This window comes from Roseateles sp. SL47, assembly GCF_026625885.1.
Classification (GTDB): Bacteria; Pseudomonadota; Gammaproteobacteria; order Burkholderiales; family Burkholderiaceae_C; genus Roseateles.
The window spans coordinates 1-57,671 of sequence record NZ_CP113068.1; the positions used below are offsets into that span (position 1 = coordinate 1).

Below are 57,671 nucleotides of genomic sequence, written 5' to 3' on the forward strand. Positions count from 1 at the left end.
CCGAGCTCAATGCGGAACCCTCGGATCTTCACCTGATGGTCATTGCGACCCAGGAACTCGACCTGGCCGTCCGGTCGCCAGCGGCCAAGATCTCCCGTGCGATACATGCGCGCACCGGCTTGGGTGCAGTGGGGGTCTGGCAGGAAGCGCTGCTGTGTCAGCTCAGGCTGGTTCCAATAGCCGCGTGCCACGCCAATGCCACCAATGTGAATTTCGCCCCTTGCGCCGAGAGGCACCGGGGCACCGTGGTCATCGAGGATGTAAATCCGTTTTCCCGCCATCGGTCGGCCGATCGGAACCACCGCCAGGTCAGTCTCCCGACAGTCATGGACCGTGGCGCAAACCGTCGTCTCGGTAGGACCATAGGAATTAAAGAGCGCATAACGTGCGGACCACGTCGCCGCCAACTGCGATTGCAGCAATTCACCCCCCGTGATCAGGGTACGCACCTCTCCCAGAGAAGCCTCTGCAGGAAGTGCGGCCAGCGCGGCTCGCGGCAGTGTGATGTGCGTGGCCCGCAGGCTTCGAAGCGATTGCAACAGCGGATCACCCGGCAACAGTTCGTTGGCTGGCGCCAGGAGCAAGGTGGCGCCACTACACAGCGTCATCGCGATCTCGGAGATGCAGACATCAAAGCTGATCGAGACAAACTGCAGCACACGGCTGGTCGGGTTGACGCCAAACTGCGCAATCTGCGCATGCGCCAGGCTGCTCAGTCCGGCGTGCTCCACCATCACCCCCTTGGGCTGCCCGGTGGAGCCCGAGGTGTAGATGATGTAGGCCAGGTGGCGGGCGTTCAGCCCCAGGGCCTGCGGGTCCGGGTCGTGCCGTGGCTGGACCTCGATCTGCGCCGCTTCCGCTCCATCCAGCGCCAGCACCGGCACCCCGATGGCCACCCCCTGGCGCATCTCCTGCACCAGCGCCTGCTGCGTCAGCACCGCCCCAGGCTCACTGTCCCCCAGCATGTACGCCAGCCGCGCCGCCGGATACGCCGGGTCCAGCGGCACATACGCCGCCCCCGACTTCAGAATGCCCAGCAGCCCCACCACCATCTCCACGCTACGCTGCATGCAGATCGCCACCCGGTCGTCCGGCCGGATCCCCAGCTGCACCAACCGATGCGCCACCTGGTTGGCCCGCTCGTTCAGCTCCCCGTAGCTCAGCTGCTGCTGCTCATACACCAGCGCCGTGGCCTGCGGCCTCGCCCTCACCTGCTCCTCAAACAGCTCGTGAATCAGCTCGTCCTGCGGATACGCCCGCGCCGTGGCGTTGAACTCCTCCAGCACTTGCCTGCGCTGCGCCGCGCTCAGCAGCGCCAGCTCGCTGACCCGTTGCGTCGGATCTTCCACCAGCCCCCGCAGCACCGCCTGCAGGTAGCCCTCCAGCCGCTGGATGCTGCTCGGCTCGTACAGCGCGCTCGCGTAGCTCAGCGTCGCACTCAAGCCCTCTGGCGTCTCGCTCAGCGCCAGGCTCAGATCGAACTGCGTGCTGCCACTGTCCGGTGCCAAGGTGCTGATGCTCAGCCCGCTGAGCTGCAGCGGGCCCTGCACCGGCGTGTTGTTCAGGCTCAGCATGTTCTGGAACAGCGGGCTGTGGCTCAGGCTGCGCTGCGGCTGCAGCGCTTCCACCACTTGCTCAAACGGCAGATCCTGGTGTTCGTACGCGTCCAGCGTGCTGGCCTTGACCTGCTGCAGCAACTCCTGCACCGTCGGGTCGTCCTCCAGCCTCACCCTCAGCGCCAGGGTGTTCACGAAGAACCCGATCAGCCCCTCCACCTCGCTGCGCTGCCGGTTCGCCACCGGCGTGCCCACCACAATGTCCTTCTGCCCGCTGAGCCGGCTCAGCAGCACCGCCCACCCCGCCAGCAGCGTCATGAACAGCGTCGCCCCCTGGCTCTGCGCCAGCCCCTGCAGCCCCGCACTCACCTGTGCAGGAATCTCAAAGCTCCACTGCCCGCCCTCATAGCTTTGCTCCGCCGGCCTCGGCCGGTCCGTGGGCAGCTCGAGCAGGGCCGGTGCTCCGCCCAACTGCTCCTTCCAGTACTGCGTCTGCTGCCGCAGCACCTCCCCCTGCAGCCACTGGCGCTGCCACACCGCGTAGTCCGCATACTGGATAGTCAACGGCTCCAGCGGGTCCTCCCGACCCTGGCTGTACGCCTCATACAGTGCGCTCACCTCCCTCACCATGATCCCGGTGGACCACCCGTCGGAGATGATGTGGTGCTGCGTCAGCAGCAGGATGTGCGCCTGCTCCTCCAGCTTGAGCAGTTGGCCCCGGATCAGCGGCCCCCGCGCCAGATCAAACGGCGCGCGCTGCTCCTCCTGGCTCAGGCTTTGCACCGCCTGCGTGCGCTGGGGCTCCTCAAGCCCGCTCAGGTCCACCTCCTGCCACTGGAACCCCACCTCCGGCCCATCGATCCACTGCACCGTCTGTCCGTCCACGCTGCCAAACCGCGTGCGCAAGATCTCGTGGCGCCTCACCAGGCCGTCCAGCGTCGCCTTCAGCGCCTGGCGCTGCAGCGCGCCGCTGAGCCTGAGCGCCACGGGCATGTGGTACGCCGCCCCCGCCGCCGCGTCCAGCCGGTCCAGGAACCACAGCCGCTGCTGGGCGTACGACACCGGCAGCGCGGCGCTTCGGTCCGCACGTCCTATGCGCTGCCCCAGGCTTGCACCGGCTTGCTCCACGCTCTTCGCAAACGCCGCCAGCTCCGGCTGGTTGAACAGCGCTCGCAGGCTGCTCTCCACCCCCAGCTCCTGGCGCACCCGCACGATCACACGTACCGCCAACAGCGAATGGCCGCCCAGTTCAAAGAAGTTGTCGTGTCGCCCGACGCGCTCCACCCCCAGCAGCTCCTGCCAGATCTGCGCCAGGCGCTGCTCCAGCGGGTCAGCCGGAGCCTCGTACGGCTGGCTCACCAGCGCACCGGCCTCCGGGGCCGGCAGCGCCTGCCGGTCAATCTTGCCGTTGGGCGTCAGCGGCAGCCCCGCCAGCACCACAAACGCACTGGGCACCATGTAATCCGCCAACGCTTCGGCCAGTCGGCTCCTGAGCGCACTGACCGCCAGCGCTTCCCCCTGCGCCCCTTCCTGCGCGCTCACGTAGGCCACCAGCCGCTTGTCGCCGCCCTGGTCCTCCCGCGCCACCACCACCGCCTCCCTCACCCCGGGGCATTGCACCAGCCGCGCTTCGATCTCCCCCAGCTCGATCCGGAACCCCCGGATCTTCACCTGATGGTCGTTGCGCCCCAGGTACTCAATGTCGCCGTCCGCCAGCCAGCGTCCCAGGTCTCCCGTCTTGTACAGACGCGCCCCCGCCTCCCCGCTGAACCCGTCCTCCACAAACCGCTGCTGGGTCAGGTCCGGCCGCTTCCAGTACCCCCGCGCCACCCCGTGGCCCCCAATGTGGATCTCCCCCACCACCCCGATCGGCACCGGCCGGCCCTGTCCGTCCAGGATGTAGATCCGTGTGTTGGCGATCGGGCGGCCAATGTGTTGCACGGCCTGCACACCCGCCTGCACCGGGTCGATGCAGCACGCGGTGGACCAGACGGTGGTCTCGGTGGGGCCGTACAGATTCCACAGCTGCGCCCCCTTGCCGCTCAGCCGTTGGGCCAGCGGCCCCGACAAGGCCTCACCCCCGCACAGCATCCTCAGCCCGGCTCGGCCCGTCCAGCCGTTGTCCAGCAACATGCGCCAGGTGACCGGCGTCGCCTGCATCAGCGTGACGCCCGACCGCTCCAGGGCCTGCTCCAGCAAGCTCGCATCGCTGGCCGTCTCTCGGCTGACCAGCACCATGCGGGCGCCGTTGATCAGCGGCAGGTACAGCTCCAATCCCGCAATGTCGAAGGACAGCGTGGTCACCGCCAGCACCGCGTCTTCTGAACTCACCCGCAACAGCCCCGTCATGGCGCTCAGGAAATTCACCACCGAGCGGTGCTCGATCTGCACCCCCTTGGGCTGCCCGGTGGAGCCCGACGTGTAGATGATGTAGGCCAGGTGGCGGCTGTGCAGCCCGTGGCGCCGCCTCGTGTCCGGATCCACCACCGGCTGCGCTTGCAGCAACGCGCCATCCTCACCGTCCGGGACCAGCAGCGCCACGCCCGTCGGGGTCACTTCGCGCACGGCCGACACCAGCGCCTGCTCCGTCAGCACCACCGCCGGCTCGCAGTCGCTCAGCATGTACGCCAGCCGCGCCGCCGGATACGCCGGGTCCAGCGGCACATACGCCGCCCCCGACTTGAGGATGCCCAGCACCCCCACCACCATCTCCACGCCCCGCGACATGCAGATCGCCACACGGTCGTCCGGCTCAATGCCCAATGCCAGCAGCCGATGCGCCACCCGGTTCGCCCGCTCATTGAGCTCCGCATAGCTCAACACCTGCGTATCGTCTTCCACAGCAACCGCCTGCGGCTGCATACGTACCTGCGCCTCAAACCGCTCCTGCACCAACTCGCCTTCTTCGTACCTCACCGCCGTCGCGTTGAAGTCCTCCAACAGACGGATTTGTTCTGTCGTTGGTATCGGATCGAGCGATGCCAGTGCCCTCGTCGGCTCGCCCTCCAGGGCCTCGAGCAGCACTTCGACACTCCGCACGAACATCTCGGCGACACGAACCGGATCGACGCCATCGCATTGCACCGACAGCGAGTACGCGCCCCCCAGGTCATTCACCGCCGCCCCGACCGGGTAGTTGATGCGCTCCTCATGCGCATACGTGACCACGCCCGGCAGCCCGGCGCCATTGGCATCACCTGCTGCTCCCTCGCCGCCCTGGATATGTCGATAGTTCAGCAGCGTCGTGAACAAGGGCATCGGTGCCTTCACGCCGCTGCAACGCTGGGCCAGCCCCAGCGATGCCTGTTCATGAACCAGCAGCTCCGTCAATTGCCCGTAGCAGGCGCGCACGGCCTCCTCGACACTGGTGCTGCCCAGCGCGATGCGAACGGGCAGCGTGTTGATGAACATGCCCAGCACCTGCTGGGCGCTGTGCACGCCCTGCATGCGGCCCAGCAGCACGGTGCCGAACACCACATCGGCGCGGCCGGTGCAGCGGCTCAGCAGCAATGCCCAACCGACATGAAACACCACCGCCGGCGTGACCGCGAGTTGGCGGGCGAGGCTGTTGATGCGCCCCGCCATCACGTCGGTCAGCGGCAACAAGGTTTCCCGGACGCCCTCACCACTGCCCTGCACGTCGAGCAGGCCGAAGGGCGCGGTGGGCTCGGTCACGTCCCCCAACAAGCGAGCAAAGTAGGCATCATGAGCGGCCTGGTCGGTCTTCAGGGCAGACGCGACAAACTCCCGGTACGACGCAGGCGCCGGTAGATCTGCGCTCCGCCCCTCCAGAATCATCCTGACCTCGTCCACGATGAGGTCCAAGGTGACATGGTCACCAATCAGGTGATGGTTGAGCAGGGTAAGGAACCAGGACTGCGAGCTGGTATCCGCCGCCACATAGGCCGCCAACAGAGGGGCCCGGCGAAGATCCAGGCGCCGTTGGCGAGGGTCCACCCGTTCGAGGAATTCACCCAGCGCGTCGTCTTTCGAGACCAGGCTCACTGCTTCCACGGGCAGCGTGGCTTTCCTCCAAACCACCTGCACCGGGCTGGAGAGGCCCTCCCACTCGAATGCGCTGCGCAGGATGTCGTGCCGATCAATCACCCGCTGCAGGGCATCAAGGAAGCGGTCCAGCCGATCGCGGCTGTCGAACCCAAGCACCAGGCGCAGCAGGTACGGATCGCCCGTCGTCTCCAGCATGTGGTGAAACAGGATCCCGGCCTGCAATGGGGCCAGCGGATAGATATCCTGCAGATTCGAGATCCCCGCCGGCACACTCGCAACGAGGCCGTCAATCTCGGACTGGGACAGATTCACCAGGGGCAACATCTCAGGGGTGACGCGCTGGCAGCCCGGCTCGATCCCGCCCGGCGTCACCGGGAGGGGAGCTTCGGCCCCGGCGTCCTGCCGCTGTTCCACGGCCCTGGCGAAATCGGCCAGGGTCGGCGCTGCAAAGATGCTGCGCACCGGCACCATGAGCCCGCGCTGCCGGAGATGCTCGATCAGGCTCACCGCCATCAACGAATGGCCGCCCAATTCGAAGAAGTGATCGTTCCGCCCCACCTGCTCCAGTTCAAGCAGGTCCTGCCAGATCTCCGCAATCGCCTGCTCGACTGCCCCCACGGGCGGTTCGTAGGTTTGCGTCACCACCGATGCCTGTCCCGGCTCGGGCAGGGCCTGTCGGTCCAACTTGCCATGTGGCGTGAGGGGCATCCGCTCCAGCACCACAAAGGCCGACGGCACCATGTACTCGGGCAACGTGGCGAGCAAGGCGCTACGCAGTTCGGCAGACAGGGGCATCAGGCCCTCGTGCGCGGTGATGTAGGCCACCAGGCGCTTATCGCCGTCCTCGCCCGCACGGGCAAGCACCACCGCTTCCCGGACGGACGGGCACTCCGCCAGTCGGGCTTCGATTTCTCCCATCTCGATCCGATGACCGCGGATCTTCACCTGGAAATCGTTGCGCCCGACATATTCAATCATGCCGGCCGTGGTCCACCGGCCCAGGTCCCCGGTACGGTAAAGGCGTGACGCCTCCGCGCCGTAGGGATCGGCGATGAATCGGCTTTGCGTCAGCTCGGGACGTTTGTAATAGCCTCGGGCGACCTGCGGCCCGCCAAGATAGATCTCACCCATCACCCCCACAGGCGACAGTTGGCCGAAGCGGTCCAGGATCCGGACCACCGTGTTGTCGACAGGGCGGCCAATCGGCACCTCCTGCGGCGGAAGCCCATCACTGGGCAGCCACGGAAAGACGGTCGCGTAGACGGTGGCCTCCGTGGGGCCATACGTATTGATCCAGCGGATGTGCTGGGTCTTGCGGGCAGCTGCCCAGTCCTGCAGATGGCGAAGCTCTGCCTTCTCCCCCCCCACGATCACGAGCCGCAGGGCGTCCCAGGGCAAGCTCCGCCCCAGCCGGATCTCGCCAGACCAGAGGTGCCAGAACGAGGTCGGCAGGTCCGCCACGGTCACGCCGTGCTCGGCCAGAAACGCCATGAATTCAGCATCGGGCACCATCAGCGTTGCCGGTCTCATCACGATCCGCCCTCCCACCTGCAGCGTGGGGAAGATCTCCGTGATGGAGTTGTCAAAGCCAAAGGACGCCAACTGCAGCACACGATCGGCCTCGGTGAGTTGGCAGGTCCGGATATGCGCTTCGATCAGGTTGACGGCGTTCCCGTGTTCAACCAGCACGCCTTTGGGCAGACCGGTGGAACCCGAGGTGTAGATCACATACGCCAGGTGGCTCGGGCCCAGTGCAGGGATGTCCGGGTTGCGCCCCTCGGACAATGCCTGAGTGGATTGGTCGCCATGCGCCTCTGGATCGATGGTGATCAGCGGCGTGGTGACCCCCTCGAAGCGATCCCTCAGCGAGGGCTGCACGATCAGCACCACCGGGTCGCAGTCCTGCAGCATGTAGTTCAGCCGTTCCTGCGGGTGCTGCGGATCCAGCGGCACATAAGCCCCCCCCGCCTTGAGAATGCCCAGCAGGCCAATGAGCTGGTCAGGACAACGCTCCATGCAGATCGCGACTTTGTCGTCGGGCCGCACGCCCTGGCGCAACAGTTGATGCGCCAGCGCATTGGCACGGGCGTTGACTTCACCGTACGTCAGCAAGCGGCCGTCATGGCTGACCGCCACCGCGTCCGGGTGCGCTGCGGCTCGCTCCTCAAATCCGCGGTGGATCAACGGCTGCGTGGCGCGCACCGACGCGGTGGCATTGAAGCGCTCCAGCAGGTCATGCCGCTCGCGGTCCGACAGGAAGGACTGGCCCCCGTGCAGCGCCTCCGGATCGCGTGCCATCGCTTCAAGGATCGCGACAAAGTAGCCGCGCACGCGGCGCTCCTGCGCCACCGAAAGGGAGCGTGCGTCAATCTTGATGCCAATAGCCTGGTTGGGTCGCTGGAAGCAATCCACGGCCAACGCGTTGTTGGTCACTTCAATGTCGCCACGGAATCCCTCGGCCTTGATGCCGGCATGCAGCCCTTCGTAAACGTGGAAATTGATGTAGTTGAAGGTGGTTTCGTAGAAGGGCTCGCGGTTGTGGTCGACGTACAGCTGGAAATAGGGATAGTGGCGGTACGCCATCACCCCGATCTCGTTGTCGTGAATCTGCCGGATCAGGGCCTTCCAGCTCATGTCCTCCAGCTTCTGGCGGAATGGCAGGGTGTTGAGGAACAGCCCCAACACCTGATCCCCGTTGGTCCTTTCAGGCCGAACGTTGGCCACAAGACCGGTGGTCACGTCGTCAACGCCTGAGAGCGTGGCGACCATGCGCACGTGGGCGGCCAACAGCAGCGAACGCATCGGCACCCCTTGGCTGCTGGCCAGCGCCCGCAGTTGGGCGCAGAGCCCCTCGGACAACTCCACCGCCTCATTGCGCGGAGCCTCCGGCTCGACTTCAGGCTCGGGGGCCGGCAAGGCAGCGAACTCGCAGTCCGCGAGGTAGTCGGCCCAGAACGCCCGATGCGCTTCGGAACGCAAGGCCTGCCGCTCCTGCGCAATGGTGTGGCGCGGAGTGACATCCAGCGGCGCCTCCGTCACCTCCACCGCCTCGCCCGCAACCAGGCGTGCATAGGCATTCACCAGACCTGTCTGGAGCGCCGCCAGACTCCAGCCATCCAAAATGGCATGGTGGAAGCTCAATGTAATCTGGATCGAATGAGCTGAACGCAGGTGAACAAAGACACGCAACAGCGGCGGCGTTTCCAGCGTGAATCGCGTTTGATGTTCCTGCCGCATGAAGTCCGCGATCAAGCGGTCCTGCGCCTCCACCTCGAGGTGCTGAACGTCGAACACCTCCAGCGGCAGGCTGGCGCTGGCGTGCACCACTTGCATCGGCTCGCTGTAGCGATGCAGATCAAAGGCGGTTCGCAACGCTGGATGACGCCGAACCATCGCGTCCAGCACGGTCCGCATCGCTGCAGGGTTCCAGGCCGGCAGTGTCAACTGGTTGGTGGTGATGTCGTGATAGAGGCCCGATTCCTCATCGTGCGCGTTGTGGAACACCATCCCCATCTGCAGCATGGTGACCGGGTAGGCCTCCTCGACATCGGCCGGCAGCAGTCGCCGATCCGCCTCACTCAGTTGTACCGAGGCTTCGTCCACCGGTTCGGTGGCGGCGCCAGACGAGAGCAGCTGCGCCAGCCCACGGATCGTCGGCGACTTGAAGAGGTCGACGATGGCCAGGTTCACTCCCTCGCTTCTGGCCTTGGCCACAATCGCGATGCTGCGGATCGAATCCCCGCCGACATCGAAAAAGTTGTCGTTGACGCCGACCTGCGTCAGGCCCAGCACCTCGCACCACACCCGGCACAGCAGCGCCTCGGTTGGCGTCGTAGGGGCCTGATACGGGTGGGTCGCATGCGCCGACGCGTCGGGTGCAGGCAGCGCCTGGCGATCCAGCTTGCCGTTGGCGGTCAGCGGGAGTTCTGGCAAGACTACAAATGCGCTGGGGACCATGTAGTCGGCCAGCACGGCCGACAGGTGGCTGCGCAACGCTGCCGCCGTCAGCGCATGTCCGGCCTGGGCAGTCAGGTACGCCACCAGCCGCTGTTGGCCCGCCTCGTCATCACGCGGCAACACCACCGCGTCGCGCACGCCGTGGCATTGCGCGAGACGGGCCTCGATTTCTCCGAGTTCGATGCGGAAGCCGCGGATCTTCACCTGATGGTCGTTGCGCCCCAGGTATTCAAGGCTCCCGTCTTCCAGCCATCGGGCCAGATCGCCGGTCCTGTACATCCGAGCATTCGGCTGAGGGCTGAACGGATCGGCAAGAAAACGCTGCTGCGTCAGCTCGGGGCGGTTCAGGTAACCACGCGCCAGGCCGTCGCCACCCACATACATCTCGCCCGTCACACCCAGCGGCACCGGCTGCCCCGCCGCATCGAGCACATAGATGCGCAGATCGGGAATCGGTCGGCCAATCGGGCTGGTCCCTCGTCGCTGGGCCATCGACGGGTCCACCGGCAGGTAGGTGACATGGACCGTCGTTTCCGTGATGCCGTACATGTTGACCAGGCGTACGTTCGCGTTCCTGTCGCGATCAAACCACGGCTTGAGCATGGCCGGTTCCAGCGCTTCACCGCCAAAGACCACCAGTCGCAGGCTGTGTTCCAGCGGGCTGGAGGACTGGGCCGCGATGAGCTGCCGGAAGGCACTGGGGGTCTGATTCAGCACCGTCACGCGCTGCGTGCTCAGCAGCTCATAGAAGGCCTGCGGCGAGCGGCTCGTGAGGTAGGGGACAAGGACCAGTTTCCCTCCCTTGGCCAGCGCCCCCCAGAGTTCCCAGACCGAGAAATCAAAAGCGAAGGAATGGAAGAGTGTCCAGACATCGTGATGGTCGAAGTGGAACCAGTCTTCGGTCGCGGCCAGCAAACGCAGCACCTGGCGATGCTCCACCATCACCCCCTTGGGCTGCCCGGTGGAGCCCGAGGTGTAGATGATGTAGGCCAGGTGCCGGGCGTTCAGCCCCAGGGCCTGCGGGTCCGGGTCGTGCCGCGGCTGGACCTCGATCTGCGCCGCTTCCGCTCCATCCAGCGCCAGCACCGGCACCCCGATGGCCACCCCCTGGCGCATCTCCTGCACCAGCGCCTGCTGCGTCAGCACCGCCCCAGGCTCACTGTCCCCCAGCATGTACGCCAGCCGCGCCGCCGGATAAGCCGGGTCCAGCGGCACATACGCCGCCCCCGACTTCAGAATGCCCAGCAGCCCCACCACCATCTCCACGCTGCGCTGCATGCAGATCGCCACCCGGTCGTCCGGCCGGATCCCCAGCTGCACCAACCGATGCGCCACCTGGTTGGCCCGCTCGTTCAGCTCCCCGTAGCTCAGCTGCTGCTGCTCATACACCAGCGCCGTGGCCTGCGGCCTCGCCCTCACCTGCTCCTCAAACAGCTCGTGAATCAGCTCGTCCTGCGGATACGCCCGCGCCGTGGCGTTGAACTCCTCCAGCACTTGCCTGCGCTGCGCCGCGCTCAGCAGCGCCAGCTCGCTGACCCGTTGCGTCGGATCTTCCACCAGCCCCCGCAGCACCGCCTGCAGGTAGCCCTCCAGCCGCTGGATGCTGCTCGGCTCGTACAGCGCGCTCGCGTAGCTCAGCGTCGCACTCAAGCCCTCTGGCGTCTCGCTCAGCGCCAGGCTCAGATCGAACTGCGTGCTGCCACTGTCCGGTGCCAAGGTGCTGATGCTCAGCCCGCTGAGCTGCAGCGGGCCCTGCACCGGCGTGTTGTTCAGGCTCAGCATGTTCTGGAACAGCGGGCTGTGGCTCAGGCTGCGCTGCGGCTGCAGCGCTTCCACCACCTGCTCAAACGGCAGATCCTGGTGTTCGTACGCGTCCAGCGTGCTGGCCTTGACCTGCTGCAGCAACTCCTGCACTGTCGGGTCGTCCTCCAGCCTCACCCTCAGCGCCAGGGTGTTCACGAAGAACCCGATCAGCCCCTCCACCTCGCTGCGCTGCCGATTCGCCACCGGCGTGCCCACCACAATGTCCTTCTGCCCGCTGAGCCGGCTCAGCAGCACCGCCCACCCCGCCAGCAGCGTCATGAACAGCGTCGCCCCCTGGCTCTGCGCCAGCCCCTGCAGCCCCGCACTCACCTGTGCAGGAATCTCAAAGCGCCACTGCCCGCCCTCATAGCTTTGCTCCACCGGCCTCGGCCGGTCCGTGGGCAGCTCCAGCAGGGCCGGTGCTCCGCCCAACTGCTCCTTCCAGTACTGCGTCTGCTGCCGCAGCACCTCCCCCTGCAGCCACTGGCGTTGCCACACGGCGTAGTCCGCATACTGGATAGTCAACGGCTCCAGCGGGTCCTCCCGACCCTGGCTGTACGCCTCATACAGTGCGCTCACCTCCCTCACCATGATCCCGGTGGACCACCCGTCGGAGATGATGTGGTGCTGCGTCAGCAGCAGGATGTGCGCCTGCTCCTCCAGCTTGAGCAGTTGGCCCCGGATCAGCGGCCCCCGCGCCAGATCAAACGGCGCGCGCTGCTCCTCCTGGCTCAGGCTTTGCACCGCCTGCGTGCGCTGCGGCTCCTCCAGCCCGCTCAGGTCCACCTCCTGCCACTGGAACCCCACCTCCGGCCCATCGATCCACTGCACCGTCTGTCCGTCCACGCTGCCAAACCGCGTGCGCAAGATCTCGTGGCGCCTCACCAGCCCGTCCAGCGTCGCCTTCAGCGCCTGGCGCTGCAGCGCGCCGCTGAGCCTCAGCGCCACCGGCATGTGGTACGCCGCCCCCGCCGCCGCGTCCAGCCGGTCCAGGAACCACAGCCGCTGCTGGGCGTACGACACCGGCAGCGCGGCGCTTCGGTCCGCCGGGGTGATTCGCTGCCCCAGGTGCTGCCCAAGGCTTGCACCGGCTTGCTCCACGCTCTTCGCAAACGCCGCCAGCTCCGGCTGGTTGAACAACGCGCGCAGGCTGCTCTCCACCCCCAGCTCCTGGCGCACCCGCACGATCACACGTACCGCCAACAGCGAATGGCCGCCCAGTTCAAAGAAGTTGTCGTGTCGCCCGACGCGCTCCACCCCCAGCAGCTCCTGCCAGATCTGCGCCAGGCGCTGCTCCAGCGGGTCAGCCGGAGCCTCGTACGGCTGGCTCACCAGCGCACCGGCCTCCGGGCCGGCAGCGCCTGCCGGTCAATCTTGCCGTTGGGCGTCAGCGGCAGCCCCGCCAGCACCACAAACGCACTGGGCACCATGTAATCCGCCAACGCTTCGGCCAGTCGGCTCCTGAGCGCACTGACCGCCAGCGCTTCCCCCTGCGCCCCTTCCTGCGCGCTCACGTAGGCCACCAGCCGCTTGTCGCCGCCCTGGTCCTCCCGCGCCACCACCACCGCCTCCCTCACCCCGGGGCATTGCACCAGCCGCGCTTCGATCTCCCCCAGCTCGATCCGGAACCCCCGGATCTTCACCTGATGGTCGTTGCGCCCCAGGTACTCAATGTCGCCGTCCGCCAGCCAGCGTCCCAGGTCTCCCGTCTTGTACAGACGCGCCCCCGCCTCCCCGCTGAACCCGTCCTCCACAAACCGCTGCTGCGTCAGGTCCGGCCGCTTCCAGTACCCCCGCGCCACCCCGTGGCCCCCAATGTGGATCTCCCCCACCACCCCGATCGGCACCGGTCGGCCCTGCCCGTCCAGGATGTAGATCCGTGTGTTGGCGATCGGGCGGCCAATCGGCACGTTGCCGTGGCCCACCGAGGCACCGACTGAATGCCAGGCGGCGAACGTGACTGTCTCGGTTGGCCCGTAAGCGTTCAGGAGTTCACCGGGGCGCCCTTCACGAAGGGCCTTTTCGGCCCATCGAGCCTCCATCTTGTCGCCGCCCACCAAGAGACAGCGCAAGGGTTTGAACGCCTCGACCGACTCCCGTGCGACCTGGTGGAACAGTGCTGTGGTCAAGAACAGCACTGAAATGCCTTGCCTCCGGACCTCGGCGGCCAAACGCGTCGACTCCACCACCGTCCACCGGTCAATCAGCGTCAGCCGGGCGCCGCTGAGCAGTGCCCCCCAGATCTCGAAAGTGGCAGCATCAAACGAAATATTCGACGCCTGTGCCACGATATCGTCGGGCGTCAACGTGATGTAGTTCGTGCCGCACACCAGCCTCACGACGCCCCGGTGATCCACCATCACACCCTTGGGCTGTCCGGTCGAGCCGGAGGTGTACATCACATAGGCGAGATGACGCGCCGTGCAACCGCTGGCCGAGGTGTCGAGGTTCTCCTTCGGCAAATGAAAGAAATGCCGGTCTCGATGCGCAACATCCAGCACCACCGTAGGAACAGCGGTATCCGGGAAGCGGCACAGCAGACTCTCCTGGGTGATCAGCACCTGGGGCGCACTATCGGACAGCATGTAGTCCAATCGGTGCACCGGATAGCTCGGGTCCAGCGGCACATACGCACCGCCGGCCTTCAGCACGGCCAGAAAGGCGACCACCACGTCGGGCGTGCGTTCCATGCAAACCGCCACCGTCACATCGGGCCCCACGCCCATGCTCCGCAGATGCCAGGCAAGGCGGTTGGACTGCTCATTCAGCGCGGCATAGCTCAGCTGCTCAGCACCCGAGACCAGGGCGACCGCCTGCGGAGACCGCCGCGCCTGCTCTTCAAACAACTCGCTGATGAGCCGGTCGGACGGATAGGGTCTTGTGGTGTCGTTAAAGCCTTCCAGCACCCGCGACCGCTCGTGGTCGGACATGAGCGGCAAATCGCCGATCAGCGTCGCCTCGCCCGCGACCATGGCCTGCAACAGCCGTTGGTAACGTTCGGCGAGCCCTTGGATCGTTGCCGGGTCAAACAGGTCACTGGCGTACTCAAGCACCCCCGTCAGGCCACCGTCCACTTCGGAGAGCAGCAGACACAGGTCACATCGTGCCGTCGTCTGCGACTGTTCCAGCCAGCGGACGTCCAGCCCGCCCAGATGCAATTGCGGGGCTCCGGGAACGTTGTCCAGTGCCAGCATGGCCTGGAAGAGGGGATGGTGCCCAAGGCTGCGCGCCGGACGGACGGCCTCCACCACCTGTTCAAAGGGCACGTCCTGGTGAGCGTAAGCGTCCAGCGTGTGGCGCCGGACGTCCGACAGCAGCCCCGCCACGGAAACACCAGGGTCGGCATGGACACGCAGCGCCAGCGTGTTGACGAAGAAGCCGACCATGGATTCCAGCTCACGACGTCGGCGGTTCGCCACCGGCATGCCGATCACCACCTCATGCTGCCCCGACAGCCGTGACAACAGTGCGGCCCAACCCGCGAGCAGTGTCATGAACAAGGTCGCGCCATGCTGGGCAGCGAGCCGCTTCAGGGCGCCGGTCAGTTCTTTGTCCAGCGCCAATCGGATCGCGGCGCCGGCATGGGTCTGAACAGCAGGCCTGGGGCGATCGGTGGGCAATTCCAGGAGCGCGGGCGCGTCGGCAAGCCGGTCCTTCCAATAGCCGATCTGTCGTTGCTGCAGGTCCTCCTGCAGCCAGGCCCGCTGCCAGGCGGCATAGTCGAGGTATTGAATCTCGGGCAGCGGCAGCGGATCGGCTTCCCCGCGCGAGAAGGCGTCATACAGGGCCGACACCTCTTTCATCAGCAGACGCAGCGACCAGCCGTCCGAGATGATGTGATGCTGAGTGACCAGGAGGACATGATCAGACGCGGACAAACGCAGCAGCTGTCCGCGGATCAACGGTCCCTGCGCAAGGTCGAATGCAGCACCGGCCTCGTGGTTCGCCTGCGCGCTGATGCGCGACTGCTGATCCTCCGGCCCATCGTCGCTCAGATCCTGTTCGATCAGAGAGAAGCCACAGCCCGGTGCCGCAATCCGGGCGAAGGGGCGTCCGTCCCATGCCGGGAAGCTGGTGCGGAGAATCTCGTGCCGGTCGACCAGCGCATCGAGCGTCTTTTTCAGAACAATGCGGTCGAGCGGCCCGTGGATGCGCCAACTGCCGAGCATGTGATAGGCCACGCTGGCACTGACATCGAATTGATCCAGAAACCACAGGCGCTGCTGCGCCAGCGACAGCGCCAGCTCCTGCTGTCGGTCCACCGGCACCAGTGGGGCATGAGGGGCGGGAGCGGCAGCGGCGACCCAATCCGCCAAATCCTTCAACCCGCCCTGGTCGAAGAGTTGACGCAAGGGGACATCAACCTGCAATTCCGAGCGCAGGCGTGACGCCATCTGCACCGCCAGCAGGGAATGGCCCCCCAGATCGAAGAAGTTGTCGTGCCGGCCGATGCGCTGCATCCCCAGCAGCTCCTGCCAGATGCCAGCGATGGCGCACTCGACCGGTCCGACCGGCACTTCATAGGCCTGCATGGCCACCGACCCGTCATCGGGATCGGGCAGCGCTTGGCGATCCAGCTTCCCGTTGGGCGTCAGGGGAAAGGCGTCGAGCACAACAAACGCCGATGGCACCATATAGTCTGGGAGCTGGCTCCTCAGCTGCGTGCGCAGTTCCCCGACAAGCAGCTCATGTCCGGCGTGAGGAGTGAGATACGCCACCAGGCGCTTGTCTTCCGAGGAGCTCGAGCGGGCCAGGACTACGGCCTCCCGCACGCCCAGGCATTGCGCCAGACGAGCCTCGATTTCCCCCAGCTCGATACGGAAGCCCCGGATCTTGACCTGATGGTCGTTGCGACCGAGGTATTCAATGCTGCCGTCCGGCAACCATCGCGCGAGGTCCCCTGTTTTGTAAAGGCGTGCAGCGGCCTGACCGGAATGGGGATCGGGTACGAAGCGCTGCTGCGTCAATTCGGCCCGGTTCCAATACCCGCGTGCCACCTGGACGCCCGCAATGTGCAGCTCGCCGCTCACCCCCAATGGCGTTGGCTGCCCCTGCGGATCGAGAATGTAGATGGCCGTGTTCGCGATGGGGCGGCCGATAGGGACGAAGGTCCGGTGATCGTCGAGCGAGCAGGTCCAGGCCGTGACGTCCACCGAAGCCTCGGTGGGGCCATACAGGTTGTGCAGTCCGGTCCCTGGAAGCGTGGTCAGCAGTTCCCTGGCCAAGGCGGCCGGGAGCTCCTCGCCACTGCAGACCACCCGACGCAGACCGGTGCACGAAGCGGCTCCTTCGTACGCCAGGAATTGCTGAAGCATGGACGGCACGAAGTGGACGGTCGTCACGCCGGTATGGCGAATGACCGCAGATAGATAGGCGGGGTCCTTGTGGCCCTCAGGTCGGGCCATCACCAGCCGCGCACCCAACATGAGCGGCCAGAAAAACTCCCAGACCGACACATCGAAGCCGAAGGGCGTCTTCTGCAGCACCGCTTCGTCAGCCCGCAGGTCGAGGGCTTCCTGCATCCAGCGCAGCCGGTTGACCACCCCGGCGTGCTCCACCATCACCCCCTTGGGCTGCCCGGTGGAGCCCGAGGTGTAGATGATGTAGGCCAGGTGGCGGGCGTTCAGCCCCAGGGCCTGCGGGTCCGGGTCGTGCCGCGGCTGGACCTCGATCTGCGCCGCTTCCGCTCCATCCAGCGCCAGCACCGGCACCCCGATGGCCACCCCCTGGCGCATCTCCTGCACCAGCGCCTGCTGCGTCAGCACCGCCCCAGGCTCACTGTCCCCCAGCATGTACGCCAGCCGCGCCGCCGGATAAGCCGGGTCCAGCGGCACATACGCCGCCCCCGACTTCAGAATGCCCAGCAGCCCCACCACCATCTCCACGCTGCGCTGCATGCAGATCGCCACCCGGTCGTCCGGCCGGATCCCCAGCTGCACCAACCGATGCGCCACCTGGTTGGCCCGCTCGTTCAGCTCCCCGTAGCTCAGCTGCTGCTGCTCATACACCAGCGCCGTGGCCTGCGGCCTCGCCCTCACCTGCTCCTCAAACAGCTCGTGAATCAGCTCGTCCTGCGGATACGCCCGCGCCGTGGCGTTGAACTCCTCCAGCACTTGCCTGCGCTGCGCCGCGCTCAGCAGCGCCAGCTCGCTGACCCGTTGCGTCGGATCTTCCACCAGCCCCCGCAGCACCGCCTGCAGGTAGCCCTCCAGCCGCTGGATGCTGCTCGGCTCGTACAGCGCGCTCGCGTAGCTCAGCGTCGCACTCAAGCCCTCTGGCGTCTCGCTCAGCGCCAGGCTCAGATCGAACTGCGTGCTGCCACTGTCCGGTGCCAAGGTGCTGATGCTCAGCCCGCTGAGCTGCAGCGGGCCCTGCACCGGCGTGTTGTTCAGGCTCAGCATGTTCTGGAACAGCGGGCTGTGGCTCAGGCTGCGCTGCGGCTGCAGCGCTTCCACCACCTGCTCAAACGGCAGATCCTGGTGTTCGTACGCGTCCAGCGTGCTGGCCTTGACCTGCTGCAGCAACTCCTGCACTGTCGGGTCGTCCTCCAGCCTCACCCTCAGCGCCAGGGTGTTCACGAAGAACCCGATCAGCCCCTCCACCTCGCTGCGCTGCCGATTCGCCACCGGCGTGCCCACCACAATGTCCTTCTGCCCGCTGAGCCGGCTCAGCAGCACCGCCCACCCCGCCAGCAGCGTCATGAACAGCGTCGCCCCCTGGCTCTGCGCCAGCCCCTGCAGCCCCGCACTCACCTGTGCAGGAATCTCAAAGCGCCACTGCCCGCCCTCATAGCTTTGCTCCACCGGCCTCGGCCGGTCCGTGGGCAGCTCCAGCAGGGCCGGTGCTCCGCCCAACTGCTCCTTCCAGTACTGCGTCTGCTGCCGCAGCACCTCCCCCTGCAGCCACTGGCGTTGCCACACGGCGTAGTCCGCATACTGGATAGTCAACGGCTCCAGCGGGTCCTCCCGACCCTGGCTGTACGCCTCATACAGTGCGCTCACCTCCCTCACCATGATCCCGGTGGACCACCCGTCGGAGATGATGTGGTGCTGCGTCAGCAGCAGGATGTGCGCCTGCTCCTCCAGCTTGAGCAGTTGGCCCCGGATCAGCGGCCCCCGCGCCAGATCAAACGGCGCGCGCTGCTCCTCCTGGCTCAGGCTTTGCACCGCCTGCGTGCGCTGCGGCTCCTCCAGCCCGCTCAGGTCCACCTCCTGCCACTGGAACCCCACCTCCGGCCCATCGATCCACTGCACCGTCTGTCCGTCCACGCTGCCAAACCGCGTGCGCAAGATCTCGTGGCGCCTCACCAGCCCGTCCAGCGTCGCCTTCAGCGCCTGGCGCTGCAGCGCGCCGCTGAGCCTCAGCGCCACCGGCATGTGGTACGCCGCCCCCGCCGCCGCGTCCAGCCGGTCCAGGAACCACAGCCGCTGCTGGGCGTACGACACCGGCAGCGCGGCGCTTCGGTCCGCCGGGGTGATTCGCTGCCCCAGGTGCTGCCCAAGGCTTGCACCGGCTTGCTCCACGCTCTTCGCAAACGCCGCCAGCTCCGGCTGGTTGAACAACGCGCGCAGGCTGCTCTCCACCCCCAGCTCCTGGCGCACCCGCACGATCACACGTACCGCCAACAGCGAATGGCCGCCCAGTTCAAAGAAGTTGTCGTGTCGCCCGACGCGCTCCACCCCCAGCAGCTCCTGCCAGATCTGCGCCAGGCGCTGCTCCAGCGGGTCAGCCGGAGCCTCGTACGGCTGGCTCACCAGCGCACCGGCCTCCGGGGCCGGCAGCGCCTGCCGGTCAATCTTGCCGTTGGGCGTCAGCGGCAGCCCCGCCAGCACCACAAACGCACTGGGCACCATGTAATCCGCCAACGCTTCGGCCAGTCGGCTCCTGAGCGCACTGACCGCCAGCGCTTCCCCCTGCGCCCCTTCCTGCGCGCTCACGTAGGCCACCAGCCGCTTGTCGCCGCCCTGGTCCTCCCGCGCCACCACCACCGCCTCCCTCACCCCGGGGCATTGCACCAGCCGCGCTTCGATCTCCCCCAGCTCGATCCGGAACCCCCGGATCTTCACCTGATGGTCGTTGCGCCCCAGGTACTCAATGTCGCCGTCCGCCAGCCAGCGTCCCAGGTCTCCCGTCTTGTACAGACGCGCCCCCGCCTCCCCGCTGAACCCGTCCTCCACAAACCGCTGCTGGGTCAGGTCCGGCCGCTTCCAGTACCCCCGCGCCACCCCGTGGCCCCCAATGTGGATCTCCCCCACCACCCCGATCGGCACCGGTCGGCCCTGTCCGTCCAGGATGTAGATCCGTGTGTTGGCGATCGGGCGGCCAATGTGTTGCACGGCCTGCACACCCGCCTGCACCGGGTCGATGCAGCACGCGGTGGACCAGACGGTGGTCTCGGTGGGGCCGTACAGATTCCACAGCTGCGCCCCCTTGCCGCTCAGCCGTTGGGCCAGCGGCCCCGACAAGGCCTCACCCCCGCACAGCATCCTCAGCCCGGCTCGGCCCGTCCAGCCGTTGTCCAGCAACATGCGCCAGGTGACCGGCGTCGCCTGCATCAGCGTGACGCCCGACCGCTCCAGGGCCTGCTCCAGCAAGCTCGCATCGCTGGCCGTCTCTCGGCTGACCAGCACCATGCGGGCGCCGTTGATCAGCGGCAGGTACAGCTCCAATCCCGCAATGTCGAAGGACAGCGTGGTCACCGCCAGCACCGCGTCTTCTGAACTCACCCGCAACAGCCCCGTCATGGCGCTCAGGAAATTCACCACCGAGCGGTGCTCGATCTGCACCCCCTTGGGCTGCCCGGTGGAGCCCGACGTGTAGATGATGTAGGCCAGGTGGCGGCTGTGCAGCCCGTGGCGCCGCCTCGTGTCCGGATCCACCACCGGCTGCGCTTGCAGCAACGCGCCATCCTCACCGTCCGGGACCAGCAGCGCCACGCCCGTCGGGGTCACTTCGCGCACGGCCGACACCAGCGCCTGCTCCGTCAGCACCACCGCCGGCTCGCAGTCGCTCAGCATGTACGCCAGCCGCGCCGCCGGATACGCCGGGTCCAGCGGCACATACGCCGCCCCCGACTTGAGGATGCCCAGCACCCCCACCACCATCTCCACGCCCCGCGACATGCAGATCGCCACACGGTCGTCCGGCTCAATGCCCAATGCCAGCAGCCGATGCGCCACCCGGTTCGCCCGCTCATTGAGCTCCGCATAGCTCAACACCTGCGTATCGTCTTCCACAGCAACCGCCTGCGGCTGCATACGTACCTGCGCCTCAAACCGCTCCTGCACCAACTCGCCTTCTTCGTACCTCACCGCCGTCGCGTTGAAGTCCTCCAACAGACGGATTTGTTCTGTCGCATCCAAAAAGGGCAGATGACCCACCGGCGTCTCGGGATGCTGGACCGCAGACTGCAGCATCACGGCGAGCGAACGAGGGATGCGTTCGATCTCCTCCGGATCAAACGCCAAGGTGTTGTAGATGAACTCGACCACCACGTCGCCATCACGATGATGGTCTCTGAGGTTGATCAGCAAGGGCGTGCGTTCAAAGCCGGAGTGCATGGGAACGACCCGAGCGGGCACTCCGCCGAAGCTGGCATCACCATCGAAGTACATGGTCGACACCATCACATCAAAGAGCTGGCGGCGACCGGTTGGTGCGAGATGAATACTGCGATTGATGTCCGCCAACGGGTAGCGCTGATGGCGATAGCTGCGCCGGAGTTCAGCAACCAGTTCGCGTACCAGTGCCGGAAACGAACGGGCGCCATCCACATGCAGGCCGATGGGGCTGACCGATGAAAACATGCCGGGTGTGTGCTTGTGGCGCGCGGCACTTCGGTTGTGCACCGGCAAGCCGATCACCACCTCTTCATTGGGCGTCACCCAGGCAAAATACGCTGCCAGTGCGGCGAGGAAGACATGTGTGAATGTGGCCCCCTGCTCGGCGGCATAGGCCTGCAAGCGGTCATGCTCTTCTCTCGACAAGACCCAGTGCGCCTGCGCGCTGGGAGCCAGCTGCCCCTGCGCGTCGGTGCTGGGGCGCTGCACCAGGGGGTCTGGCAGCCGGCCATAACGGCCGCGCCAATACTGTCCATCCAGGGCGTGACGCTCTGACCGCAGATAGCGCTCATCGTCCGCGACAAACGCCCGGTAAGACGACGCAGGCTCCTCAAGCACGTCCCCTTGCAGAAACGCGTTGTAGAGGCGCGCCACCGACTGCACGATCAGTGAAATGCCAACGCCGTCAGTGACGAGGTGGTGATAACGCTGCAGCCAAAAATGCTTGGTAGGGCTGACGCGAATGAGCTGCGTGCTCCACAGCAACCCGCCTCGCAGCGAAAACGGCTGAGAGAAGCTCGATTGCATGTAGCTTCTCGCCTGCGCTTCAGCATCCGTCGACGAGGAGAAGTCGACCAGTGGCAGGGCCACGTCCACCTGTGGGAGCACCATCTGCCGCGCCTGTCCGTCCTCCTCAAGGAACAGCAGGCGAAGCGCTTCGTGGGCATCGGCCAGACACTGAACCGCCTGTTGCAGCACCTGCGGGTCGATGGGCCCGTCCATCTGCCAGGCCATGCCGATGTTGTAGCAAGGCAGCTGCGGATCGAGCATCTGATCAAACCAGATCACCTGCTGGGCGGACGACAGCGGGAAGGTTTCAAAGCCCAGCGCCTGAATGAGGCATCGCTCTGCGGACGATGCAGTTGCAACGGCCCGCCAGAGTGCGCCCATCAAAGCCGCGCACCGCGCCCGACACGCAGCGGCGTCTTCCGAGGAACAGGCCGCCTCAGGCAGGTTCCCCCGTCCATGGGACAGCGCCGTCTGGCCATCGGGAGCGTCTACCAAGTACCAACGGAACACAGGCATCGACCGCTGAGGGACGCGCCAGGACGCCATGCGCCCATGGAACTCCCTGCAGGTGATGGCATGCCCCACATCCCCCCCCGTCAGCAGCACCTGCAGCCGCTCCAGGCTCAGTGGATCCTGCGGCACCCAGGCGACCACGGGCGTCACCCCTGCCTGCAAGCAACCCAACAACGCACTGAGGAAATCGACACCGGGCTCCAGCAGCACTGCCACCTTGCCAACGGCTTGGGCCTCGCGCAGGGCGCCACCCATCGCACAGACGCGGCCGTAAAGCGCCGCATGGCTGATACGAAGGCTGCCGTTCTCCAGGTCCTGGAAGAACGCCGAGGCATCTGCATCCGGTTCATGCTGTGCCAGAGCCTTCAGCATGCCCACCAAATCACCAAACTCAGCGAAGTCGATCATCACTTTGTACCGTGGAGCAGCATGAGAAAGAGAAAGCGCTACGAACGCTGTCGCAGCGCTGATGCACCGAAGGCTGCGGGGCGATCAGGCGAACGCTGCGGCCCCTCCCTGGTCCACCAAGCGCCCCTTGTCCAGATGCCAGGTCCGCTTCGCATGGCTGGCGGCTTTCTGGTCGTGGGTGACCATCACGATGGTCTTGCCGTGCTCCCGGCTGAGCAGTTCCAGCAGCAGCAGGATGTCATCCGCCGTGGCCCGATCCAGGTCACCCGTCGGCTCATCGCAGACCAGCAACCGCGGGTCGGCCACCAGCGCCCTGGCAATCGCCACGCGCTGCAACTGGCCACCAGAGAGCTCTGAGGGTTTGTGCTTCGCGCGATCCTCCAGCCCCACCACCGCCAGCGCAGCCGCCACACTCTTCTTGCGCTGGGCCTTGCTCATGTTGGTGATCAGCAAAGGCAGTTCGATATTGCGCTCCGCACTCAGCATCGGCATGAGGTTGTAGAACTGGAAGATGAATCCGACGTTCTCCGCCCTCCAGCGAGCCAAGGCATTTGACGAGTGCTTGTCCAGCCGCTCATTCCCCACCCGAAGCTCACCCGCATCCGGCCGATCCAGCCCGCCGATGAGATTCAGCAGGGTGGTCTTTCCCGAACCCGAGGGCCCCATGAGCGCGACAAAGTCGCCCTCGGCAATCTCGAGATTCACGTTGTCGAGCACACTCACCGCTTGCTTGCCGCGCACATAGGTCTTGGTCAGCCCTTTGATGGAAATGATCGAACTCATGGCTTGATTCCTCGCTTTGGACGCTTGATGCGCACTGATTCAGATATCGCTTGCATTGACGGAGACTCCCTCACGCAATTTGTCGAAGCCGCTCAAGGCCACGCGATCTCCCGCCGACAGGCCGGACACAATGACTTGCCCATCACCCTCTCGTAAGCCCAGGACCACGTCCCGCCGATTGATCTTCGAACCCACGACGACGTAGACAAAGGCAGACCCGCCATCCATGCCCGACTGCACCGAATCGGCAGGCACCACCACACGCGGAACGCCGCCGGATGCGTCGGCCCTTTCCGGCGCGCGATCGCTGATGAAGGCGACATGGGCGCCCATCTCGGGAAGGATGCGCGCGTCTTTGTCCTTGAAGCCAAGGCGGACCTTGACGGTGCCCTTGCTCCGGCTGGCGGTCGGCACGATGGCCACCACCTGGCCCGCGATCTTCCAATCAGGGTAGGCATCCAACCGGATGGTCGCGGGCTGGCCAACACGCAGCTTGTGGATGAAGTTCTGGTTGACATCCACCTCGACCTCCAGCGAATCCATGTCCACCAAGGTCGCAATACCGGTGCGTATCGTTCCGCCCCCCGAAGAGATCGGGGACACGATTTCTCCGGCCTGCGCAGCCCGGCTGGTCACGACACCGCTGAAAGGCGCTCTGACGACGGTGTCGTCCAGATTGCGCTCGGCCACCGCCAAAGCCCCCTTGGAGACTTCAAGGTTCCCCTCGGAGACCAACACCGCCGCCCGCAAGCCGTCGTATTCCGATTTCCTGGTCTGCAACGCTTGAGCACTGATGAAACCGGCGGCGGCCTGTTCCTGCTCGCGCTGGTACTGCGGCAAGCCGTTCGCCAACGCCAACCGACTTTGTTCCAACATGGCCTCGGCGAGCCTGACGCCGCCTTGCGCCTGCCGCAATGCCGCCAGCATATTGCTGTCGTCCAGTTTCGCCACCACTGCGCCAGCCACCACCCGCGAGCCTTCTTCGATGAACAGTTGATCGAGTCGACCCGCCACCTTCGGCGCCAACGTGGCCTCCCGACGGGCCACCACATAGCCCGTCGCTTCCACCACCACGCCACCGGCGGGAGCACTCGCGCCACTCGCAGTGACCTGCTTGACGACCACCGCCTTGACGGGCACGGCTTGAGTACTGGGCAGATAGAACCAGGCCAGGGAGGCCCCGACCACCAAGAGGCCGGCCACGCTCCAGCCAGCCCAACGCCTCTGCGGCGTGGCCGGCTCGATCGGCTTCGCACCGGACCGGTCCACACGAAGCTGCTTGAGGAGTTCAGACTTTGCAACCGTCATTGTTCGCACCGATCGGTCAAACACCTTGATCCATGGGCGCGACGATCTCGCGGCAGCACAGCGACTGGGACCATCATGTAGCGCGAACCCATGGCACTAGGCACGCAGCGCCACTGCCACGGGCTGGCGAGCCGCCCGAACCGCCGGAACGAGGGCGCCCAGCAACCCGATCACGCACGCCCACACGATGCCGGTGAACACCAGCCGCCAGGAGACCGACAGCTCGAACACCAATTGCGAGAGGCCCGCATTGATCGTGCTGGCGACATAGCCGTTAAAGAGTGCATAGGCGAGCGCAGCACCCAGGCAGCCCCCAATCAGCGACAACAGGGCTGCCTCCAGCATGAAGGCCACCGTGATGCTGTCGGTGCGGAAGCCCACCGCCCGCAAGGTGGCCATTTCCACCTTGCGCGCATCCGCCGAGATGTACAGGCTGTGCACCGCGCCAAAGAGAGCGCCCAGCGCCATGATGAGACCAATGGTGTGCGCCGCCGTCCGGAGCGCTTCGGACAGGTCCTTGGATTGCGCATCGAAGTATTCGGACTCGATATGCGTCACCACATGCAGATTGCGGCTTCTCAGCAACTCCTCCCTGAAGCTCGCCGCTTGGGAGGGTGACACGAGCCTCACGTACACCGCATTGACGTAAGTGCCCATCTCCAGTGCGGACTGCAAGGTGTCAGCATCACCCAGCACCTCCGAGTCGTGAATGCTGCCGGACGCGTAGTGCCCCACAACCGTCCAGCTACCGTTGCCAATGCGCACCTGGTCGCCGACCTTGAAGCCTTGGAACATGCGCGCCACTCCGGTGCCCACGACCACTTCGCGCAACCCAGGCTGGAAGATGCGGCCAGTGATGACCTTGATGCTGGAGTGAATGCTCAACCCCTGCTTGCCCACCCCCCGCAGGTTCACGTTGCCATCGGCCATGGAATCGATGAACTTCGCAGGAAACACGGTGACGATCTCGGCGGAGGCAATCGCCTGCTCCTGGGCATCTCGCGCCACCTGGGGCGCGGAGACGATAGTCTCAAACGCCTCCCGCGAGATGGCGCTGCCCATCTCCGATTCCGAGCCCGAACTCATCACCAGAACGTTGTCATTCCGTCCGGAACCTTTTAATGAATTGTCGAGGCCGGCCGCAACGGCCAGCATGGTCACAAGAACCGCCACAACCCCCGCAATGCCGATCACGACAACACTGGATGATCCCAGCCGCTGGGGCAATGTCTGCAGCCCCATGGCCAGCAGCGGAAACACTTGTCGAACAAAACCGATCATGTGAACCTTCGAATCAAAACGTGTGAAGTCAACGCCTGCTGGCAAGCGCGTCAACGATCTTCAGCTTCTGTGCCTTCCACGCCGGGATGAGCGCAACGCACACGGCCAGCAGGGACGCCATCACAACCCCGGGCCACAATCCCGACTGCGACAGTTCAACGACGTGCAATTTCCTGTTGAACGCTGGCACCAGCAGATAGGCCAGCCCCAGGCCGGCGCCAGCACCCAGCGCACAGAGCAGCACCGACTCGCCCACAGTGATGAGGGTCACCAGTCGGTCTGAATACCCGAGGGTCTTCAACATCGCGAACTGGGGGATGCGCTCATGAAAGGTGTGCATCATTGCGTTGCCGATCATGAAAGCCAATGTCGCCAGGACCACGGCGGTGATCGACCCGATCACCAATCCGACGTTGCCCACCTGCTTCAGGATGGTCAGGGCCAGCGCCTGTTGCGGCGTGGACCGGGTCTCATAGGACGAATTGGCAAAGCGCGCATCAATGGCCTGCGACACCGTCGCCGCATCGATGAACTGCTTGGGCTTCACCAGATAGAGATCGACCTTGCCCTTGTCCAGAATCCTGGATTCATCCAGGTAGGCGTAATGAAACAAGATGCGGCTGCCAAACTGACCCATCATGCTCGGATCTTTGATGTTCAGGACTGCCACCACGGTGAAGGTCCAATCCGTCGAGCCGTCCTCCTGCAGGAACTTGCCGTTGGCGCTCATCGTGATGCGATCACCGACCTTCCATCCAAACCGGCTTGCGATCTTCGGCCCGATGATGGCCCCGGTACGGGTGGCTTGCAGCTCATTCATCTGCTCGGCAGTAATGCCAAGCTGAGCACTACGCATCTCCAGCAGTTGGCGGATATCCACGGCACCCGCCTGGATGGAATTCTTGGGGTCCTGGTAGTAGCCATCGACCACCGCACTCGCGCTCACAAGCCCGACGCCGGGCGTGGCTTCAATACCGGCACGGTAGGCATAGGGCAAGGGCAAACCGTATGAAGACCGGTTCATCACCACCACGATGTCGGAGCCGAACCCGGGCGCTGGATGCGAGAGCGCGTAGTTGACCGTCTGCATCACACCCAGCAGCAGAAACGCCGTGATCAAGGACAACAAGGTCAGCGCGGTACGGACGGGGCGATGCCACAGCGATTGCCAAAGGAGAAAGAAGTACTTCATCTGTGCAGTGCATTGAACATTCGTGCCGATGCCGGCGGGACAGCGAATTGCATGAATCCCGAATCGCCCGAGGTGCCGGGGCCACTTGGGCTTTGACACTGGCAGACGGGAAGCGCGCTGGGCTTGAACAAAAGAGCGGGCAGGACGGATGGAGTGGTGTGCCTCATGAGGGAGTGAGGGTGCATGAAAGGGCCGATCGCTTCAGCAGGCGATGGCGGTGAGCAGGGCCAACCCGGCGCCTGTGGGTGCTGCTTTCACGAGCTCGAAACGGGCGGCATTCAACAGCGCGCGATATTGCTGCTCGGTTCGCTCCAGGCCCCCCGTCATCACCAGCATCACGATGTCGATCAACGCGGCCTCCGACGACCCAGGGCCCGGGCCCACCAGCCGCTCTGCAAGGACCAGCCGGGCACCCGGCCGCATGGAACGCCGGCAATTCCGCAGCACCTGCACGGCCTGTTCATCATTCCAGTCGTGGATGACCTCTTTCAGGAGGAAGACATCGGCCTGGCAGTCGATGACACCGAAGATGTCCCCTTCTTGCACCTCACATCGGCTCCCGAGCCCAACGTCTTCAAGATAGCGCCGAGCGTCCTCGATCACCCCACGCTGCTCCACAAGAATGCCGCGAGTGCCGGGATGCCGATTCAGCAGTGCGGCCATCAGCACCCCGCGGCCGCCGCCGATATCGGCAATACACTCCCCGGGTTCGAGTTCCACGACCTCTGCAATGACAGGCGCCATCGCGGCGGTCATGCTGGCCATATTGGCGTGAAAGGCAGCGGCGGCATCGGGCCGCTCGTCCAGGAACTGGAACAAGCTGGTCCCGTGTTGCAGGTCGAAAGCAGAGCGCCCCGTCCTGACGCATTCCGTCAGATGCTGCCAGGCTCCCCACCACCACGGCTGGCCATAGGACAGCAACTTGCCCGCGACCGACCCCTTGGCATCCGTGCGCAACAACTGCGCCGCCGGGGTCATGGCAAAACGGCCGTCGGCATTCTCCTTGAACACCCCCAGCGTCGAGAGCGCCCGCAGCAGTCGATAAAGCGCGGTCACATCGGCACTGACCACGGGTGCCAGTTCCTGCGCGTTCATGGCACCGGCTGCAAGGCGATCGGGAATCCCCAGGGCCGCCGCCGCGTGCAGCAACTGTGTATGACGGTAGCCGCCGATCAGGCGCTCGACCAGCTCGACCACACTGGCGTCTGTCGCCGCCAAGTCCTGGCCCATGCGGCCCCCCACGGGCTCTGTGCCGATCAGGCCGCTCATGGAAAGGGGAATGTTCTTCATAGTCCGGCCCGGTCCAGCAGTTGTACCGCCAGACCGGGTTCCGCAACGCCGCCTGCAGCCAGCAAGGCATCCAGCACCTGCTCCTGCAGCGCCCCGCGGGACATCGCTTCCGAGTACGAGATGTCGGCGCGGAAGGTCACCATGGAGTAGCGGGGCACGAATCGATTCGGGAAACGCCGCTCCAGCGCGAGGGCCAGTTCCTTGCGATTCACGAAATCAGCAGAGAGCATTCCCTCCCGCAGGTCCCGGTAGTTTTCGATGGCCATGGCTGCAATCGCCTCGGTGTCCGTTCGGCGCGTGCGGTTGAATTCCGCGAATGCAGCCTCCGGGTCCTGGTGTCGTTCCAACAGGTCGGAGATCAACACACAGTCTTCCAGGCCGCAGTTCAGACCCTGGCCATGGAAAGGCACGATCGCATGCGCGGCGTCACCGATGAGAAGCACACGGTTCACGTGCCATGGGAAACATCGCACCGTGCCGAGCCTGCTCTGGGGATTTGCAACGAACTCGGCTTCGAAATCAGGGATGAGCCGGAGCAAATCCGGGAACTTGTCAGCGAAAAACCTGCGCGCGACCTCCGGCGCCGACAATTCAACAAACAAGTCGCGCGGCATGAACAAGGTGGCAATCAAGGTGCCATCGGGGTTGGGCATGGCAATCGCCATGAAGTCGCGACGCGGCCATACGTGCAGGGCACTCGGTTCGAGCGCCCAGCCGCCATCGGGCAGGGCCGGAATATTCAATTCCTTGTAGTCGTGGTCCAGCGGCTCCTCCGAGACCTGCACCAGCCCTCTTTCCACCAGCGCCCGGCGCACGCCGGAACGGGCCCCATCCGCCGCCAGGACAAGCCGCGCTGGCGCTTCGGAGTGCAGCCGGCCCTGTGTATCGCGCCAGCTCACAACACCGGTGATCGGATCGACGTCGACGACTTGTGCATCAAAGACAATCTCGACGTGCGGCGTTTCATCGGCCGCCTCGATGAGCGCGGTGTTCAGCCGGGCCCGACTGATCGCGTGAATGGAATCCTGGGATGTTTGCCCATAGGGGATGAGCGGGCCGGTCCCATTCAGCTCGTGCATGCGCCTGCCCTGCATGGGCATCATCTCGTGCCGGAGCCGGTCCAATACACCGGCCTTTTCCAATGCCACAAGCCCGCGGGCGGCCAGCGTCAGGTTGATCGACCGGCCTCGCTCTGCGGCATTGCAGCGCGGATCCGAGCGGCGCTCAAGAATCCGCACCTGCCAACCCTGACGCGCCAGCAGCATTGCCATGACGGATCCGACGGGTCCGGCGCCGGAGATGATGACCTTCTCAGCCATGCAGCCTCCATGCGGTTTCGTCGGTGAATCGATCGATTCCGCCCCCCGAATGACTGCTTTCATCTGAGCGTTCTCGCGCATGGCCTGGCGCCCAATGGCAGTCGCCGCATGTGGCCGTGCGATCTCTCAGCGCCCTTGCTTCAATGTCGAATGCATAGCTCCGCATGGCCATCTTTTTTTAATGGTGTAAGCCTGACATCGTTTTGACAGCGAGTGACCTCTTCTTTGTCAAAACGACCCCCCTGAAAAGCAGCCCGACTGTAGTCGCACAAATTTGAAATGTGCGATAAGTGGAAACCCTGCGCGCTCAACGCACTCAAAAATGACAAATGGAGCGGCATTTCTTGCGAATGTCCGCATTCGACGCGTCTGTCGACGTCGTCGACGTCGTGGCATTTGGAGCAAGCCGGGCAGGACACACCAGTCGCGCAAGGACCTTGATGTTTTCAGGTCAGCTGAGGTGTCCACTGAATCACGGACCGAGCGCAATCACGGCCCATGCCCGCGCCTGAATGCGCTCCAAGCGCGAGGCCATCGGCAGCGAATCCGCCTGCCTTCCGATTTCAGAAAACGGCATGCCAAAGAGACGGCGTAACACGGCCGCTCTCCGATCTATCCGGGGACCTCGTCTTCCAGCACCATCACGAACCCGATACAGACCGGCTCCCCTTCAGCCAGCAGCGCAGCACAGACGCTCACCCGCGTCGCCCGATCATGCTGCCGCAGCCCCTGCTTTGCCGCCACGCCGAGGGCCGCCCCGTTCACCATGCCCACGCGCCGCACCTGCGCCACCAGTGCGGCGCATTCCCCGTGAACATCGGCCATCAGCTCAGGCAATGGGCGCCGTCGCAACAGCGCCTCGTCCGCCACCCCCGTCAACCGCAGGAAAGCAGGATTGGCCATCAGCACGCCGCCGTCCGCATCGGTGATGACCAGCGCATCTGCGCTTGTCTCCACCGTCTCTGCCATCCGCGACAGCGCGAGCCTCACCTCCACGCCCCCCTCGGCCGAACCACCGACCCGTTCCTCCGTGCTACGCACATGCAGCATCAACTGCCGTCGCCCATCGACCATCAACGGTGCGGCCGCCACATCCAGCCGCCCCAGCGTGCCCGCCTCACATCCCCGTCGATTCGTCGAGCGCCCGCTGCTGCGCGTGGCCACCAGCAATTCCAGCACCGGTCCGAGCAAGGTCATCGGCAGGCTGTCGGTCAGCGGTAGATGCAAAAGGTCCTCCAAGTGCCGCCCTAGAAGCTCCGCAGTGCGGGCATTCGCCTGCAGCACCACCAGGCTCGCCGCATCCAGCATCAGCACCGCATCATGGGCCACCTGATACAGACGCTGCGAACGGCTTTGCACCAGGCGATAGCGCCAATAGTGGCGCTCCATTTCCTGCTGCACTTCCAAAAATCGCTGCTGCAGTGCCACCACCGCGCGCAAATCCCGGCCCACCGCCAGCACCGGCCCGAACGTTCCGAGACGAATGGCGGACCACGCAAGCGGCAGATCGGCCTGACCCGGCCATGGATGCATCAACTCCCGCCCGCGTGGGGACTCACCACAGCGAGACACTTCCTCCAGCAGCGAGAGCACCTTGGGCTGACTTTCCGGGCTCACCGTGTCTGTCCATCGGCGCCCCACCCACTGATCGCATCCCGCGATGGGCACCCGCGCGCCTTCGGCCACCTCGACGATCACGCCGTGGGCATCCACCACCAAGGCAATATCACCCACCACCCGCGCCATGGTGATCGCCAGCTCATGCGCCAGCGACGCGAGCGCACTGAGGTCGGGTTCGGGGGGCGTGGACACCGTCGCGGCTCCCGATCGATGAGATGACATGCCGCTGCCGCGCAAGGCTGCACCGGCGCCCGTTGCGACTCCTGCGGCGCAACGCTTTGGTCGTCGGCGCGGCCTCGGGCGCCGCGCACCCGCCCTCTCCTCCCGGACCTCGCTTCACGCCAGGCGACGACCACCGCGCCTGCGTCCTGCCGATTTTTCTCGCCGTTCTCTGGCCCATGGAGGGCCTGACATCCGCCTCATCCGAGGTGCTGGGGCCGCGTCCCATCAACTGGGCGCGCCTGGCTTGGCACCTTCGGGCATCAATGCCCGCAGCATCTGAAGATCCTCACCCGTCACCAGGGCCGCTTCCGACGAAGCTGCAGCAGGTGCAGCGGGCGCCGATGCAGCCGGAGACTTCATCATCAGCTCCGGATGGAACTTCGCCATTTCCGCCCCATACAGCGGCTTGTGCGCCCCCTGGTGGCACGTGGCGCAGTTGACCTTGGCCACATCGCCCATGGGCCCCAGCCGGTTGGAGGGGAAGGTGTGGGTCAGTGGCACCAGGAACTCCTGATTCAGCGCCCGCGTCATGTGAATCCCATACCAGGCCGTCACCCGGGGCGGCGAGCTGTTGTCCCACGAGCCCAGGGAGCGGGTGTTGTGGCACTGCGTGCAGTTCACCCCCAGCGACTTGGACATGTGCATCATCAGCCCATAGGTCCATTCCGCCTGCTTGATCGACTGACGATTGCCCGACGGCAGTGCTTCGGTGCCGGCCACGCGGATGTTCTCGTTGCCCAGCAGGAAGGGCGTGAAAGGATCATTGGGCAGTGCCGCCAACCCGACGCTGGGCGCGGGTGCATTCTGACCTCCACGCTCACTCGCCAGGCCGTTGAAGCTCTTGGGCATCAGCGGCTGGAACCACACCTCCTTGGGCACCGGCTCCCCGCGATGGCAGGTGTAGCAGGTCACGCCCGTGCGGCCCACATGCCGCTGCCAATCGGTGTTGATCGTCTGGTTCATCACCAGCATGCGGCGCGCCACCAGCTTGGGGTAGAGCGAATCGTCCGCAAAATTCTGCACGTTGTGGCAGTGAACGCAGCCCTGCTTGGGTGCCACCCACGCGGTCATGGCGGCCATGGTGCGGTTGAACTCGCCCACACTCAGATGCCCCAGCACTTTGACGTTCTGGTAGACCTGGCTGGCCTTGGGCCCATCCGGAGACGCCGCCTCCAGCGGCGCAGGCGCCGCGTTGGCCGGCGCCTCTTCCGCCAGCGTGCGCGGGTTGTACACCAGCTCCATGCCGGTGCCGCGATAGCCCCGCTGCACGGTCTCCACCGGCGGACGCTCGCAACCCGCAAGCAGGCCCAGGGCCCCGAGCAGGACAGCCAGGGTCCGCATGGAGGCCCGCTGGAAGGCTTGGGTCCGCTTCATCGTCACTCCCCCGGTCTGGTTGGTGCGTGTCATGGCTGGACTCCCGGGACGATCAGCGACGGATCCGCCACCGGCGGAAAGACCGCCGGATACATCGGCGCAATGCCATGCTTCACGCCCCACAGGTACCAGTTGTCCACCACGGTGCCGGTCAGCAAGATGCCAATGCCACCGGTCAGCGGACACAGCACCGCGAACCACCAGGCCCAGCGGTGAATCGATTCCATCGTGGCATTGAAGCCCATGGTCCAGCGCCAGAACAGCGCGGCCCGCTCGCTGGCCGTGCCCCGATCGGTGATCTGTTCGATCTCTCGCTCACCACCGAATCGGCTCACCGCCAGAATCGTCGCGCCGTGCATCGCAAACAGCAGGGTGCTTCCGTAGAGGAAGACGATGCTCAGCATGTGGAAGGGGTTGTAGAACAGGTTCCCATACCGCAGGGAGAAGGCCGCCGTCCAATCCAGGTGGGGGAAGATGCCGAAGGGCACGGCTTCGCCGAAGCTGCCCATCAGCACCGGGCGGATGATGCCCAGCACCAGGTAGAGCCAGATGGCCGCCGCAAAGGCCCAGGCCACATGCGTGCCCATGCCCAGCTTGCGAGCCCGCCGATACATGCGTACCCACCACAACAGGATGGACGCAGTCAGGAAGAAGCCGGCCATCAACCACCACCCGCCCTGCTTGAGGGGCGGCAGATGCAGGCCATAACCGGGAGGGGGGGGCTCCAGCGCCAACCAGGGCAACTGCCGCACGAACTGGACGGGGTCCCAGCCCACCGAGGCAAACATGTTGAGCCCGATGATCTCGATGGCAATGAAGCCACAGAACAGCGACAGCACACCCAGCCAGCCCAGGTAGATGGGCCCCAGTTGCGCATCACCGATGCGCCCCAGCAGATGGGAATGGAAACCGTGACCGCTGCGCTGGTACTCGTCACGCCCCAGCGGGATGCCGGGGTAGGACGGTGCCGCCACCTGCACGCTGGTGAAGAGGTTCTGATATTCAGACACGATGGTGCTCCTCGGAGGCCCGCGCCAGGGCGCGCGCCAGGCCATGCTTCTTGTTCACTTCCAGACCGGCAGGTTGAGCCACCAGCTCCACCACTCCGGCCAGCCACGCGTCCAGAAAGGCCCGCTGATGACGATGCACACCGCACTCCAGAAGCCCGCCGACAGCGCCAGGAACAGGCCCAGCCGGTGGATGCCCAGCGTGCCAATCGAATAGCCGATGGTGTCGCGGAAGAAGGTGTTTTCATGCTCGGCGGTCTTGACCACCTCGCCGGGCGCCGGATTGGTCGCCGACAGGATCAATGCCCCGTGCAGACTCAGCGCGAAGGTGGTGGCAAAGAAGAAGCTCACCGCCAGCATGTGCGCCGGGTTGTAGTGGAAGTGCAGGTACTGATAGCCCGTGTTGGACACCCAGTCCAGATGGCTGATGATCCCGTAGGGGAAGGCATGCCCCCACGCGCCCATCAGCACCGGCCGGATCACCACCAGCGTCACATACGCCAGGATGGCCACCGCAAAGGCAAAGGGCACGTGATAACCGATGCCCAGCTTGCGACAGATCTCCACCTCCCGCAGCGCCCAGGACACAAACGACCCGATGGCACAGACGGTGATGAGCTGCCACAGGCCGCCTTCCATCAAGGGGGCCATGCCCAGGCCGTAGTGGAGGTCCGGGGGCGCGATGTTGATGCGCCAGAGGTTCCAGGTGCCGCCCTGGGACGCCCCCCACACAATCAGCAGGACGCCGACCAGCGTGAAAAACGCCGTCGTCACCCCAAAGAATCCGACATAAAAGGGACCGACCCAGAAGTCGAACAGGTCGCCTCCCAGCAGGGTTCCGCCGCGTACGCGGTACTTCCGTTCGAAGTTCAGCATGGCCATGATTGCCACCTCCGGTAGAGGGCTGCCCGCAACGTGCAGGGCCCTGTGCAGTCCCGGCACGGTGCAGGGTCTTCGCCCCGCACCGTGTTTGTCGCAGACGCGAAACTACTTCGGCGCCGGTGCGGCTGCCGGCATGGCCGAGTTCTGAACCACCGGTCGGGTGTTCGGTCCATCGAGCCAGTTGTACTTGTTGGTACTGAGCAGGATGAAGTGAATCACCAGCGCCAGCACAAACAGGAAGGCGAACAACGCAACCAGCGCTCGGCGCGGGTCGAATAACAACCAGATCTTCCACATGCTTGAATCTCCTAGTTCAGGTGCGACATGAAGGTGTAGACCCCCGAGCGCACACCTTTGATCAGTGATTTCTCACCCTCCGCCCCTGGCAACCACGTGCGCCACTCAAGGAACAGCATCTGCGCGGCGAGCGCGATCAAGAGCACGAAAATGAAACTCACGAGGAACAGGGCCTCGTCAGTCCGGGTGTTCTGCGCGGCATGAGCGCTGGCAGGAACGGTCGTGATCTGCGCCATGGCGGACCTCTCTTTCAATGCAAAGTCACCCTGGGCTCAGAGCCAGGGACGCCACATCCACACCAGCACATGGGCCACGATGGCAACTGCCGTGTAGCCAATGAAGCTGGTCATGAAGATGCCGTGGAACTCCCGGGCTTCACTTTCAGTCAGCCCGGACAATGAGCCTGATCTGTTATCAGCCATATCCAACACTCCTCAATTCGACCTTGGGGACCCACGGCACCACCGGCCAACGGCACGGGGATGGCGGCTCCTTGCGGCCAGCACCGCGCAGCTCCCGCGCGGCAGGGACTTCCAGGGCAGCAGGCCCACGGCAAGGCTTGTGTTCATGTGACCGCTCCGATCGCGGCGGCCGCCAGCTGGCGGGCCTGCCGTTCCAGGTCTTCCACGGTCACCTCCGCCCCTTGGCGGGCGCGTGCGGCGGCTTCCGCCTGCTCGCGCAGTCGCTTGGCGGCGGAGATGCGCACCAGCAGGGGTTGCGCCTCCAGCAACTCGTCCAGCACCGCGCGGGCGGCATCATTCCAGGGCAGCTCGGCCAGAGCCCGCGCGGGGGTGGGGTCCACCCGGTCCAGCTCGGTGCCCAGCGGCAGGATGTGGAAGAGCGCATCAAACAGGGCGTTGCAGAACTCCTGCACCAGATAGGTGGCGCCGGCATAGCCCATGAAGGGCGTGCCGGTGGCACGCCGCACGATGGCCCCGGGGAAGGACGCAGGAATGAAGGCCGGCTTCATCGGGCCGGCGCTTGCGGCCTCGGCGAGGTACATGCGCTCATTGAAGCTCCCATACAGCACCAGCGGTGGCTTCTCATGCACCAGGGCGCGGATGGCGGCGTTGTCGGTCTTCTGCCCCGGCTTGCGGGCCACGGCAAACTGGCAGGGCAGGCCCAGCTCGTCTTCCAGAAAATGCCGCACGCCGCGCGCATAGGTCTCGCTGGCCACAATGCCGAAGCTGGCCGTGGCAAAGAAGTCCTGCGTGACGGAACGCCACAGGTCCCACAGAGGCTTGATGGTGGTGTGCTTCTCGCGCTCGATGAAGGGCTCCGGGTCCAGATGCAGCAGCCGGCCCAGTTCCCGCAGGAAGGCGGTGGTGCTGTGCAGGCCGATCGGCGCTTGCAACCACGGGCGGTCCAGCGTCTCGCACAGCAACTGGCCGAACTCGCGATAGAGGCAGATGTTGGCATCCGCCTCCGCCAGACGAGGCACGTCGGCCAGATGGCTGCCCAGCGGGAAGCTCAGGTTGACCTCGGCACCAATGCCTTCCACCAGACGTCGGATTTCATGCAGGTCACTCGCGCTGTTGAACTGCCCATAACAGGGGCCGATCAGGTTCACCCGCGGCTTCTCCCCCGCAGGGCGCTGCTCAATGGGAGTGCGGGCGGGGACCTTGCGCGGCCCATGCTCGGCCCACAGCCAGAACAGGGCGCGATTGGCGCATTGCCATTGGTCTTCGTCGATGGTGCGCGGCAGGAAGCGTGCAATCGTTGTGCCCTCGGGCGTCACGCCGCCGCCGATCATCTCGGCGATGGAGCCCGTGACCACCACACTGGGCAGGTCCGGGTCCAGCGCGGCATGGGCTCGCCGCATATTGCCCTCGGTGCCCTCGCGACCGAGTTGTTCCTCGGCCAGCCCGGTCACCACGATGGGCAGCTCATGCGGCGGCAGCGCGTCGGTGTAATGCAGCACCGAAGTCACCGGCAGGTTCTCGCAGCCCACCGGGCCGTCGATGATGACTTGCAGGCCCTTGATGGCCGTGAACACATACACAGCGCCCCAATAGCCGCCGGCCCGGTCGTGGTCGATGACGAAGTTCACAGCATCTGCTCCGACTGCCGGCGCTTCATCAGCTTGATGACCTGCCGCCGCGTGTCCTCCCGGAACTCGGGATGCAACACCGGGGTGTCACTCCAGACACCGGCCTTGTCGCCAGCGCCCGCATCCCCGAAGAAGTCCCGCATGGCGTGGAACCGCGACTGGTTGTTGATGGCGCCGTTGATGACCTGCGCCAGCGAGCCGGCGCCCGCCGGGCCCATCAGCGGCCGGGCGGAAATCAGATTGGTGAAGTACAGGGCCGGCAGCCCACGCTGCTTGCAGGCCTGCACCAAGGGCGTGGTGCCGATGGCCAGTTGCGGGCGATGGCGTTGCACCGCTGCCAGGTCCTGCTCCAGCGACGCGCGGTATTGCACTTCACAGCCGTGAGCCTCCAGCCACACCCGGTCCGGCTCGGACCACGGTGTGCGCGGGCAGGCGGTACCGACGTAGGGGACGGTGGCGCCGCTGTCGATCAGCAGACGCGCCACCAGCAGTTCGGAGCCCTCATAACCGCTGACGGTCACCTTGGCCGTGGTGGGGGCTCGGGCCAAGGCCCCCCGGATGGCCGGCAGCACGGCTGCAATGGCCGCCTCCACCTGGGCCTTGGGCACTTCGGCCGCTTCTCCCACGGCCCGCAGCCAGGCTTCCGTGCCTTCAGCGCCCACGGGGGCGGAGGGCACCACGGGTCGCCCTGCGGCCTGCAGTTCCCGCACGCAGGCGGTGTAGAAAGGATGCGTCGCGGCCACGACCGAACAGTCCAGCGCGGCATACAGCTCACGCCATTCGCGGGTGGGTACGGCGGGCCCGACCTTGAGGCCCATGGGCGCCAGCATGCCGCCGATGACCATCGGGTCGGCAGGAAAGAGTTCACCCAGCAGGCTCACCGTCCTGGCCGTATCCAGGCCCTGCTCTCGCCAGCCTTTGGGGGCGGCCACCGGGCCAGCCTCCGCCTCGCTGCGCGCCCGCTGCAGCATGGCGCCGGCCAGCACATCCTTGGCCTCCGCATGCGTGGGAACGCCGAAGCCGGGCACGTCGATGCCGATGATGCGTACACCATTGATGACCTTGGGCAGCAATTGCAACGGCACACCGCTGGCGGTCGGCACACAGAGGTTGATGACCACCAGGGCATCCAGCTGCGCCGGATCCGCCTGGGCATGCACGGCGTCGCGAATGTCCTCGAACAGCTTGCCCGTGACCAGGCTCTCGCTGTTGAAGGGGACATAGCCCACGCTGCGCTTGGCCCCATAGAAATGCGAGGTGAACGTGAGGCCATACACGCAGCAGGCCGATCCGCTCAGGAGGGTGGCCGTGCGGCGCATGCGCAGGCCCACACGCAGCGCCCCGAAGGCCGGGCACATGCTCTGCGGCTGGTCATGCGGGCCGGTGTGGCTGGTGGGATAGTCGGCCGCGTAGCGCGCCAGCGTCTCCCGCGTAGCGGCGCTTTCGGCCTGGGCGCGTTCAACCGTGGCGTGGCATGGGCTCATGGTCGTCTTTCTGGAGTCAGGCGGCGTCGTAGACGACTTCCAACGTGGGCTTGTGGATCTCGGTCCGGCCCACCATGTCAAACACGGTGGCGGGTTCCATCTGGAAGTCGCGCCCGGTCACCTCGGCGGAAAACAGTCCCAGCAGTTCATCCTGGGACTGCGGCTTGGGCCGCACCGGGGGCGCCTCCGCCACATGGGCGGCCAGCTCCGCAAACAGCGGGCCCCACTCCCCTTCGGGCTTGCCGATGATTTCGTAGCTGGCGCTCTTGCGGCGGATGTCGTCATGCGCCGGAATGGCGGCCAGCACCGGGATGCCAGCATTGCGAGCGAAGGCGGCGGCTTCACCGGTGCCGTCGTCCTTGTTGATCACCATGCCGGCCACGCCAACATTGCCGCCCAGCTTGCGGAAGTACTCCACCGCACTGCAGACGTTGTTGGCGACGTAGAGGCTTTGCAGGTCATTGCTGCCCACCACAATCACCTTCTGGCACATGTCGCGCGCAATCGGCAGGCCAAAGCCCCCACACACCACATCGCCCAGGAAGTCCAGCAGCACGTAGTCGAAACCCCAGTCGTGGAAGCCCAGCTTCTCCAGGGTTTCGAAGCCGTGGATGATGCCGCGCCCGCCGCAGCCGCGCCCGACCTCCGGGCCGCCCAGCTCCATCGCATACACGCCGTCGCGCTTGAAGCAGACATCGCCGATGGCCACCGCCTCGCCGGCCAGCTTCTTGCGGCTGCTGGTCTCGATGATGGTGGGGCAGGCCTTGCCGCCGAACAGCAGGCTGGTGGTGTCGCTCTTGGGATCACAGCCGATCAGCAGCACCTTCTTGCCCTGCTGGGCCATCATGTAGCTGAGGTTGGCCAGGGTGAAGCTCTTGCCGATGCCGCCCTTGCCGTAGATGGCGATGATCTGGGTGGTCTTGGTCACCGGCCCGGTGGCGGGCGCATCGGGCTCGATGGCCGCCTCGTCTCTCAAGGCCTGGGTGCGGGGCTGGAAATGCATCGGCGCTTCGGCCGGAAGGGTCGAGGTGCTCATGGCGCCCTCCGGTTGAGGGCAGGCATCGACCGAATCCCCGCAGCTTGCGCAGGGAGGCGGACCGGCTTCGGTACCGACACAGGGTGTCTCATGCGTGGTGTCTCCAGTCCAGGACCATCTTCAGGCAGCGGGCATCCCCAAAGGCTTGCGCATAAGCGGCCCCCGCGTGCTCGGCCGGTTCGGCATGGGTCAGCAATCCGTCGAGGGACAGGCGGCCGGCATGCAGCAGCGCATTCACGGCCAGCATGTCGGGCCGCTTCCATTCAGCGGCGATGCGGATGCGGGCTTCGCGCGTGAAGGCCGGCGCAAAGTTCAGTGACAGGGGCTGGGCATAAAAGCCGGCCAGCACCACTTCGCCGCCGAAGGCCATGCGCCCGATCAGGCTGTCCAGCAGGCTGGCGTCGCCGCTGACGTCATAGATGGCGCGATAGTCGCGGCGGGGATCGTCCTGCGGATGCATCACGCGGTAGCCCACCGCGCCGTCCTGGCGCAGGGGGTTGGTTTCCCAGACGGTGAAGTCCAACAGACCCGCCGCCACATTCATGCGGGCCAGCAGCCGCCCCAGCACCCCATGACCCACGATCAGGTCCGGCGGTGTGTGCGGCTGCCCCTGCCCGCCGCCGGCCACGCTGTGATAAGCCGTCGCGGCCAGCGCCAGCAGCACGGCCTGCTCGCCCAGCTTCTCATCCACCGGGATGACCTTGGCGCCCGGCACGACCAGCCGCGAGGCCGAGGCCCCAAACAGGCCGCGCACCTCGCCAAAACAGCGGGCGCCCGGCACAAACACGCGCTGGCCCACCCAGTTGCTGCTGCCGGCGTTGACCGCCATCACGCGGCCCACCGCTTCGTAGCCGGGCACCAGCGGGTAGCCCATGCCCGGAAACATCGGCATGGTGCCGTCCCAGATCAGGCGTTCGGTGCCTGTGCTGATGCCACTGAATTCCACCTCGACCACCACATCCCCCTCCTGCAGCGCAGGCAGCCGCAAGGGCGCAAGGCTGAGGTGCTGGGGTTGCTCGATGACGACGGCGGTGGTGTTCATGAGCGGTCCGGGAGAGCGGTGAGGCCAACCGGTGAAGCTGTGGTGTCCATGTGAGTCATACTACGCTTACATCGCCAAACGTCAATCTAGATTTACATTCGAAGAGGAGGGGGTTTTCGCGAGGAGGATGCTGGCCTGCAAGGGCAAGGCGGTCGGCAGGCACCGCACCTGCACAAATCCCGCCTCGGCCAGCAGGGCGCGCAGCCGCTGCTCGCTGCGCGGCTCGCCGCGCCCCATGGCCAGCAGGTAGACCCCGAAATAGGCGTCACCCATGCGCTGCGCGCCGGGCGTGTCGGCCAGGGGTTCCGCCAGCAGCAGGCAGCCACCGGGCACCAGCGCCTGGCGCACCGCTCGGAGCAGCCGCAACACGCGTGCATCGTCGTGGTCATGCACAACTCGCAGCAGGGTCACCAGGTCGGCGCCGCCGGGCAGCTGGTCCTGCAGGAAGTCGCCGCCCACGGCGCTGCAGCGGCCGGACAGTCCGGCCTGCGCGAAGCGCTGCCGGGCTGCGGCCGCCACGCCCGGAAGATCAAACACCTGCACCTCAAGGTCCGGAGCCGATTGCGCGGCACGGCTGGCAAATGCACCGTTGCCGCCGCCCACGTCCAGCAAGCGGCGGTGGCGGCGCAACGAATAGGCACCCAGCACCTGGTCGGCCACCAGGGGCTGCGAGGCGGCCATCAGATCGGAATAGGCCTTCAGCCGTTCGGGCGGCAGAGCCTGCGGCGCATCGGTACCGGCATAAGGCCAGTAATCCGCCAGCCCGGCGTCTCGCCGCCCACCGCGCAAAAGCGCCAGGGGGTCGGCCAGATCACGGTAGAGCGCGGCGTGATGCTCGATCATGGCGGCCAGTCCCGCGTCGCCCGCCAGCGGGGCGCCGAGCGGCCCCAGGCCATATCGCTCCAGGGGGCGCCGTTGCAGCAGTTGCAGCGCCACGGCCGCACGCAGCAGCCGCTCGGCCGACGCCAGCGGCAGTTGCCAGTGCAGCGCCAATGCCGATGCACTCTGCGGCCCCTCCGCCAGCAGCAGTTCAAACACGCGCAGCTGCACGCAGGCCAGCAGCACCTGCGAATACACAAAGCCGGCCACCAGATCAAACACGCCGGCCGCCCGTCGCCGTGCGACCCAACGGGTCAGCGGAAAGGCCTGGGCCCAGCGCCTGAAGCTGGCACTGGCCAGCAGGCGGTCTCGCCAGGCCAGCGGCGCGTCCGTCCAGTGGGTGGCAGGCACTGCAGAACCAGGGGTGGGGCTGACACGTGCCATGCGGGGCTCGCTCAGGCCGCCGCAGCAACGCGTGCCGACAGGTGCTGCGGCACCAGGCGGTCCGCCTCCCGGCGGATCAACTGCCGGAACTGCGTCGCGCCGGGGCAGGCCGGCACCGTCAGCAGCGTGGCCTGAACCAGGCGCTGGAACTCCGCCATCGCCCCCTCCAGGCCCAGTTCGCGGGCATAACTGGGGCGGTTGAGCGCCACATCCTGGCCGCCAGGTTTGCCCAGCGCCTGCGCATCCAGCATCACATCACGAATATCGTCCGCCACCTGGTAGGTCTGGCCCAGGCGTTCGCCCAAGGCCCGCCACGGCTCGCCATCCGCGCCGGCGGCCTGCGCACCGGCCATGGTGGCTGCGGCAAACAGAGCGCCGGTCTTGGCCTGCTGATAGTCCGCCAGCGACAACTGCGGCTCGCATTCCCAGGCCTGCCCGGCCACGATGCCCATCGGCATGCCCACGCCCTGCGTGATCGCTCGCAGCAGCACCGGCAGCCGCGAGAGATGGTGGCGCGCCGAACGGCTCAACACCTCAAAGGCCGCCACGATGAGCGCATCGCCCGCCAGCACCGCGAGCCTTTCCCCAAAAGCCCGATGGACCGACAGCCGGCCCCGGCGGGTTTCGGCACCGTCAAAACAGGGCAGATCGTCATGGACCAGGGACGCGCAGTGCAGCAGTTCGATGGCCGCCAACGCGGCATCCGTCAGGCCCGGGTCATCTTCCCCACAGGCCTGCGCAACAGCCAGGGTGAGCTTCGGCCGAATGCGGGCGCCGCCCGGGAAGACGGCATGCAGCATGGCGGCGGCCAATTGCGGCGGGTGGCCTGGTTGCAGGGCTGGGGCCAGGCTGGCCCGCAGGGCGCGTTCGATCCGGTCGTCTGAGGGCATGAGCGGCCTTTGCTGAATCTTCCGCATGTACACACGGAATTACATTACAGTTCGTCAATCAGAATAGACAACTCCTGGAGTCGCGTCAATGAACCGTGTCCGACCGCTGGCCCCGCTGCAAGCACCGCGTGTGGTGGTCATCGGTGCGGGCATGGGCGGGCTGACGGCGGCGGCGCTGCTGGCCCGGCAGGGCTTGGACGTGCAGTTGCTGGAACGCGCAGAAGCGCCGGGCGGCAAGATGCGGCCGGTGGAGCTGGGCGCCTTGCGCCTGGACGGCGGGCCTACGGTGCTGACCATGCGCTGGGTGTTTGAAGAGCTGTTCCAACGCCTGGGCACCACGCTGGACCAACATGTCCACCTGCACCGCAGCGAAGTGCTGGCCCGGCATGCCTGGAGCGCCAGCGAGCGGCTGGACCTGTACGCGGACCTCGAACAGAGCATCGACGCCATCAGCCGATTCAGCAGCCCGGCGGAAGCCTCCCGCTACCGGGCCTTCTGCCAACGCGCCGCACAGGTCTTCCACACGCTGGACCCGTCCTTCATCCGTGCCAGCCGCCCCTCGCCGGTGTCGCTCACCTGGCGGGTGATGCGGCAGCAGGGGCTCGCGGGCTTGTCTCAACTGCTGCGCATCTCTCCGTTCACCTCGCTATGGCGGGAACTTGGCCGCTTCTTCCATGACCCGCGCCTGCATCAGCTCTTTGGCCGTTACGCCACCTATTGCGGCAGCTCGCCTTTTGAGGCTCCGGCCACGCTGATGCTGGTGGCCCATGTCGAGCGGGAGGCGGTCTGGCAGGTGGAAGGCGGCATGGCGCGCCTGGCGCAGGCATTGGCCCACTGCGGCCAGCAGCAGGGCGTGCGCCTGCGCTGCAACGCAGAGGTTCATCGGCTGATGGTGCGCGATGGCCGGATCTGCGGCGTGCAACTGGCCGACGGTGAACAGCTGGCGGCAGACGCGGTGGTCTTCAACGGGGATGCCAGAGCCCTGACGGAAGGCCTGCTGGGCCCGGCGGCTCCACAGGGCCTGTGCCATGGCAGCCCTTCGCTTTCGGCGCTCACCTGGCATGCCGAAGCCACCACCGGCGGCCTGGACCTGTCGCATCACAACGTGTTCTTCGGACCGGCCACCGGCTATCGCGCCGAGTTCGACGCCATTGCGGCCGGGCGATTGCCCGAATCGCCCACCGTGTATGTCTGTGCCCAGGACCGCAGCGGCCAGGCCCACAGACGACGGCCCGGGCTGGTGGCCGGACAGCGCCTGCCGGAACGCCTGATGTGCCTGGTCAATGCCCCGGCCGACGCCCCCGGGCGCGGCCTCACCGCCGAGGAGATCGCCCGATGCGAGCAACAGATGTGGGGGCGGCTGCGCGCGGCGGGGCTGCAGGTGAGCCTGTCCAGCCCGCCGCTACAGACGCGGCCGCTGGACTTTGCGCAACGCTTCCCGGCCAGTCAGGGCGCCCTGTATGGACCGGCCAGCCGGGGCTGGCGCGCGAGCTTCCACGCGCGGCCGGCGGGCCGAACGCCGTTGCCGGGCCTTTTTCTGGCGGGCGGGTCGGTGCATCCGGGGCCGGGTGTGCCGATGGCGGCCCTCTCGGGCCGGTTGGCAGCCGATCAACTGATCGAGGACCTGGCTTCGACCTGGCGGTCCCACCCGGTGGTTATGCCTGGTGGTATGTCGATGCGCTGAGCGCGCCCCAGGCGGACGGCAGCCAACATGCCCTGACGCTGATTGCCTTCATTGGCAGCGTGTTCTCGCCCTACTACGCCTGGGAACGCCGTCGCCACGGAGACGACCAAGCGCAGGCCGAGGCGCACTGCGCGCTCAACGTCTCGCTCTATCGACGCGCCCCCGGCGCGCGGCAGTTCTCCCGGCGCTGGGCCATGACGGAACGTGCAGCCCCCGCCCTCCAGCGAGACGCCGATCACCTGGACATCGGCCCCAGCCGGCTCGTCTGGCGAGCCGATGGACGTTTGCAGATCGACATCAACGAATGGACGGTACCCTGGCCCCGTCGTCTGAGGGGCCAGGTGCTGCTGCAGCCGGGCGCCCTGCCCGGACGCTCCTTTGCCCTCGATGGCCAGGCTCGCCACCACTGGCAGCCGATCAGCCCCAGTGCTCAGGTGTCGGTGGAATTCAGCGCACCGGCCTGCCAATGGACGGGAGATGCTTATCTGGACACCAACCATGGCAGCCGGCCGCTGGCGCGGGACTTCCACAGCTGGCAGTGGCAACGGAGCAGCCAGGCGGGGGGGGCCACCCAGGTGCTGTACGACGTGCGAGGCTTGCAGGGGCCGGCGCAGACCCTCTCGCTGGCCATTGAAGCGGATGGCCGTGTGCATGCCGTGCCGCTGAAGCCACCACAGCGCCTGCCTTCCACGGCGTGGCGCATGCACCGGCACAGCCGGGGCCATCAGCCGCCGGAGCTGGTGGCCACACTGGAGAGCGGACCGTTCTACTGCCGTTCTTTGCTGCTGGACCGGGAGGGTGATGCACAAGCCCATGCCCGCGGCGGCGTGCTGGCCGTGCATGAAAGCCTGTCGCTGCAGCGCTTTGAACAAGCTTGGGTCCAGGCCCTGCTTCCGTTTCGCATGCCCCGGCGCGCCGCCGGGCCTTGGGGACGCTGATGGCCCGCGTCTTCATGCTGGGCGCAAGCGGCACCATCGGCCAGGCCACCGTACGGGCGCTGCGTCGGCGGGGACATGAGATCGTGTGCCTGGTGCGTCCACGGGCAGGGGTGGGCGGGCGACTGGATGTTTCCGACCTGGGCCGGTTGCTGCCGGGTGCTGAACTGCGAGTGGGTCATGCAGGAGATCTGCAGTCCCAGCAGCAGGACGGCTGGCGGGGTGAACGCTTTGACGTGCTGGTGTCCTGCCTCGCCTCCCGCACCGGCATGCCCCGCGATGCCTGGGCGGTAGACCATGAGGCCCACCTTCATGCGCTGGCCTGCGCACGGGCCGCCGGGGTCCGGCAGGTGGTGTTGCTGTCCGCGCTGTGCCTGCAAAAACCCCAGCTCCCCTTTCAGCAGGCCAAGCTCGCCTTTGAGCGGGTCCTGATGGACGCCGGTCTGCACTGGTCCATTGTGCGGCCCACGGCGTTTTTCAAGTCCTTGTGCGGGCAGGTGAAGCGGGTGCGCCGGGGCCAGCCCTTTCTGCTGTTTGGGGACGGCAGGCTCACGTCCTGCAAGCCCATCAGCGATGACGATCTGGCCAACTATCTGGCCGACTGTCTGCACGACCCCGACCGCACCGACCGCATCCTGCCCATCGGCGGCCCCGGGCCGGCCTTGACCCTGCGGGACCAGGGCGAGTTGCTGTTCCGGGCGCTGGGCCTTCCACCGCGTTTCCGCGAAGTGCCGGTGGGGCTGATGGATGCCATCGTCGGCAGCCTGGGCCTGCTGGGACGGGTCTGGCCCGCTGCCGCCGACAAGGCAGAGCTGGCGCGCATCGGTCGCTACTACGCCACCGAGTCCATGCTGGTGATGGACCCGCTGACCGGACGCCCGAATGAACGGCTCACCCCGTCGGCGGGTCGCCAGACCCTGGGGGAGTTTTATGCGGCGCTGGCGCGTGGGGAGGTGACGCTGCCGGAGCGGGGAGATCACGCTGTGTTTTGAGTTGCTCGCGCTTCCAGCGCCACCAGCTCCACCACTGCCAGCCGGCCCAGCCCATCACCAGGCCAAAGACCAGCACCAGTTCGATCAGGCCGTAGTGCCGGTCCTGGATCATGGACCGCTGCGCAGGAACAAGCGCTGCACCGAGCTCACCCATTGCTGCTGCGCCTCTCCAGCGCTGCCATGCAGCTCGCTCAACGCGCCGTGCAGCATCTTGCGGGTCAGCGCAGCGGAGAGCGATTCCATCACCGCGTCCACATCCTGCCCCCGGGCCAGGGACCGCCGGGCCTTGAGCAGCTCCGCCTGTCGCCAGTCCTCGATCTGCCGCTGCAAGGCCTGGATCACCGGCACGGCGGCCCGCTGCTCCAGCCATTGCGAAAAGCTGTCCACGCCGGCACTGACGATGGCCTCGGCCTGCGCCACCGCAGCCTGCCGACGCTCGCCGTTCACCTGCACCTGTCGGGCCAGGTCGTCCACCGTGTAGAGATAGACATCATCCAGCCGAGCCACTTCCGGTTCGATGTCGCGCGGCACCGCGAGGTCCAGCATCAGCATCGGGCGCCGCTTGCGCTGCCGCACCGCCCGCTCCACGGCGCCCAGGCCGATCAGCGGCAGGCTGCTGGCCGTGCAGCTGATGACGATGTCGAAGTGGCCCAGCGCCTCGCCCAGTGCGGACAGCGGCAACTGGTCGGCGCCCAGCCGCTGCGCCAGCGCCTGGCCACGCTCCGCGCTGCGATTGGCCACCGTCATCCTCAACGGCTTCTGGGCGGCGAAATGGGTCGCCACCAGTTCGATCATCTCGCCCGCACCGATGAACAACACGCGCCGCTGCGGCAGGTCGTCAAACAGTTGCTGGGCCAGGCGCACAGCGGCCGCCGCCAGACTGACCGCATGGCTGCCGATCTCGGTCCGGCTGCGCACTTCCTTGGCGACGGCAAAGCTGCGCTGGAACATCTGATGCAGCGTGGTGCCCAGGGTGCCGGCCGTTCCGGCCTCGCGCACCGCCACCTTCATCTGTCCGAGGATCTGCGGCTCACCCAGCACCATCGAATCCAGGCCCGCCGCCACACGGAATGCATGGCGGGCCGCCTCCACACCCTCGCGGCAATAGCTGTGCTGGCGCAATTCCCCCGGGGCGGTCTCCCCCTGCCGGGCCAGCCATTCCATGGCCGGCTCCACCAGCCCCAGGGCATGCCGCGGGCATCCGCTGGCCGGCAAGCCCACATAGACCTCGGTGCGGTTGCAGGTGGACAGGATGGCGACCTCGGCACGCGCCTGGGACAAGTGATCCCTCAGCCCCTGGATGCTGCGCCCCAGCGCCTCGGCGGGAATGGCAAAACGCCCCCGCAGGTCCAGCGGCGCACTGCCGTGGTTCAGACCCAGCGCCAGCACCGTCATGCTGCGCTCCGGTGCCAGGCGGCATCGCGGTCTTCGCGCTCCAGCCGGCTGAACAGGTCGATCACCGCCTCGGTGCGCGGCAGGCGCTGCGGTGCCGGGACACCCGCCACGGCGCTCAGCAGCGGCTCGCAGGACGACAGAGGGGGCGCCGCGAGCCACCGACGCGAGGGCCAGAGGTCCAGGCCCGCCAGCGCCAGCCACTTGAGCTTGCGGGAGCCCGGCACGACCGCGCGCCGCTGCACTGAATCAAATCCCGCGCGAGCCACTTCACGCCCCACGGCGGCATACAGGAAGCGGGCGGCATTGATGCCGGGGCGGCAGGCCAGCGGCAAGCAGGTGATGCCGGCCGCTGCCCGTGCATAGAGCGGCTCGGCGGCCTGCAGCAGCCGCTGCACCACCGAAGCCAAGGCGGGACTGTGCTGCGGGTCGGCGAGCCAGGCCTGCGGGGACAAGCCCGCGTCGCGCAACCATTGCTGCGGCAGGTAAAGACGGCCCATGCGGGCATCTTCGCCCACATCCCGCGCAATGTTGGAGAGCTGCATGGCCACCCCCAGGTCGCAGGCGCGGGCCAGTGCCGCCGGGTCGCGGGCGCCCATCAGCAGGCTCATCATCGCGCCCACGCTGCCCGCCACACGGGCGGCGTAATCCAGCAGGTCGTCGAGTGTCTCGTACCGACGGCCCTCCACATCCCAGGCCAAGCCCTCCAGCAGCAGGTCCAGCAGCGCACGGGGGATGCCGAAACGCGCCACCACCGCCGCCAGCGCACGGTCGGCCGCCACCGGTTGCGGGCGGCCTTCAAACACCCCGTCCAGCCGTCGGCGCAACTGAGTCAGGGCCAGGCGTCGGCCGCCCTCCACGTCCACCGTGTCGTCGGCCAGCCGGCAGAAGCCATACAGCACCGTGGCCGGAGCACGCACGCTGGGCGGCAGCAGCAGCGAAGCAGCATGAAAGGTCTTGGAGTGATAGGCCAGGCTGGCCCGGCAGACCGCGAGATCGGCCTCCAGCAGTTCACGCGGGTCGTGCATGGACAAGTCCTTCCTGGACGAGAGATGAGACGGGCCGGGCCAGGTCGCGGCCGTGAGGCACCACCGAATCCAGCACCCGCGCCGACGACAGCACACCCGGAAGTCCGGCGCCCGGATGGGTGCCGGCACCCACGAGGTAGAGGCGCTCCACCTCCTCGCTGCGGTTGTGCGGACGGAACCAGGCGCTTTGAGTCAGCACCGGTTCCAGCGAAAACGCGGCGCCCTTGTAGGCGCTGAGGCGGTCTTCAAACCCCTGCGGCGTCAGCATCAGCGAGCTGACCACGGCCTCTTCCAGGCCCGGCAGCAGCGTCTCGGACAGCCGCTGGGCAATCGCGGCCCGGTAGGGCTCGGCCTGCTCGCGCCAATCCACGCCGGCGTCCAGATGCGGGACGGGCGACAGCACATAAAAGGTGTCGCACCCGGGCGGGGCCAGGCTGGGGTCGGTGGCGGTGGGCCGGTGCAGATAGAGGCTGAAGTCGTCGGCCAGATGCTTGCGGCGGAAGATGTCGTCCAGCAGGCCTTCATACCGTGGGCCCAGCGAGATGGTGTGGTGGGCCACCTCCGGGTATTGGCGCCGCGTCCCGAAATACCAGACGAACAGGCTCATCGAATAGCGCGCCTTGTTGATGCGGCGGTTGGTCCAATGGCGGCGGTAGCGCTCAGGCAGCAGGTGGCGGTAGGTCCAGGCGGAATCGGCATTGGAAACCACCACCTCCGCCCTCAGCCGTTCCCCCGAGGCCAACTGCACGCCGCAGGCCGCGCCCTGCTCCACCAGGATCTCCTGCACCGCTGCGCCACAGCGCACTCGGCCGCCCTGACCTTCGATCAGCCCCACCAGGCCCCGCACCAGCGCACCGGTACCGCCCATGGCGAAATGCACACCAAAGCGGCGCTCCAGGAAGGCGATGAGGCAATAGACCGAGGTGGTGGAGAACGGGTTGCCGCCCACCAGCAGCGACTGGAAGGTCAGCACCACCCGCAGCTTCTCGTCTTTGACATGCTTGCACGCCAGGCCCCAGACGGTGCGCCAGCCTTCCAGCTTCAGCAGGTCGGGCAGCACACGGGCCATGTCGGTCCAGCGCTCGAAGGACACATGCCCCAGTTGCTCGAAGCCCACGCGGTAGATGGCCTCACTGGCCTGGAGAAACCGCTCGTAGCCCGCCACATCGCCCGGCGCCAGCCGTGCCACCTCGGCGCGCATGGCCTGGGCATCTCCGCTGTAGTCGAAGGTGGTGCCGTCGTGAAAGCGCACGCGGTAGAACGGGGACACCGGGCGCAGCTCGACGTCATCGGCGAGCCGTTTGCCGCACAGGGCCCACAGCTCTTCAAACAGAAACGGCGCGGTGATGACCGTGGGGCCAGCATCGAAGGTGAATCCGTCCTGGCGGTGGACATACCCGCGGCCGCCAGGGGCATCGAGCTGTTCCAGCACCGTGACGCGGTAGCCTCTGGCTCCCAGCCGGACGGCTGCGGCCAGCCCCCCGAACCCACTGCCGATGACCACAGCATGCGGTGAGGAGGAGGCAGTGGCGGGCACGCCCGGGCTTTCTGTCAACATGCATTTATCTTATTCTTGTCCACTTTAGTTTACAACACGCATGCCACCTGATTTTCCCGACCCCGTCACCGTCCAGGCCGCAGGCGTGCGCTGGCGGGTGCTGTGCGTCGGCCCGAGCGGGCCGGGCGGAATGACGGGGTCCACCGGGGCCACGGCCCCGCCGGACCTGCTGCTGCTGCACGGCACGGGCTCGTCGCTGCACTCCTGGCGGCGATGCCTGCCGGGCCTGGCGCTGCACTTCCGGGTCATCGTGCCGGACCTGCCTGGCCACGGAGGCTCCTCCGCCTTCCCCGACCGGCAGGCCAGCCTGCCGCGCATGGCGGCAGCGGTGGCCGAGTTGCTGCAGGTGCTGGGCAGCACGCCCGTGCTGGCGGCGGGGCATTCCGCTGGCGCGGCGGTGATGGCGCAACTGGCGTTGGACGGACGCATGCCCTCGCTGCGCGGTTTGCTGGCCGTGAACGGAGCCCTGGAGCCCTTGCCCGGTCTGATGGGGCTGGTGGCGCCCACCGTGGCCCGCTGGGCGTCCCGCAGTGAGTTGCTGCCGTCCTGGGTCACCCGGCATGCGGCGCAGCCTCGCGCCTTGGGCCACCTGATCGCCTCGACCGGATCACGGCTGGATGAAGCCGGTGTGGCGCACTACCGGGAACTGCTGAGCCAGCCGGCCCATGTCCGGGGCGTGCTGGACATGCTGGCCCATTGGCGGCTGGAGGCCTTGACCGCCCGATTGCCGGCGCTGCGCATGCCGCTCTGGCTGGTGGCCGGGCTGGCGGATCGCACCACGGCGCCTGTGCGCTCGCTGGAGTTGTCCCGCCAAATGAAGCAGGGGCGCTTTGTGCCGCTGAAAGGATTGGGGCACCTGGCTCATGAGGAAGCCCCTGCGTCGATCAACGCGCTGCTGATGGAACTGTGGGGTCACACGGCAGCCGGTGCCGAAACGGCTGCCGACACGGCCGCATAGACCTGCGCAGCCTCGCCATGTGGAAGGGGTACGTAGCGCGCGCCCATGGCCTGCGCCAGCACCAGCGCGGCCGGTTCCGGGCGGGAGGAGGTGTCGATGAGCAGGCTCTGCAGCCCATCCGCACGCAGACGCCGCGCGGCGGTGAGGGCGTCCTGCCCCGCCTGCAGACGCCCGGCATGGCCATCACGGGTGATGTTGGCGCGGGCATCGGTGAGAAACACCAGCACCACCCGCCCGCCGTCACGGGTCTGCACATGGCGGCCCAGCAGCCACGCCGCTTCGATGCCCGCTGCCAGGGGCGTTCCGCCGCCACCCGGAAGACTGCTGAGGGCACGACGGGCGCGCGCCAGCGAGCGAGTGGGTGACAACAACAGCTCGGCACCGGCATTGCGGAACGCCAGCAAGGCCACCCGGTCGCGACGCACATAGCAGTCCGCCAGCAGCAGTTCCACCGCGCCCTTGGCCTCGGCCAGGCGACTCATCGCCTGGGAGCCGGACGCGTCCACCACAAAGACGGTGGTCGTCTCCTGCGGGCGGCGGAAGCGTTTGAGATGCAAATCGTCCCGGCGCAGCAGCAGGGGCATCGTGGCCGGCGCCAGCCCTTGTTGTTCCCGCTCGGACGTACGCAGCCGCTGCCACGGGATCGCGGCGCGCAGTGTGGCCAGGAGGTCGATACGGCTGCCCCGGCGCAGCGGGCCGCGGCGGGGGTGAGCGGGCGCCCGCTCTGCGCAGGTCGGGACGCAGCCCCCTTGCGGCCGCTGCTGCCACCGCCGCGAGCAATTCCACCAGCCAGGCTTTCGAGCAGTCCGGGCGGGATGGCGGCACGTGCGGCGGCCAGGGTCTGGTCCTGAAGGGCTTGCGCCGGATCGCGCGTGCAAGGGGGCACTGGGGCACGGGTGGGATCGCGGGAGCCATCGCGGGCGCTGTCATGGAGGGCCTCTTCTTCGACGTCGGGAGTCGTGTCCGGCTGGGTGTCATGCGCCTCGTCCGCCTGCGGGTCGCTCCTGGCATTCTCCGCATGCTCCGCCTTTTCTCCGTGCTTCGCGTTGTCGTCGAGCTTTTCCTCCGCCGCATCGCCTGGGTCCTTGCCGGCCGCCGAGGATGCATCCGGAGGGGCCGCCTGGGACTCCACGTCCGGTGACTGCGGCAAGGTGCGTGCACGAGGTGCGAGCACCAACCGGGCGGCCAGTTCGGCATCGGCCTGGCTGACTGCGGCCCGGCCTTCAAGGGCTGCTGCCGCACGCGCGGCACACCAGGCCTGCCAGACGGTGCGCATGGAGTTCAGCCCCAGGGCTGCAGCGGTGGCGCACAGGGCCTGCACCACCTCCGGGTCGCAGGGGACGGCCGGGAGGCGGGCACGCGCGGCGAGCAGATCGGGCAGCGGCATGGCCCCAGAGCCCATGACTGTCATCGTCACCGTCACCATCAACCCAAGCCGCTCACTCAAGGACGCGGGCAGCGCTTCATCCTCGTCCAGGCCCTCATCCAAGGCCAGCACACACAGGCCAGCGCAGGCGTCCAGATGAGCCGCCAATCGGCCGGCCAAGCCCGCCTCCGCCCGCTCAGCCATGGGCAGCAGCAGCACCCCGCCAGCGGCCTCGGCCAGCAGGCCCGCCTGATGCACCGGGCGGCCTGCCGCCAGACTCAGCCCCAGATCCAATCCGCCAAGCAGCCGCTCATCGTCCACCTGCAGCGGCAGACGCCGCCACGGCGTCCCAGGCGGCAAGGCCTGGCGAAGGTCCGCCAGCACGGCATCCCGGACGGGGCTCGCGCTGCCACGCAGCACCAGGCCTCCCAGCCCGGCCGGATCCACCGCCAGCAGCCATGCGGCCTGCCAGGCCGGTGGCCAGGCGCTCAGTGCCATAACTCGGTGACCGCGCGCTCGATGCGCTCGCCCGACGCGGTGTCGTCCAATGGATTGCGACGCAAGCGATGGCGCAGTGCGGGCACGGCCACCTCCCGCAGGTGATCCAGCGTCACGCCCGCATCCCCTTCCAACGCCGCCAGCGCACGCGCCGCGCGCATCAGCGTCAATTCCCCGCGCAGGCCGTCACTGCCCACCGCCACGCACAATTCGGCGGCCCGATGCAGCACATCATCCCCCACGGCAAGTCCAGCCAGCCGCTCCCGCGCCTGCAGAATCTGGCGGCGCACGCGGGCATCGGCCTTGGCCCACTGGGCACTGAAGGCGGCCGGGTCCCGCTCATACGCATCACGGCGACGCACCACCTCCACCCGCTGCGCGATGTCCGAGGGCGTCCGCACTTCCACCGACAGACCGAAGCGGTCCTGCAATTGCGGTCGCAGTTCCCCTTCTTCCGGATTTCCGCTGCCGATCAGCACAAACCGGGCCGGGTGGCGCAGGCTCATGCCTTCGCGCTCGATGACGTTTTCGCCCGAGGCGGCCACGTCGATCAGCAGATCCACCAGATGGTCTTCCAGCAGGTTGACCTCGTCGATGTAGAGGAAACCTCGATGGGCCCTGGCCAGCAGCCCCGGCTCGAAGACCTTCACCCCCTGCGACAAGGCACGTTCGAGATCCAGCGCCCCCAGCACGCGGTCTTCACTGGCGCCGAGCGGCAGGTCCACCACCGGCACCGGCAGCAGGTCGGTCTTGATGCGTGCACCGGCCTTCAGCCGCGCGCAGTCCTCACAGGCCGCCGAGGCGCCGGAGGCCTCCGGATCGCAGTGATAGCGGCAGCCGTGTACCGCCTTCATCTTGGGCAACAGCGCGGCCAGGCCGCGCACGGCGGTCGATTTGCCGGTGCCCCGATCCCCCAGCACCAGCAGTCCGCCGATGGCGGGCTCCACGGCGGCAATGAGGATGGCGCGTTTCATCTCGTCCTGGCCCACAAGGGCGGAGAAGGGATAGGGGGTGCTCATCTCGATCCATGCCCGTTGTGTGTGTCGTGATCACTGGCGCGACGCCGCGCCCGCCGGACGGTCTGGAAGGCCAGCAGCGCCAGCACCGGCACGCTGAGGCCCACAAACAGATCCACGTCCAGGTTCAGCCCCAGCGAACGGCTGCCCTTGGCCACATAGCCCACCACGCCCGCCATGTAGTAGACGATGGCAGCGATCGACAGTCCCTCCACCGTCTGCTGCAAGCGCAGTTGCAGCTTGGCGCGGCGATCCATCGATGCCAGCAGGGCCAGGTTCTGCTGTTCCCGCACGATGTCGACGCGCGTGGACAGCAGGTGGCTGGCCTGGGCGACACGTTCGGACAGGTCGTGCATGCGCCGCGACACCGTGGCGCAGGTGGCCACAGCCGGTGTGAAGCGCCGCGACATGAATTCGTCCAGCGTCTGCAGCCCGGAGAGCCGACGCTCCCGCAGTTCGTCGATGCGGGTACGCACCAGGTCGGCATAGGCGCGGCAGGCCGCAAAACGATATTGGCTGGCGGCCAGGCCGCTTTCGATTTCCGCTGCGAGCCGGGTCAGCTCCTGCAGCAGATTTTCATCGTGGCCGGTCTCGCGCGCATTGCCGGCAGCAATGCTGTCGGCCAGCGCGGCCAGGGAGCGTTCGATGGCCAGCAGGCGGGGCGACAGCCGCCGCGCCACCGGGAAGGCGAGCAGCGCCATCATGCGGTAGGCCTCGATCTCGAACAGCCGCTGCAGCATGCGGCCAGCGACCAGCGGCGTGAAACCCTGATCGATCAGCAGGATGCGGCCAAAGCCATCGCCATGGGTGAGGAAATCGGAATAGGCCAGGCCTGCACCGTCGCCCAGGGCACTGCCCACCACGGTGCGGCCACCAAAACACTGCTGCAACAGGTCGCCCAGGGCCAGGCCTTCGGTGGGTGACAGCAGCTCGGCATGGCCGGCGTATACCGTCATGCCGGGCACACCGGCCAGCCAGCCGGACGGCAGCTGCGCAGCGGCCGAATCCGAAAACGGGTCGCTGCCGGCCGCAGCAGTCAGCAGGGTGTAGCTGGAGAACTCGCCGTGACGTTCCCACTTCAGGCGCAATGCACCCATGGTGCCGCTCCAATGCACCGCATCGGCCGCTGGCGCCAGCTGGCCGTATTCGCGGCACAGACGGGCCAGATGGGTCAGCTCGCGTTCGCGTTCATCGGCGTCCACCAGCACCGCCAGGTAGCTGGCCCGCCCAGGGGCAGTCAGCGGTTCCGACGGCCGGGCATGCACCTCCATGGCGAGCGCCGCGCGTTCGGGAAGATCGGCCGGCAGCAGCCTCATGCGATCACGTCCATGGCGCGGTGCCCGGGAGCGGTGGCCGTCTGCGGAAGGCTCAGGCCTTCTTCACATAGGCGGAGCACCAGCCCTTGGCCGCGACATGCTTGCCCGCGAAGATCGGGCAGGGGCCGGAAGGCGCGCCCGCCTTGCCCTGGAAGAGCGAGCAATTGCCGCACGCTGCTCCGGCAACATACTTGGGCTGCTTCGCCTTGTCCACCTTGCTGGCATCGGCGTGATAGCCCAGCGATGCGGCGGTGGGGTCCTTCTCGTCGACCATCGTCTGTGACCAGGCGGGGCCGACCAGAAGGCCGACACCGGCCAGAGGAACGAGGCGGATGAACTGGCGACGGCTGTTCATGGGGGAAGCCTTTCATGTCTGCTGGCGTCGAAGGGGGAGAGAAACGACCGGTCGGCGCCAGCGGGCCCGAAGGTCGAAGAGATGGCTGATTCCGGCCGACACCAGGCAGGCACCGACCCAGATCACACCGGCACCGCCCAAGCCCAGCCGCAAGGCCAGGGCCAGGCTGAGGCCGGCCAGAAGATTGGGCACCAGGCCGGAAGGCCCTGCACGTCGCCGGGTCAGAAGCCAGAGCAATTCGATCAGGCTTGCCACCAGCACCAGCTCGCTCATCCGCAGCAGCAGATCGTGGTCGGTCATGACACCCTCGCCAGGCCCAGCAGGTGGGCCATGTCCTTGGCGAAGATGCGCACATGGGCCAGAAACCGGGCTCGCACCAGGCGCTTGTGCATGTAGGCATCAAAGGTGAGTTGCTGCACATCGCGGTCGCGGCAGATGCTGACGAAGCGCTCACGGCGTTTGTCGCTGCGGTACCAGAAGTGCTGCATCATCCCCAGCACCCAGAACACCCGGCCATGTTCACGCATGAAGCGCCGCCGCGCGCTGGCCAGGGCACGCACATTGCCGGTCTGAAGCAGTTGCGCCACCGCCTCGGCGGCCAGCCGGCCGCCCAGCATCGCGTAATAGATGCCCTCGCCGGACGCGGGAGCCACCACCCCCGCCGCATCTCCGGCCAGCACCACATCCCGCCCGTTGTCCCAGCGCGGCAGCGGCTTCATCGGGATGGGCGCGCCCTCCCGTCTCAGCGTGCGGGCATGGGACAGCCCGGCCGTCTCACGCAGTTGAAGCACACCGCGCCGCAGGGAGAAGCCTTTGTCCGCACTGCCGGTGCCCACGCTGACGCTGGCGCCATGCGGGAAGACCCAGCCGTAGAAGTCGGGGGACAGGCTGCCCCGGTAATGCACCTCGCATCGGCCGGGGGCATAACCCGCAGGCGGCGCATCGGGCACGGCCAGGATCTCGTGGTACGCGAAGACAAAACGGCCCCGGTCAGCGCCGGGCACGGCTTGCTGCGCCACCTGGGAGCGGGCGCCATCGGCACCGATCACGGCGCGGGCCCGCACCTGCTCGGGGCCGGCGTCCGTCTGGAAGTGCACCACGCGGACGCCGTCTTCATCCAGGCTCAATCGTTCAAACTGGCCCACCCGGCGCAGCGCGCCATGGGAGGCGGCGCGTGCCCGCAACCATTCGTCGAACTGCTCGCGGTCCACCATGCCGACAAAGCCCCCCTCGATCGGGATGTCCACCTCGATGGCCTTGGGCGAGACCATGCGGGCGGCCGTGGCCCGCGCCACCAGCAATTCGTCCGGGATGGCGAAATCCGCGATGAGCCGAGGCGGTATGGCGCCGCCGCAGGGTTTGATGCGCCCCGCACGGTCCAGCAGCAGCACGCGATACCCCTGGCGGGCGAGATCGTCCGCCGCCGTCGCACCGGCCGGGCCCCCGCCGATGACCACGGCATCCAGTTCCACAGGTGCAGCAGTTGTCATGGTGCCCTCTTGAGTTGGCCGAAATACATCGGCGCCGACACCGCCGGGCGGGCATCCACCCGCGCCGCCAGCCAGGCCGCCATCACGAACAATGCGGCGTTGGCCAGGAATACCAGCGCATAAGCCGGGCCTGACGCATGGATCAGCCA

36 protein-coding genes (1 of these 36 running past the window's edge) are annotated in these 57,671 nt (G+C 66.8%); 4 read left to right on the plus strand and 32 right to left on the minus strand.

The genetic code is table 11. The features are described 5' to 3' along the window. The 21 genes from OU995_RS00005 to OU995_RS00105 form a co-directional block, all read right to left on the minus strand. A partial coding sequence (locus OU995_RS00005; protein WP_420714784.1) for an amino acid adenylation domain-containing protein occupies positions 1-12,656 on the minus strand: 12,656 nt, incomplete at its 3' end. Continuing rightward, the gene (locus OU995_RS00010) at positions 12,653-22,594 is read right to left on the minus strand and encodes a non-ribosomal peptide synthetase (RefSeq protein WP_267833307.1); all 9,942 of its coding nucleotides are present in this window, start codon (positions 22,592-22,594) and stop codon (positions 12,653-12,655) included. The genes OU995_RS00010 and OU995_RS00005, both read right to left, overlap by 4 nt. A gap of 84 nt (positions 22,595-22,678) precedes the next feature. After that, entirely contained in the window at positions 22,679-23,377 is a 699-nt protein-coding gene (locus tag OU995_RS00015) for an ABC transporter ATP-binding protein (protein ID WP_267833308.1), read from the minus strand. Positions 23,378-23,416: 39 nt separating this feature from the next. Continuing rightward, positions 23,417-24,709, minus strand: coding sequence for an efflux RND transporter periplasmic adaptor subunit (locus tag OU995_RS00020; RefSeq protein ID WP_267833309.1), 1,293 nt, complete (start codon positions 24,707-24,709; stop codon positions 23,417-23,419). A gap of 72 nt (positions 24,710-24,781) precedes the next feature. Then, the gene (locus OU995_RS00025) at positions 24,782-25,966 is read right to left on the minus strand and encodes an ABC transporter permease (RefSeq protein WP_267833310.1); all 1,185 of its coding nucleotides are present in this window, start codon (positions 25,964-25,966) and stop codon (positions 24,782-24,784) included. A gap of 28 nt (positions 25,967-25,994) precedes the next feature. Continuing rightward, on the minus strand, positions 25,995-27,158 hold the full coding sequence (locus tag OU995_RS00030) for an ABC transporter permease (RefSeq protein WP_267833311.1): 1,164 nt from the start codon (positions 27,156-27,158) through the stop codon (positions 25,995-25,997). A gap of 201 nt (positions 27,159-27,359) precedes the next feature. Next, positions 27,360-28,427, minus strand: a complete 1,068-nt coding sequence (locus OU995_RS00035; RefSeq protein ID WP_267833312.1) for a methyltransferase — start codon at positions 28,425-28,427, stop codon at positions 27,360-27,362. Between the two features lie 17 nt (positions 28,428-28,444). Further along, positions 28,445-29,767, minus strand: coding sequence for an FAD-dependent oxidoreductase (locus OU995_RS00040; RefSeq protein ID WP_267833313.1), 1,323 nt, complete (start codon positions 29,765-29,767; stop codon positions 28,445-28,447). Between the two features lie 612 nt (positions 29,768-30,379). Then, positions 30,380-31,579, minus strand: coding sequence for a PAS domain-containing protein (locus OU995_RS00045; RefSeq protein WP_267833314.1), 1,200 nt, complete (start codon positions 31,577-31,579; stop codon positions 30,380-30,382). 255 nt (positions 31,580-31,834) lie between these two features. Beyond that, positions 31,835-33,016 (minus strand): photosynthetic reaction center cytochrome PufC, encoded by a 1,182-nt coding sequence (gene pufC, locus OU995_RS00050; RefSeq protein WP_267833315.1) that lies wholly within the window; start codon positions 33,014-33,016, stop codon positions 31,835-31,837. Then, positions 33,013-33,993, minus strand: coding sequence for a photosynthetic reaction center subunit M (gene pufM / locus OU995_RS00055; RefSeq protein WP_267833316.1), 981 nt, complete (start codon positions 33,991-33,993; stop codon positions 33,013-33,015). The genes pufC and pufM overlap by 4 nt, the downstream gene beginning before the upstream one ends. Positions 33,994-34,047: 54 nt before the next feature. Further along, positions 34,048-34,872: a photosynthetic reaction center subunit L gene (gene pufL / locus OU995_RS00060; protein WP_267833317.1), complete on the minus strand. Its 825-nt coding sequence runs from the start codon at positions 34,870-34,872 to the stop codon at positions 34,048-34,050. Between the two features lie 105 nt (positions 34,873-34,977). After that, entirely contained in the window at positions 34,978-35,169 is a 192-nt protein-coding gene (pufA, locus tag OU995_RS00065; protein ID WP_267833318.1) for a light-harvesting antenna LH1, alpha subunit, read from the minus strand. Between the two features lie 11 nt (positions 35,170-35,180). Continuing rightward, positions 35,181-35,405 carry a hypothetical protein gene (locus tag OU995_RS00070; protein ID WP_267833319.1) on the minus strand — a complete coding sequence of 75 codons (225 nt, stop codon included), beginning with the start codon at positions 35,403-35,405 and terminating at the stop codon, positions 35,181-35,183. Positions 35,406-35,441: 36 nt separating this feature from the next. Continuing rightward, positions 35,442-35,591, minus strand: a complete 150-nt coding sequence (gene pufB, locus OU995_RS00075) for a light-harvesting antenna LH1, beta subunit (RefSeq protein ID WP_267833320.1) — start codon at positions 35,589-35,591, stop codon at positions 35,442-35,444. A gap of 143 nt (positions 35,592-35,734) precedes the next feature. Continuing rightward, positions 35,735-37,219, minus strand: coding sequence for a chlorophyllide a reductase subunit Z (bchZ, locus tag OU995_RS00080; protein ID WP_267833321.1), 1,485 nt, complete (start codon positions 37,217-37,219; stop codon positions 35,735-35,737). Continuing rightward, positions 37,216-38,703: a chlorophyllide a reductase subunit Y gene (gene bchY / locus OU995_RS00085; RefSeq protein WP_267833322.1), complete on the minus strand. Its 1,488-nt coding sequence runs from the start codon at positions 38,701-38,703 to the stop codon at positions 37,216-37,218. The genes bchZ and bchY overlap by 4 nt, the downstream gene beginning before the upstream one ends. A 16-nt stretch (positions 38,704-38,719) precedes the next feature. After that, positions 38,720-39,739: a chlorophyllide a reductase iron protein subunit X gene (locus tag OU995_RS00090; RefSeq protein ID WP_267833323.1), complete on the minus strand. Its 1,020-nt coding sequence runs from the start codon at positions 39,737-39,739 to the stop codon at positions 38,720-38,722. Positions 39,740-39,827: 88 nt separating this feature from the next. Then, entirely contained in the window at positions 39,828-40,781 is a 954-nt protein-coding gene (gene bchC, locus OU995_RS00095) for a chlorophyll synthesis pathway protein BchC (protein ID WP_267833324.1), read from the minus strand. A gap of 81 nt (positions 40,782-40,862) precedes the next feature. Then, entirely contained in the window at positions 40,863-42,044 is a 1,182-nt protein-coding gene (locus tag OU995_RS00100) for a methyltransferase (RefSeq protein ID WP_267833325.1), read from the minus strand. 11 nt (positions 42,045-42,055) lie between these two features. After that, positions 42,056-42,934, minus strand: coding sequence for a polyprenyl synthetase family protein (locus tag OU995_RS00105; RefSeq protein ID WP_267833326.1), 879 nt, complete (start codon positions 42,932-42,934; stop codon positions 42,056-42,058). 88 nt (positions 42,935-43,022) lie between these two features. Here OU995_RS00105 and crtD point away from each other — a divergent pair, with 88 nt between their 5' ends. From crtD to OU995_RS00120, 3 genes are read left to right on the plus strand one after another with little or no spacing between them, the layout of a single operon-like run. Next, positions 43,023-44,618 (plus strand): 1-hydroxycarotenoid 3,4-desaturase CrtD, encoded by a 1,596-nt coding sequence (gene crtD / locus OU995_RS00110; RefSeq protein WP_267833327.1) that lies wholly within the window; start codon positions 43,023-43,025, stop codon positions 44,616-44,618. A gap of 59 nt (positions 44,619-44,677) precedes the next feature. Continuing rightward, entirely contained in the window at positions 44,678-45,556 is an 879-nt protein-coding gene (locus tag OU995_RS00115; RefSeq protein WP_267833328.1) for a carotenoid 1,2-hydratase, read from the plus strand. After that, the gene (locus OU995_RS00120) at positions 45,556-46,545 is read left to right on the plus strand and encodes an NAD(P)H-binding protein (RefSeq protein WP_267833329.1); all 990 of its coding nucleotides are present in this window, start codon (positions 45,556-45,558) and stop codon (positions 46,543-46,545) included. Before OU995_RS00115 ends, OU995_RS00120 begins: the two co-directional genes overlap by 1 nt. Positions 46,546-46,653: 108 nt before the next feature. On the opposite strand, the gene hemA is transcribed toward OU995_RS00120, so the two are convergent. From hemA to OU995_RS00135, 3 genes are read right to left on the minus strand one after another with little or no spacing between them, the layout of a single operon-like run. After that, the gene (gene hemA / locus OU995_RS00125) at positions 46,654-47,940 is read right to left on the minus strand and encodes a glutamyl-tRNA reductase (protein WP_267833330.1); all 1,287 of its coding nucleotides are present in this window, start codon (positions 47,938-47,940) and stop codon (positions 46,654-46,656) included. Beyond that, positions 47,937-48,965, minus strand: a complete 1,029-nt coding sequence (locus OU995_RS00130; protein WP_267833331.1) for a phytoene/squalene synthase family protein — start codon at positions 48,963-48,965, stop codon at positions 47,937-47,939. Before OU995_RS00130 ends, hemA begins: the two co-directional genes overlap by 4 nt. After that, positions 48,949-50,523: a phytoene desaturase gene (locus OU995_RS00135; RefSeq protein ID WP_267833332.1), complete on the minus strand. Its 1,575-nt coding sequence runs from the start codon at positions 50,521-50,523 to the stop codon at positions 48,949-48,951. The genes OU995_RS00130 and OU995_RS00135 overlap by 17 nt, the downstream gene beginning before the upstream one ends. 40 nt (positions 50,524-50,563) lie before the next feature. Between OU995_RS00135 and bchO the strand changes: the two genes are divergently transcribed. Further along, positions 50,564-51,481, plus strand: a complete 918-nt coding sequence (gene bchO, locus OU995_RS00140) for an alpha/beta fold hydrolase BchO (RefSeq protein WP_267833333.1) — start codon at positions 50,564-50,566, stop codon at positions 51,479-51,481. On the opposite strand, the gene OU995_RS00145 is transcribed toward bchO, so the two are convergent. The 8 genes in view from OU995_RS00145 to OU995_RS00180 are tightly spaced (at most 52 nt apart) and all read right to left on the minus strand, a layout consistent with a single transcriptional unit that may run on beyond the window. Next, positions 51,436-52,065: a VWA domain-containing protein gene (locus tag OU995_RS00145; RefSeq protein WP_267833334.1), complete on the minus strand. Its 630-nt coding sequence runs from the start codon at positions 52,063-52,065 to the stop codon at positions 51,436-51,438. The genes bchO and OU995_RS00145 overlap by 46 nt on opposite strands. Then, positions 51,960-53,345, minus strand: a complete 1,386-nt coding sequence (locus OU995_RS00150) for a hypothetical protein (RefSeq protein ID WP_267833335.1) — start codon at positions 53,343-53,345, stop codon at positions 51,960-51,962. The genes OU995_RS00145 and OU995_RS00150 overlap by 106 nt, the downstream gene beginning before the upstream one ends. Beyond that, on the minus strand, positions 53,336-54,364 hold the full coding sequence (gene bchI / locus OU995_RS00155; protein ID WP_267833336.1) for a magnesium chelatase ATPase subunit I: 1,029 nt from the start codon (positions 54,362-54,364) through the stop codon (positions 53,336-53,338). Before bchI ends, OU995_RS00150 begins: the two co-directional genes overlap by 10 nt. Further along, positions 54,361-55,677: a DUF3422 family protein gene (locus OU995_RS00160; protein ID WP_267833337.1), complete on the minus strand. Its 1,317-nt coding sequence runs from the start codon at positions 55,675-55,677 to the stop codon at positions 54,361-54,363. Before OU995_RS00160 ends, bchI begins: the two co-directional genes overlap by 4 nt. 52 nt (positions 55,678-55,729) lie before the next feature. After that, on the minus strand, positions 55,730-56,032 hold the full coding sequence (locus tag OU995_RS00165; protein ID WP_267833338.1) for a high-potential iron-sulfur protein: 303 nt from the start codon (positions 56,030-56,032) through the stop codon (positions 55,730-55,732). A 12-nt stretch (positions 56,033-56,044) separates the two neighbouring features. After that, the gene (locus OU995_RS00170; protein WP_267833339.1) at positions 56,045-56,332 is read right to left on the minus strand and encodes a hypothetical protein; all 288 of its coding nucleotides are present in this window, start codon (positions 56,330-56,332) and stop codon (positions 56,045-56,047) included. Continuing rightward, entirely contained in the window at positions 56,329-57,522 is a 1,194-nt protein-coding gene (locus tag OU995_RS00175) for a geranylgeranyl diphosphate reductase (protein WP_267833340.1), read from the minus strand. The genes OU995_RS00170 and OU995_RS00175 overlap by 4 nt, the downstream gene beginning before the upstream one ends. Beyond that, positions 57,519-57,671, minus strand: the end of a protein-coding gene (locus OU995_RS00180) for a BCD family MFS transporter (protein ID WP_267833341.1). Its footprint extends 1,185 nt past the window's final position; only the last 153 of its 1,338 coding nucleotides appear in the window; its start codon lies beyond the right edge, outside the window — the gene reads right to left on this strand; its stop codon occupies positions 57,519-57,521. Before OU995_RS00180 ends, OU995_RS00175 begins: the two co-directional genes overlap by 4 nt.

Excerpts from the sequence above, each read along its gene's own strand:
- OU995_RS00010 (WP_267833307.1), bottom strand. The coding sequence starts at position 22,594 with ATGATCGACTTCGCTGAGTTTGGTGATTTGGTGGGCATGCTGAAGGCT.
- OU995_RS00015 (WP_267833308.1), bottom strand. The coding sequence starts at position 23,377 with ATGAGTTCGATCATTTCCATCAAAGGGCTGACCAAGACCTATGTGCGC.
- OU995_RS00025 (WP_267833310.1), bottom strand. The coding sequence starts at position 25,966 with ATGATCGGTTTTGTTCGACAAGTGTTTCCGCTGCTGGCCATGGGGCTG.
- OU995_RS00030 (WP_267833311.1), bottom strand. The coding sequence starts at position 27,158 with ATGAAGTACTTCTTTCTCCTTTGGCAATCGCTGTGGCATCGCCCCGTC.
- OU995_RS00035 (WP_267833312.1), bottom strand. The coding sequence starts at position 28,427 with ATGAGCGGCCTGATCGGCACAGAGCCCGTGGGGGGCCGCATGGGCCAG.
- OU995_RS00040 (WP_267833313.1), bottom strand. The coding sequence starts at position 29,767 with ATGGCTGAGAAGGTCATCATCTCCGGCGCCGGACCCGTCGGATCCGTC.
- pufC (WP_267833315.1), bottom strand. The coding sequence starts at position 33,016 with ATGACACGCACCAACCAGACCGGGGGAGTGACGATGAAGCGGACCCAA.
- pufL (WP_267833317.1), bottom strand. The coding sequence starts at position 34,872 with ATGGCCATGCTGAACTTCGAACGGAAGTACCGCGTACGCGGCGGAACC.
- pufA (WP_267833318.1), bottom strand. The coding sequence starts at position 35,169 with ATGTGGAAGATCTGGTTGTTATTCGACCCGCGCCGAGCGCTGGTTGCG.
- OU995_RS00070 (WP_267833319.1), bottom strand. The coding sequence starts at position 35,405 with ATGGCGCAGATCACGACCGTTCCTGCCAGCGCTCATGCCGCGCAGAAC.
- pufB (WP_267833320.1), bottom strand. The coding sequence starts at position 35,591 with ATGGCTGATAACAGATCAGGCTCATTGTCCGGGCTGACTGAAAGTGAA.
- bchY (WP_267833322.1), bottom strand. The coding sequence starts at position 38,703 with ATGAGCCCATGCCACGCCACGGTTGAACGCGCCCAGGCCGAAAGCGCC.
- OU995_RS00090 (WP_267833323.1), bottom strand. The coding sequence starts at position 39,739 with ATGAGCACCTCGACCCTTCCGGCCGAAGCGCCGATGCATTTCCAGCCC.
- bchC (WP_267833324.1), bottom strand. The coding sequence starts at position 40,781 with ATGAACACCACCGCCGTCGTCATCGAGCAACCCCAGCACCTCAGCCTT.
- OU995_RS00100 (WP_267833325.1), bottom strand. The coding sequence starts at position 42,044 with ATGGCACGTGTCAGCCCCACCCCTGGTTCTGCAGTGCCTGCCACCCAC.
- OU995_RS00105 (WP_267833326.1), bottom strand. The coding sequence starts at position 42,934 with ATGCCCTCAGACGACCGGATCGAACGCGCCCTGCGGGCCAGCCTGGCC.
- crtD (WP_267833327.1), top strand. The coding sequence starts at position 43,023 with ATGAACCGTGTCCGACCGCTGGCCCCGCTGCAAGCACCGCGTGTGGTG.
- OU995_RS00120 (WP_267833329.1), top strand. The coding sequence starts at position 45,556 with ATGGCCCGCGTCTTCATGCTGGGCGCAAGCGGCACCATCGGCCAGGCC.
- hemA (WP_267833330.1), bottom strand. The coding sequence starts at position 47,940 with ATGACGGTGCTGGCGCTGGGTCTGAACCACGGCAGTGCGCCGCTGGAC.
- OU995_RS00130 (WP_267833331.1), bottom strand. The coding sequence starts at position 48,965 with ATGCACGACCCGCGTGAACTGCTGGAGGCCGATCTCGCGGTCTGCCGG.
- OU995_RS00135 (WP_267833332.1), bottom strand. The coding sequence starts at position 50,523 with ATGTTGACAGAAAGCCCGGGCGTGCCCGCCACTGCCTCCTCCTCACCG.
- bchO (WP_267833333.1), top strand. The coding sequence starts at position 50,564 with ATGCCACCTGATTTTCCCGACCCCGTCACCGTCCAGGCCGCAGGCGTG.
- OU995_RS00145 (WP_267833334.1), bottom strand. The coding sequence starts at position 52,065 with ATGCCCCTGCTGCTGCGCCGGGACGATTTGCATCTCAAACGCTTCCGC.
- OU995_RS00150 (WP_267833335.1), bottom strand. The coding sequence starts at position 53,345 with ATGGCACTGAGCGCCTGGCCACCGGCCTGGCAGGCCGCATGGCTGCTG.
- bchI (WP_267833336.1), bottom strand. The coding sequence starts at position 54,364 with ATGAGCACCCCCTATCCCTTCTCCGCCCTTGTGGGCCAGGACGAGATG.
- OU995_RS00160 (WP_267833337.1), bottom strand. The coding sequence starts at position 55,677 with ATGAGGCTGCTGCCGGCCGATCTTCCCGAACGCGCGGCGCTCGCCATG.
- OU995_RS00165 (WP_267833338.1), bottom strand. The coding sequence starts at position 56,032 with ATGAACAGCCGTCGCCAGTTCATCCGCCTCGTTCCTCTGGCCGGTGTC.
- OU995_RS00170 (WP_267833339.1), bottom strand. The coding sequence starts at position 56,332 with ATGACCGACCACGATCTGCTGCTGCGGATGAGCGAGCTGGTGCTGGTG.
- OU995_RS00175 (WP_267833340.1), bottom strand. The coding sequence starts at position 57,522 with ATGACAACTGCTGCACCTGTGGAACTGGATGCCGTGGTCATCGGCGGG.